This window comes from Bacteroides sp. (genome assembly GCF_052357945.1).
Taxonomy (GTDB): domain Bacteria; phylum Bacteroidota; class Bacteroidia; order Bacteroidales; family Bacteroidaceae; genus Bacteroides.
In genome coordinates this window covers 1-57,671 of record NZ_DAWCXD010000012.1, presented here as the reverse complement: position 1 = coordinate 57,671, position 57,671 = coordinate 1, and the positions used below count along the sequence as shown (strand labels likewise).

Sequence of the window (57,671 nt, the reverse complement as noted above, 5' to 3'; positions counted from 1 at the left end):
GGAGCTCAACACTGAAAAGGTCCGTTTCTACATGAATATGTCACATGAGTTGCGCACTCCGCTAAGCCTGATTATCGCCCCATTGGAAGATATGATGAAATTAAGCAGAATGTTGGATAAAAAGCTGCAACGCGACTTACAATATGTTTATCAGAATAGCCGCAGATTACTGCATATCATTGACCAGCTCCTAAACTTCAGAAAAGCGGAATCCGGTGCTTTGCCCATTCAGGTAGAAGTCTGCAATATCGAAGAATGGTTCCGGCAGATATTCATGCTGTTCTATAACCAGGCTGAATCCCGGAACATAGATTATCTGTTTCATTCCAGTATAACCACTTCCCAGCTCCCGGTTGACAAAAAGTACATTGAAACGATTTTAATCAATCTCTTATCCAACGCTTTCAAGTTTACACCAGACAAAGGAAGAATAGAACTGGAACTTTGGGAAAAAGAAGATACCTTCGGATTTAGCGTAAGAGACAATGGGAAAGGGATTCCCCAGGAAAAACTGAACAACGTTTTCGAGCGTTTTTATCAAGTGAACGAGAATGACAAGGGAACCGGTATCGGTCTTTCTTTGGTAAAATGCCTGGTCGACAAACATCATGGCAGCATTTCTGTGGATAGCAAAGAGCAACAATACACTCTATTCAATATCACACTTCCCAAAGATATGAATACATATACTGCGGAAGAATTGGCAAAACAACCGGTCAAAAGTTCCGATTCTACGTTTTATATTGACGAATCCATATCCTATATTCCGGCAGAGGATAGTCCGGAGAATACCACGGAAGAGGGCATAAACAAATCTATTATGCTACTAGTAGACGATAATGCCGAAATGCTTGATTACCTGAAAGGATCCTTGCAGTCCAAATACCAAATAGTGACAGCGACAAACGGTAAAGTCGCACTAGACATCATGAAAACGCAACCAATTGATATTGTACTTTCTGATGTGATGATGCCCGAAATGGATGGCCTGCAATTATGCAAACTGGTCAAGCGTAACATACAGACATCTCACATTCCGGTGATTCTCCTGTCTGCCAAGAGTTCTCTCGAAGACCAGACCTCCGGTATTGATGTCGGCGCAGATGATTATATCGGAAAACCTTTCTCTATCTCCTTACTCAAAGGTAAAATCAATAATATACTGAAAGCCAAAGAACGCTTCCGGCAATATTATTCAAGCACAATCAATATAGATACGGCTAAAATGACTTCCAATACTTTGGATAGTGAGTTTTTGAGCAAGGTGATACAAATCATTGAAGAAAATATCAGTGACGAGAAATTCTCAACGGAAGATTTGGCAAGCAAATTATTCATGAGCCGTTCCAATCTATATATTAAGATGAATGCCATATCCGGCGAGGCCCCAGCAAACTTCATCCGCCGCATCCGTTTCAATAAAGGATGCCAAATGCTGCTCGAAGGCCGCTATACAATTGCCGAAATCAGTAATAAGATAGGTTTTAGCTCCCCATCTTATTTCACCAACAGTTTCAAGAAAAATATGGGCATGCTTCCCAGCGAATATATCAAGCAACATCAGGAAGAAAACAAGTCATGAACGGTTAAGACAAAATTGATAATAAAATAGACGAAATCAAACTATACATGCATGATATCCAAACATTTTTAGAAATCTCAAATTGATTGCAAACGGTAATCCTCATACATTTGCATACAACCATTCTAAAACGTTTTTATATCATGAAATTATCCATTGTAGCATTTACAATGCTGTGCATGACAAGTGTACAGCTACATGCCGATAAGACGAATTGTATTCTTGAAAACATTCGACAAACGCCTTATCCGCAAAAAGAACAAATTTTATATTTAAATCCTGCTCCATTATTGGTTCCTCTGAACATGAAGCAATCGGATTTTTTACAGTTTAACTTATCCCAGGATAAGAAGTTTGAGGATGAAAGCAGCATACTGTCTAAACCGGTAGCATGGTGCATGTTCAATCCTCATAAAGTGTTGAATAGCGGAACCTGGTATTGGCGCTTTCGCTCCGTCAGCAAATCGGGTGAAGCAATGCCATGGAGTGAAACATTCAGTTTCGAGATGACAGATGATATTCCTAAATTCGCCACTCCTCCAGTAGAGGTTTTTCTGAATAACATTCCCAAAGACTTACCGCGCATTTATTGTTTTCTCAATGACAATATGGAGCAGGCACGCAAAGAGGCGCGTTCGCATCCCGAATTTGAGAATATGATAAGTGATGCGCGTACAGCACTTAGTGCCGATTACAGCACAGATACCAACCCGTATAAGCATGTCTCTCAAATGGCTGTTTATTGTGATAACCTGAATACTGCTTATCAAATGCTGGGATATAAAATTTATGCCGACAAAATGGTAAAAAATGTACGGTGCCTGCTGAAAAAAGAATTAAAAGAGAATATTATAGCAAATGATTTTACAGCCGGAGAACTGGTATATCTCCTGGCGTGTACGTATGAGAACCATTTCACTCTATTCACCGAGCAAGAACATAAGCAGATAGAAAAAATAATAGTAGATGTTTTGTCCTATTATTACCGCACACGTATGGTCGGAAATGAAGAGAATCATATATTCGACAATCATTTCTGGCAATTTACTTTTAGAAATCTTCTGAAATCGGCTTTGGTACTTTATGGCAAATATCCCTTTATCGAAGAATACCTGGAGTATAGTTATGAGTTGTGGACTACACGTGCACCGGCATCAGGATTCAACAGAGACGGTGCCTGGCATAACGGTACATGTTACTTCAGCGCCAACGCTGTTACCTTGCAATATATGGTAACATTGCTTAGCTATTTGACCGGGACAGACTTCATGCAACATCCGTGGTATAAAAATGCAGGTATCGGCATGACCTATAGCTGGCAACCCGAATCTATCAGTGCAGGTTTTGGTGACGGGCATGAACAGATGAATTCTAAGCCTTTACGTATCCGCAGCGCTTTTGCTGATTTTCTGGCACGTATGAATGGGGACCCTTACGCCACTTGGTATTCTTCTATCAACAATCGATATACCACAGAATCTGAAACACGCCTGTTCCGCATGGCAAGTGGTAAAAAACGCCCGGCAAAGGCAGATTTGCCAACCGATGCCCCGAAAGCCGTATGGTTTAAAGATTGCGGTGAAATGATAGCCAACAGCAATTTAAAAGATTATAAAAAGAATCTTAGTTTAAGCTTCCGTTCCAGCCCGTTCGGTTCAGGCAGCCATACGCACTCCAACCAGAATGCTTTCAACCTGCGATATGGCGGAAAAGCTGTTTACAATGCAGTCGGACACTATATGAGCTTTTCAGATCCTCACAACTTGCTGTCTTACCGCCACACACGCGCCCACAATACTTTGCTGATAAACGGCATAGGACAACCATTTACCACTCGTGCTTATGGAAATATTACCCGAATGTTTAACGGAGAACATATATCGTATGCTTTGGGAGACGCTTCCAATGCTTACTGCGGTATCAGTGAATACCCTATGTGGCAACGTAATTTCAAAAATCATAAGTTAGAGCAATCCGAAGAAAACGGTTTTGGAAAAACACCTCTAAAGAAATATAAACGGCATATTTTCTTATTGCATCCTAATATAGTCATTATCTACGATGAACTGGAAGCCAAAGAAAAAGTTCGTTGGGATTGGTTATTGCATAGCCCGGTAAAGTTTGATATTATTCCTGAAACGTTACAGTTAACCACAGAAAATAAAAAAGATAACTTCAAATCGGTAGCTCAATTATTTTGTGAGCAGAAATGTAATATTACGCAAACCGACCAGTATGTCAGTCCACCCAATACATACCCGGCTGAACGTGGAGAAGACTTTTCCGCCCCATGGTCATTGACTGCCAGTTTCGGACCTAGCAAAGCCAATCGTATTTTGACTATTATCCAAGTGGAAGCTGACGATTTTCACATCGTAGATATTAATCAGGCAGGCAATAAGTTCAAAATCGGGGATTGGAATATTGAAGCAGAATTGAATATACAGCAACCGGCCAACTTATACATTCACAATACTAAAAATAAAGCCACATTCGGTTATGGCAGAAAGAATATAGAAATAGAAGGAAAAAGCTACAAATCTGCTCATAGCCAGGCTTCTGTATTATATGATAAAATTGATACTGAATGGCAAACGGTAGAAATGGACGACTGAGAATAATAACAATTTGTTCATAAAAAGAAAATCCAACAACTCCCTGTATTCAATACAGGCAATTGTTGGATTTTTCTTTATCTCCTTAAATAATAAGAGATATTATCTCACTTTTATCATTTGTTCTTTAGAATGTCAAAAGAAGACGAGCGTTACAGAAAGCCCTATCAGAAGGTATACTCTTTGCCATACCTACTTCCACATAAGGTTTTCCGTCTCCCCTGTCTCCAAAGCCAAAAGCAAAAGGCTGTTTATTCTTGCTATCATAAGTTGTAGTCCAGTAAGAGGTAGGCGAGAATACTACACCACCGGCTTCTGTAAACTTAGTATCCAAGTTTGATTTCATCTGATAAAGAGTTTCCATCTGTCCGGCTGAAGGCAGATACCATCCACTGTTAGTGCCGGACACTGCGGGCAGTTCATTTTTAATCATTATATCAAACAACGGATACACTTCATTATCAACACCCGTTACTGCCGCACCCAGATTATCCAAAAGCCATTTTGTATTCTTATATCCGAGATAATCTTTTGTATCCGCACTGACATTCTCACTGAGATCAGCGTTTGTCCTTGTCTTACACCAGGCAAGCCCTGTCGCGCTCGTTCCCAGATAAGAAGTTATATCATTGATATTTACCACATACCCGTTAATGGCAGGCAAGTTATCATAGTTACTTTCCGTATCGGTAGCATCCGCACCGACTTTAAAGACAATTCCCACAATAGTTGCAGATGTAGCTTCCGGTGCTTTTATGGTAGACGACCAGGTTCCGTCACTATAGAAGAAATCACCGACTTTTGCCTTCACTTTCGTTGTCGATATTGTCTGATCGCTATCTTTCCAATCTTCCACATCTATGTCAAAGCTAATTTCATATTCAATATCCGGATCAGGAGATTCTGCCATCATATTACCGCTCACCTTAATATGTTGTCCACGCAACAATGGTATTATCTCCGGAACTACCACATTCTGAACACCTAACTCTGTCGTAAAGCTCATCTCTATTTTCCCCAAATTACGGCTCTCGGCGTTAGAGAAAACATAGCTGGTAAACACCGTTCCGTTCAAAGCAGTTTCCGGGTTAAAATTTTCTTCCCTGAAAGTCAGTTTGGCCAGTTCTTCCAACACTTTCCCAGTGCTGACATCAAAACCGGTATAAGTATCAAAAGAAACATCCAGCCCTTTCAACAAATTAAATTCACGCAAATTCTTCTCTATAACACTGATCTTAGTGAATGGACGTATCAACTGTATCTCCTGCTGAAGCGCTTCTCCGCCTTTTTGAATCTCCCCACAATAAAAGAAAGCGTCACAAGCCTCATTGTTAATAAGTTTACTGACATCTTTCACTGTAATCTTTTTCAGGTCGGAAGTATTGTAATATTTATCCGGATAATGAGTGAAAGCAGTGGCATCTTTTGGTCCCGATGACGCGTTTTCATCAATGTAGTCGGCCCACATCAAACAGTCGTAGTTACCTTCGGAAAGAGTGAACTCAAACGACAGGCCCTCTGCTTGGGCAGCAGGTGCTATTACTACTTCTTCGTGATTTATTAATTTCGCATCCGCACCTTTACTCCATATCTCTACTATACAACGTAACTTATGAGAAGCGACATCTCCCTCTTGCGAAACTGCCAGCTTCTTAGGAAAGATAGCCGTAATATATGCCTGTTCCGATTTTACAGTGGTCTTTTCTTCTTCACTGCATGAAGCAAACAGCCCCAAACATAGAAATATCATCAAGCTTAAAAAAATCTTTTTCATGCTATTACAATTAAGAGTTATTTAATAATAGTCAAAACAGGACGGGTGAGATATTCGACAGGACTACTCGGTGTCCAGGGCTGCACTCTACTTCCATCCGCATTTACAGTGATAGCAACCGGTTCTGCCGGCGTTTTACCATTCAATGAAGAAGTTCCCATATGATATCCGTTATTATTAGTATTAAAAGGTTTGGCAGCTTCCTCAAAAGCCGCCGCAAAAGCTTCCACCTTGCTTACAGCAGGATATGTATCATCACCGGCATACCCGTAACGTTTTCCTACAACATCCAGCATCTGTTTAAAAGAAGGAATATACCATGGACTCGCATTCTGAGGTTTCGTCGCTGTTGGGCTCCACGCTTCAAAGCATTGAAGGAGAGGATAAGACATATCAGTGGAGTGTTCCTTGAAAAGTCCGGAATTCAAGAAAGCCTGTGTCTGGGCGTATCCGTCATAATCAACCAGATTTACATGCCCCTCCAACGTAAAAGGAGTGACCGAAGCATCCGGATTCTTACCATCAAATTTATAGAAATAAGGACGTCCGCTTGTTCCGGTAACTTTATTCTCTATTGTTATTGTAGAAGGATTCTTCAGATTATCCAAAGCCATCACATATCCTCTGATACTTTTACCTGCAAAACTCTCTCCATAATGAGTGATATCATCACCACTCTGAGGGTCAACAGCGAATACAATCCCCACACAATCCGCTTTATTCTCATCTGTCAAAACAGAACTCCAAGTTCCATCAATAAAGAAATAATCACCGACATTCAGTTCTTCATCTTCACCCGGTTCGGGATCTATACCACCACCCTGAATCAAGTAGCCATTGGCATTGACACGTTGATTGCGTTTCAGGACAATACTTCCTGCCGGAATCTCACAGTCCGTTGTCCCCGTTGTAGTGAATGATAACGCAACAGCTGATAAAACCCGACCTTCCACGGTAGCGGGAGCAAAAATATAATTGGTAAACAACACTTGGGACTTGTCTCCTTCAAAAGTTTTGGTATAGCTTACAGGAAGTGTTCCCACCAGAGATTCACCGATAGCAACGTTAAAACCTTTGGGTACCTCATAGCTAGCCGTCATCTTTTTAAGAGTGGCAAAGCATTGTGCGTCTTTCTCTTTAACAATCAGTTTGGCAAACGGACGCGTCATTTTAAGCCGCTCCGTCACTGGTGTTTCATCTTTTGCCAGTGACAGTTTAGCGAAAAAGGCGTCGCAGATATCCGTATCAAAAAGTAGTTGCGCATCCTTAATCGTAACAGCATGCAAATCATCCGTATGATAACATACATCCTCAAAATGATTATATGTCACTTCATCCGACGTTTTCTCAACAGCGACCGCATCCCGTGGAATAAAATCCGCCCACATCAGACAGTCGTAATCGCCCTCTTCCAACGCAAAATTAAAAGAAGGAACAGCCCCCGCTTCTACCGCTATTTCTTCACGATACTTCAAAACAGGCGTTTCTTTTGTCCACACCTCAATCATACAACGCAATTTATGAGTAGCAGGTATATTAACCTGCGCACGTGTTCCCGCAATATTTCCGGGAATCTCCATCTGTATATATACCCGACTGTCCTCCTTTTGGCTGCCTGCCGTTTCTTCGCGGCTACACGATGTCAACATAGCCATATATATGATTGTAACTATAAAGAATATTCTTTTCATATCCGTATGTTTTAATAACTTCAATTCTATTTACTCACGGCTCTTGTAGATTGCAAGGGTTTATCCGACATTTCCTGCACCTGCATGGTACCGCCTACATTGTCATACAAAACGGAAGAACCTTCCTGCCCACGCTGATAAGTTGCTCCATTGATGACCATCTCTTCATTATAACTGAATACCGTACCTGTCACCTTGTTGGTTATGGTGATAGCCGCAGCATTGTTTGCTCCCATTTCCGCCTGTATATTCCAGTCGCCTACTATAAAGTTATTATTGACTTGCCAAATGTCCTCAATTTGTTTACTATCATCACCCAACTGAATAACGGTCAAAATCTTATTATTCATACTAGGACCGAATGTAGCGGTGAGATGCCATTGTTTAGGATACTTCACCGGATCCTGATCGGTCGGTTCTCCACCCGGATACCACTTGTTGGTTGTTTCTATACCGGGAGCCTGTTCACTGAATATCTGCGCAACAGAAGTAAAGTTACCTTTATCTGTTTCATATTCAGTCGTTACCTTATTACCTACAATATGGAATTCTGTCAAACTATGCAACAGCCATTGCCAGGTAGCCGGCTCGTCAGCTCCCAAATCATCATAGATAACCACCTTATTGGGGCGAAGCATAAAGATATGGCGTTTATAATTATTCAATGGTGTCTTTCCAAAACCATACTCCGGCGTTTGAGAAAGTCCGGCATTTTTAAAGTTGTTAGTCCATACAGTAAGATCCGAGATTCCACAATACGCATGCGAAGCATCTCCCATAAAATAAGCCAAATTTTCGCCATTTAATGCCCTGTTGATATTGCCGTATGCCTTTGGAGTAAAAGGCTGGCCGATTCCATTTACCAATATTGAATTATGTCCGCGTGTATGCCGGTATTGCAATATATTATGTTTGTCACTGAAATTCTGATAGTAACCCGCATTCAAATAGACATATCTGCCTTTATACAATAACTTGAAGCTATTCTGATCGGCCAACGTATGGCTACCCGAACCAAACGGACTGGAACGGAACGCAAGTGCCATATTTTTACTTCTATCCGACAGACTGGAATACGCAACCCCTTCTCCCGTATCTTTATACCAGACAAAGTTATCCAGTTTATCCCCGCTCAATTCGGGTGAACCGTAAGATATATGCCACCTTGCCATACGATACAAACGTAAGGAAGTATCATCATAGACCGTATTTCCACACTCCTTCACATACCAGGCCGCATAAGAATCCTTCACTTCCCGAGCTATAAAATCGGCAAAAGCAACACGCTGCCTGGTAGGAGAGTAAAGTAAGACAGTACTGTTATTATCTCCGAAACCGGCGTGCCCTGAATCGGGTAACCAAGAATACATCATCGCTTTCCCAGCCGTTTTATACCAAGGATGCTGCAAGAAATCAGCACCGGTCAAATGGGAGAACAGCAAAGGCATATAGCACAAACTTTGGGTGTTGACATCAAAATAACCGACTCCGTTTATCCAGGCTCCGAAACGGTTAAGTCCGGCATCCGGCGCACGTGTACTCCATACTTCATAACAATATTCCAATGCTTCCAACGCTACCGGATACTTTTGATGAATGACCAGTGTTGCCTGCGTGATAGCTCTTAATATATGCTGCCAAACGTGATTGTCAAAGAATTGACATTCCAGTCTTCCTTTGAAAGAATTGTAATGCTTAGAGATGAATGTCATCAAAATATCTTCTATTCTTTCCCGTTCCTCTCCTGTCAACCGTTCATAACACGCATCATAAATATGGCTCCATGCACTAATCACCGCCGCTTCCGACAAATTTTCCATGGAAGATATATCGACATATAATAAAGTACGCGCAATCTCCAATATTTTATCCTGATATTTAGTATCCTGTAAAAGCATATGCGCAGTGTACAAAGTGTACTCCACATTCGTCCTGAGAGCTTCTACCTTTTTGTTGTCTGCATAAAGGTCTGTCGTTGGCATATATTCCAATGCTGTCCGAACCCTTCCCATAAAACTGGCATATTCAGGGCTGCTTTCCACTTTTTCGCGGGCTGTCGGCAGGTCTTTATCCAAGTAACAGTGAATACGGGGATATCCTGCCGGCATATTTTTCAGGAACTCCGAGAAAGCAGGTGTCACAAATACATCTTCTTTTCCTGTCACTGTGAACTTATTCACTTCGCTCCAGGCTCCAGCTTGATTTTCTTGACTTATCTTACGGAAACGCCAGTACCACTCTCCGACAGGCATTTCCTTATGAATATTATAAATGTTCCAAGATACTTTCCCCGACCGGAACGTAGATTCACCCGAGAAGTTCATATCCTGAGATACTTCAAACTCCAGAAACTCCTCTTTCCCTTTTACAGAGCGAGGCGCAATCATGGAAACCGGATTCAAATAAAGCTCATGTTCCTCACGCGGATATGGCTTGTCCCACTCATTAGGGTGTACCACTTCCAACGTCTCGTCACTCTGCAGATTTTCAAAAAAGAGATCCTTATCGTCACTGCACCCCGTCATCGACATACTTAACGAGGTCAATAATATTCCATATAAAAAACTTGTATTCATATCATTCCTTTTACATTGTTATTACCAACCCGTATTCTGTGTCAGATTCGGATTCATATATACCTCATTCTGCGGATAAGGGAAAAGATACATTTTATCATCCCAATACAGTTTATTCAACAGGACTTTCGAAGATGTAAAGGAGTCTCCACTTTTTATAATCTTTATCCCGTATATATTTCTGACTTCATCATTACCGGCAATCTTCCAACGACGAATATCATAAAAGCGATGTCCTTCAAAAGCCAGTTCTATACGACGTTCATTACGTATCTTTTGCGTAAAAGCCTCACCATTCTCTTCTATGTGTCTCATTCCGGCACAATCACGCACCTGATTCAAAGCAGCACGTGCTGTCAGCGGACATTTATCTCCTTCAGCGTCCGGTCCTTTCCATTCGTTCATTGCTTCCGCATAATTCAACAGGATCTCTGCATAACGGAACAAAATATAATGATGTTCCAATTTATTGGGTTTCACCGGATCGAGAGATACGGAAGGGTTCATATATTTACGCAAATAGTATCCGGTTTTAGTCGAGCCATCCAATATTTTATGTTTGCCACCTTCATATACTTCTACCGTTTGTGACAACCAAGTTGCACCATTCGTCAGTACATTCACGTAAAGACGGGGGTCACGTGTCTGCTTTCCATCTTCGTCATAATACATATTGGCAACATGATTCGGGTTGTTCCAGTCAAAAGAAACGCCATCCTTCATCTCGTAAGCATCCACTAAATTCTGCGTCGGCGTGTTACCTCCTTTGGCTCCTTCATATCCCATCGGTTCATTACGAGCCTCAAACGCATTATCTTTCGTTGCATTACGGCGCTCAAAGATTAGTTGCTTGGATTTCAAGACTTCATTTCCTCCCAGAGTATCATATAAGGGGTCAACCAAAACATTAGGTAATTCATATACGCCTAACGCAATAACTTCATAAGCCGCTTTTGCCGCTTTTTCCCATCGGGTCACATCATTACCCGAATTATGAAGCGGACTGGCAGCATACAGCAGGGCTCTTGATTTTAAAGCTAAAGCCGCTCCACGGGTCACTCTACCGGTTTCCTTCATCAGTTCATTTTGGTTAACCGGCAGTTCCGGAGCTATCTCCGTACATTCTTGCTCTATAAAACTTATCACTTCCTCAAACGAAGTCTTTTCCACAGAATTTATTTCTTCTTGTTGGTAAGTACGGGTCAATAAAGGAATATCACCATACCGCTTCGCCAATTCAAACAGGTAGAAGGCACGCAGGAAACGGACTTCATAAGGGAACTTTTCAGCCTTTTTGATTATCTCTTTATAATCTTCGTTGTACTCGAAACGCTTCAACACTTCAAGATCATAGTTCTCCAAAAAAGAATTAGCGCTCCTGATTCCCTGCCAGAATCCCCAACCGTCATCCACGCGTTTCAACGGACTCCAGACTCCATTAGTCAGATAATAGATACTATTATCCTCCCATGTATATACAGAATTGTCGGTGGCAGACTCCATCATAGCATCACTTACCCTGCCAAAATCAACGGGCAAAAAAGTATATACATACGCTACCAGTTGATTGAGGTTATCATAATAAGCATAGGCCTCTTCTTGTGTTTTTCCCGATGTTTCATCATAATCCAGGAAATCGCATCCACCCAATGATAACAATACACAAGCTGCCATTATATATTTCTTTATACTCAACATAACTCTTCTTGTTTAAAAATTAATATTCAGACCCACATATACAGAAAATAAGTCGGGATATCCCAAAGTAAGGTCTTCACAATTGAAATACTTAATTTTATCTATGGAGAACACATTCTGCGCTCTTGCATAAATCTGACATTTATCCATCTTTAGTTTCTCCGACCATTTCTGCGGCAAAGTATAATACACGTTCAGATTACGCAACTTGAAGAATGAGCCGTCCTCAATCCACTGGGTACTGGCCTGATAATTATTTTCATTAGATAAAGTAGAGAGCCGGGGAACATTCGCAATATCTTTCGTCGTCTCCGTCCAACGAACTTTATCCTTCAAATACCAGGTCGCGATATTTGTATTTCCATTGCGTAACGGACGGTGTACATTCGCCACGTTCAACTGTTTCGTCAATCCACTGATACCGTTAAATACCATATCTATGCCAAAGCCTTTATATTCAAAGCCCAGATTCAAACCAAACACCATATCAGGCACGGTAGTCGATTTACCGATAGCTACCCTATCTTCACTGTCTATTTTCTTATCTCCATTCTGGTCTTTGTATTTTATATCCCCGGGACGCACTATTGAAAAAGTCTGCTCCGGGCTCTTGGCTATATCTTCTTCATCCCTGAAATAACCAATAGCTTCCAGACCGAACAACTGTCCCACTTTATGACCTTTTGCATATAAATAGTCATAAGGCTGGTATGCTTCCCCATTTTCGATAACTTTGCTATCATTCAATGCCCAATTTGCATTTGCATAGTAGCTAAAGTCCTTATGTTTGCCATTCCAGCCTAAGTTCAGTTCTACACCACGGCTTTCAACTTTTCCTACGTTTTCCTGTGCCGGGTCGATACCCAACATCTTTGAGATCTTATTGTTGGCAACTAATATATTCGTCCGGCGGTCATAATATACATCTACAGAGGCAGTCAGGTTTTTCCAGAGTCTGGCGTCTACACCGATGTTATACTTATCTGCCGTTTCCAAATTTAACTGATGCATCGGTAACTTCTGTTCTTTCAAGCCACCGACAGGAGTCATGCTCTCACCAAAAGGATAATTGCCGGTCCCCGTCCAGAAATAATTGCCTAATCCATAAGCCAGGTTATCTACTGCCGAACGTCCCCATGAAGCACGCAACTTTAATAAATCCAGCTTAGACGCTTTCTGCAAAAAAGCTTCATTAGTCAAGTTCCAGCCTACTGAAACAGCCGGATAGAAACGGAACTTATCTCCCTTCAATAATACGCTGGTACCATAATAATTACCTACTACATCTACCATATAGCGATTAGCATAATTGTATCCTACCACTCCCATTACATTCTGACGATAATACGAAGTGCCGACTGTCAGACCGTCTTCCGCCTCCTGACGATATACGGCAGCAGCAGACAATTGATGCTCATTAAACATACGGTCATAATTCAACTTAGCTTCCACGGTGGCACGTAATATCTGTTTATTCAATTTGGAAGAAGTAACCTGCATGTTCGTATTCGTATCATAGGTTTCGCTCACCGGAAGACCATTTTCCGCCAGATAGCTTACTTCATACGAATAAGTCTTGCTGCCTATATCCTGATACGTAGCAGAATTATCATATCCAACCGCAACTTCCGCGTTCAATCCTTCAACAAACATAGACAAATCCTGAGTCAAACGCATATCGGCATACAACAGACGACGGTTATCCTGCACATATCCCACATCAGCGATCGTCGCAATCGGATTCATTTTAAAAATCGTATTTCCTCCCCAATTATTATTGCTCGTCTTCACAGGGAAAGCAGCAGCGGGGACCTTATACAAATTCTCGAAAATAGCGTTTATTTCTGTGTTAGGGCGCTTTTCTTCTGTGATAGTCCCGAATAAATCGAATTTCATTTTCGTACTGGAAGTTATATCGACATCCAGATTCATGCGCAACTGCAATTCATAATTACGGATTTGTGAGTTATAGCGGTCAGAATAGTGTGACCAACCTTCATTCAGCAGTCCAAAGCTGTTTTTATAATCCAACAAAGCCAAATAGCGTACCCGCTTGCCGCCGCCCCGCATCACAACATTAAACTGGTTGTTTTCACTGTGATTTCTAGTTCCTTCTTTCACCCAGTTCACATTCGGATAATAAAGCGGGTTTGAGCCGTTTTTAAACTGCGACAATTGCTTCTGAGAATACTGCATGGGTAAACCATCATAATATAAAGCCTCATTCTGCGCCATAGCATAGGTATAGGCGTCTGCCATCTCCGGCTGGTTAATTGAGAAATCGAAACCATGCCGGTAATTCACATCAATATCAAAAGAGTTATATATTCCTCGTTTGGTATTGACTAAAAGTACACCATTCGCAGCACGAGCTCCCCACAAAGCGGTAGCCGCTCCGTCTTTCAATACTTGTACAGACTCTATTTCTTCTAATACAAGATGATCTAACGCCCGTTGGAATCCATCCACAATAATCAAAGGCGCACCACCGTCTATGCCTCCCTGCCCACGTACTCTCATTTCCGCATTCGTACGCCAGCCAACCTTCTGTGTGAGATGCAGCCCTGAAAGCAAACCGTAAAATGCGTTATTCATTTTCGACATAGAAGTAACATTCTTTTCAATCTGATCCGCATAAATAGCCGTCGCAGCCTGCGTCTGATTTGCTTCCGTACGTTTCATAAAACCGAGATCAACCGCAGCATCTTTCTGAAAGTCAAGAACAATATTCATCATTTCGCCGGCTACTTTAACCCGTTTTATTATCACGTCCGCATAATTCAGTTCAACATAATCCCCATCTTTCAATTCCAGTGAGAAGATTCCGTCTTTATCGGTAACGCTGCTGTTTCTAAATTCTCCCACTTTCGAGATTTTAACTCCGGAAACAGGCTTACCCGCCGTATCTTTTATAATTCCACCCACCGTTTGTTGTGCCATTACATTGATAGAAAATGCAAATGCCAACCCTATCGTATATAGAATTTTATTCATAATTACATCCTTTTATTATTACTTTTTACTACCAGCCCGGGTTTTGAATCAAACCATATTTCTTATTAATCTCCGACTGGGGAAATGGCATCAGATACCAATGATCTTTCCATAAATATACAATGTCATTACGTTTGCTGACTTTATATTCAAAATCATTCCCGTTCTTTGTCGTTTCCAATATTTCCGTAGGACGGGCCACCCATTCCACACCTTTCTTATATCGCACCATATCAAAGTAACGGACATCTTCCTGTCCGAATTCACAGGCACGTTCATCCAGCAAGTAATTCAGCAAATCCGTTCCCGAAGGTACTTCCGTTGGAGTCACTGCCGGCAATCCCGCACGCATATGTACCAGATTCAAGTAATCATAAGCTGTATTACCAAATTCATCCGCACGATTAGCCTGATTTAGATGATTCATCGCTTCAGCCAGCCCTAAATAGATTTCGGGCATACGTATCAGAGGGCACGAATAAGGTTTATTCAACATTTCATTCGTTTTACTGCTTCCCGAACCGTCACGTTTGAACTTTCGGAATCCGTAACCATATTGTGTTTTCTGACCAACACTGCTTCCTGAGCCATAGCCTTCGCGTCCACCTTTATAAACTTCCGATTTCCGACCTTGCCATTTATCACCATTCACCAATAAAGTCTCATACAATCTGGCATCACGGGTCGGCTTTCCGTTCTCATCAAAAAAAGGATGTGCCCGGTGTACCTGATTATCCCAATCGAATTTACTTCCGTCTTTCCATTGAAACATATCCGCATAATTGCCGCGTGGAGAACCATAGCCTTGCTCATCCATACGAAACGCCTTATACCACTTATAAGTAGCCCAACGGAAAGAAGGCATAATGACCTCTTGGTTACCTTTCACAAAATAACCATTCACATAATCCTCCTGGGGATTTCCGGTATTCTGAATCCGGTAATAATCCCCATTCTGCTTGTTCAGTCGCAAAAATTCACGGCCGGCTTCCAAAGCACGTTCCCATCGGCTCTGCTGATAATCGCCATACCAAGTCAATCGTTCCGTAGCAGCCGCCCCGTCATAATAAGGGGTGTCATTATTAAATAACGGACTGGCAACAAACAGCAACAAACGAAATTTTAAAGCTTTAGCAACAGCTTTCGTCATGTGCCCATATTCGACAGCAGTAGTATACCAAGGCAAATCGCCTGCCGCCTCATCCAGTAAAGCAACCGTTTTATCCACAGTTTCTTCCAATGTCATTCGGGAGAATCTGAATACTTCATCAGGTTTATAGGCATGGTCTATCCAAGGCATTGCACCAAAAAAGCGAATCATTTGAATATAATGAGTAGCTATCACGACTTTTGCTTCCGCTTTTCGGATCCGTTTCTCATCAGCGGTCATATCAGGCACTCTATCCACATTCTCCAAATAAATATATGATTTACGAATACCATAGACCGGATCTCCCATCACTTCTTCTTCCGATTCATGAGACAAACGGAAAGGAAAGTATCTTCTATGACTGTCCGCAGATAAATCTCCCGTCACCCAACCGGATCTTGTTGTATATCCCATATCCGTATATATATCCAACAACAATGATCCCGGATGCATACCAGCCTCGGTCGGCATAAAGTCAGGTAAGCTCTTATAAAATTGATTCAAGGCTTGATCGGCATATTTTTTTTGCGAAAACACGGTATCAATAGATACATCATCGCTCATCGGTTTCTCTAGAAAAGCATTCCCGAATTTTAAATCTTCACATCCTGCGGATATACCAACCAGTAATCCTAATAATATTGTTTTTCCTATTGTTTTCATATCTTTGATTAGCAGTTAAAAGGTTAAATTTACACCCAGACTAAAAATCTTCATTATCGGATATGTATTATCATCACGGGTCAACTCTCCCTCCGGATCGAAGATTTTCAATTTATCAAATGTCAACAGATTATATCCGGTAAACTGTACAGCTAATTTAGAGGCGCCGATAGCTTTCAATATTTTCGGATTAGTGATATTATATCCTACTGTCAGATTCTTCAGTTTAATATAAGAAGCATCTTTTAGCCATACACGGGACATCTTAGTCGTATTACTTGTATCACCAAGAGTCAGGCGGGGATAGATAGCAGTGGCGGCGGTTTCTTCCGTCCAACGTCCGTCAGCCATATATTGATAAAGCACTTGCCCCAGTTTATAGGGTTCCATATATGCATTTCCCATTTGTATATCACATTTAGCAACCCCAGTCCAGTTCATAGAGGCAAAAAATCCTTTGTATTCCCCACCAAAGTTCAAACCGAATGTATAAGCCGGACGTTTAGGATTTCCAATTCTGGTTTGGTCGTCATTATTCAATATATTATCTCCGTTTAAATCGGCATATTTAACATCTCCAGGATAAACCGCAGCCTGCGGTTGTGGCAATTCAGATTTTAAAGTACCATCAGCGTTAAAATCGTCTTTGTTGTAAAAGCCCAATGCTACATATCCGAAACGGGCGCCTACTTCGTGTCCCGTGCGCCACATGTAAGATTCATTGGGCTCAACTTCATCCTGAAACACTATTTTATTTTTTGAATAAGAAACATTCGCATTTATAAAGTAAGAGAAATCCTTGATTTTATCATTCCACTTCAAGTCAACCTCATAACCTTGATTATCAACCTTACCCATATTTACAGCAGGCAGCAATTTTGCGTTCAATGAAATAAGTGAGGGCAAAGTAGAGCGTTGTATTAAAATATCCTTACGCTTTTCACGGAAATAGTCAACCGTTAGTTTCAGGCGGTCTTCAAAGAAATAAGCATCAATTCCATAGTTCTGCTTCAAGGCAGTTTCCCATGTCACATTAGGATTTCCCAAACGGGTTTCCCGCGCTGCCATTTCATAAGCAGTATTAGTCAATCCGAAGATATATCCGTTTTGATCCAAAAATGCTTGGTTAAGCCAACCAGAATCATTAATTGAATATGAATCCGGCAAATACAAGAAACGATTACTAGACATATTGTCATTTCCAACCAAACCTATGGAGGCACGTAATTTCAAGTAAGTAAGGAATTTGCTTTTAGGAAAGAAATCTTCTTCCGTTATGATATAACCTATTGAACCAGCCGGAAAAGTACCGAATCTTTTATCCGGTGCAAAGTTTTCAGAACCATTATGACCGATATTAAATTCTGCTATGTATTTCGTTTTGTAATCATAGGTCAAACGCCCTACAAAACCAACATAAGCGGCAGGAACATCAGAATACTGCTTGGGATAATATTTCTTACTTTGATTATACAGGAATAAAGCCCCCACACTATGATTACCAAAATCCCTGTTATAGCGAAGGCTCCCTTCCAAATACCAGTCGCGTCCGCGAGAGCGGTCGCTCTCACTGGCACTGTATGAATTCATCGTGTTCTGCCCACTGATTCGATATACTACCGTTTTATCGAAATTAGGATTATCTACATCAAGTCCCGAACCATCTATTTCCGACTTATAGAAAGGAGTGTAGGTTTCGACAGAAGCATTCACCTTCTTTATATACGAATAATCTGTATTATATGAGCCTTTTACATCTATGGAAAGACCTTTGGTTATGAAATCCAGTTTCTGAGTCAGATTCAGGTCGAAGGTCATGTTATTAGATATTTTCCTCTGATAGCCGGAGCCATAGTATTTATCAAAAACCTGGGTAGAGGTCGGCAAGTCTCCGAAACGGGAGATCTGGTTCACAACTTTCTTTCCATCTACTACTCCCGGAGAAAAGAACGGATACGAATATGTAAACTGTTTCCAGATTTCACTATTCGGCTGCCTTTGATTCCCTACAATTCCACCCATATTAAATTTCAGGGTAGTGGTACGAGTTAAATTCACATCCAGATTAGCACGATAATTATAGCGGGTATAAGCATAATTATTGTTGTAATTCAAGCCTTCCATTTTCTTGAACAAACCGTTCTGATACAAAAATCCCATAGAAACGAAATAGCGGATATCCTTTGTTCCTCCGGAAACATTCACATTATGTTGGGTTTGCATGGCTGCTTTATTCATCAAATAATCATACCAGTCTATATTAGGATACATGATAGGCTCGTCTCCCAAACGAAAACGTTCCAAATCATAGGGAGTGAAAGCTAACTGGTCTTCTGCTATTCCGATATTCCGCTGTGCTTCATTAAAACAAGAAGCAGTAGTATAACTATCCGCAATCTCCAGCATACGAGTCGGCATTTGCACACCTACCGTAGAATTTACGGAAACTCTGGTTTTTCCTTCTTCCCCCCGGCGAGTCGTTACCAAAATAACGCCATTGGCACCACGCACACCAAATACGGCAGTGGCAGAAGCATCTTTCAATACATTGATAGATTCTATCTCATTAGGGTCCATCTGATAGAAGGAGCGCTCCACACCATCTACCAAAATCAGTGGAGCTGCCCCACCCTCGGTCAACGAACCAACACCACGCACAAATATCTTTGCATCGTCCGCGCCCGGTTGTCCACTAACCTGCATAGAAGAAACACCCGGCAACTGACCTGCCAGTGAATTAGCTATACTGGCACTTGGAGACTTCAATAACGCATCCGTACCTACACTGGAAATGGCCCCAGTTAAAGTTGCCTTTTTCTGTACACCATAAGCAACCACTGTTACTTCGTCCAAACTCTGCACATCTTCCTGTAGAGTTACATTAATCGTTTTCCGACCATTTATTTTGATTTCTTGGGGTTGATAACCAATATATGACACCAACAAGATCGAACTCCCGTCAGGGATTGCTAACGTATAGCGACCATCAATGTCAGTTATTACTCCCTGCGTAGTGTTTTTCACTTGTACCGTAGCACCGATAATCGGCTCGCCATTATTATCGGTTACAATACCGATAATCCGGCTCCCCTTATCCTGCAAGCTCTCATCATTGTTTAATGTTCTACCGGAAAGGGTTCCGGATAGTTCTTCCCGCGCAGCCACATCAGCAGCATAAGTCAACCTTCCTCCCCACAAGAAAGACTGGATACACATAACTACCAATGTAGTTTTCCGCAAGTTCCAATTAAAAAGTTTGTTTTTCATTCTCAATTCTATTTAAGTTGTTTTTCATAAAACCTGATTATTATATTTCTAACTCGGGCAAAGTATCTGCCAGTTTGTTTTCTTTATCACCTTCCTTTATCAATGTACTATCATCGTACACAACACTCACACCTCCACTCTCATCCTTTACGCTAAAAAAAGGTTTTCCCTCAACAGAAAGATTGATGTGTATAGTCCAGTTTCCGAACCTAAAACTCCCGTCAGCCAAGCGCTGGGGAACAACCTCCGGTTCTTGCTTCCCATGTGTACTGATAAACGTTGCAAAACGATATACCTTTTGGTTGGAAGTAGTAGCCGCAAAATGCCAGTGGTTCTCATAAGGTGGAAAGTTTCCCTTTGCGTCTGCCCTCAACCAATTTACGGCAGGATAAAAGAAGCTGTCTGTCTGATTCACGCTCAACATATCCGGCGTGAAAATATAAGCTGTTGAAATTCCTTTGTCATTAACGGTACTTACCGAGGTTCGATTTTCCTCTTGGATCACTTTCATCGGAGCTTTTTCCGTATGCAACAGATAGCTCCAGGTCACTGCCGTATCCGCTTCCAACTCATCATAAATGAAAATCAGTTCTGCTCCTCCCAATGACACGATATGACGTCGAAAAGTCTTCAAATGATTCTTATCCCAGCCATTCTGCGGAGAAAAATCAAGTTCCGACTGTACACCCCGTTCCTGCCACAACGGGGAGATCACTTCACCGTAAGCATTCGAAGCGTCACCTACCAGATAGCTGACTTTATCACCTGTATAATGACGGGGAATCCATCCATAACCTTCCACTCCGATACGCTGTCCCATGCCGTTCACAAGAATACTGTTATGCGCGCGAGTTGCACGGTGACAATAAACGCTATGTGCATCAGTGAAACTGATATGATGTCCGCTACTGTAAAACAAAGGTTCACCACCGTAATATACATTAAATGCATTCTGATTGGCCAGCGCATGAGAAGTGGAACCATAAGGACTCGAACGGAAAGAAAGCATTGCGTTATGCCTTGTTTCCTTCCAGTCCGACATAAAAGTAGCTATACCTGTCTGCGGGAAAATATAAGTTAAAGGTAAATCATTCAATCCTTTACCCGCAGGCAACGGTTTGTCGCACTGCATACGGAACCATGATAAATCGCCCGGCTTAGCCATAAAAGTTCTTCTAAGCACATTGGGCTGTTCTGCCAGAATACGATGTACATAATCTGCCGCGTAAGTGTTACCTGTCAAGCGGGCTAAAGCATCGGCATAACCTACACGTACCCCACTCGGACTTTTCACATTACGATGGGAACTTCCATTACCGGAAGCACGTGAGAAAGGGGGCTGCTGATAAATAGTATACATAGCAGAACCTTCATACCACGGGTCCCGGAAATAATCGAAGCCCGTCAAACGACTGAAGAAATAAGGAACTTCAATTAAGGTACGTATATTGACCTGAAAATAAGAGTCTCCATTGTGCCACCCTCCATCTTTATTTAATCCCGGAAAACGTGCCAACCATACATTGTAACAATAATCCACCCATGTTTCTGCTTCCGGCAGCTCGCCATATGCGCTGAAAGCTGCCATCGTGAGAATACGCAAAGTCATCTGCCATACATGATTATCTGCAATGTGATTTTCTAAATGATTGTTATAGTTATAATAAAAATCATTTCCATAATGTCTTATTTCATCCAATAACATCCGTTTTTCCGCAACGGACAATATATTATAAAATGAATCATACGCCATAGAGGCCAATGAGAGCATAGTAGAGGCATTAAAATCACCTATCATATTAGGATTATTCTTCCAGTCCACCATCTCGGTGATTCGTTTCATTGCTTCATTACTATAACGCCTATCTCCTGTCAGCAGATAAGAACGAATCAGTACTTCGGTGTTCGATTCTTCTGCATCTACGATTCTCCGGCTTTCACGTGTTAGCAAAGCTTTTCGCTTCACTTCATTATCCAAAGTTCCAATCTTGGAAGTGTCAATATCATCAACAGTCAACATTACTGTTTCCAAAATCCGTTCCGCACGTTCCAAATACCAGGTAGATTCCGGCATAGACCGGGCCCGCATACGGAAAGTTTCCAATTCTCCCTTCACCGCCCATACACGGGGATGCGTAGCGGGAAGTCCATTCAAAACAGTCTTCAGAGATGGCGGAAGAAATTTCCCCGGATTATATTTCACTGTAAATTGCAAAATATCAGACCATTGCACATCTCCATTCGCTTGTACATAACCGTATTGCCAATACCACTTACCCGCTTCCAAATCCTTCTCCGGATTATATAGCGGCCATTTAGTAACCGCTGATATTACGCCCTTCTTCAGGGTTGAATCTTGCGAATAACGAATCTTATAACGTAAATTCCTACAATCAATATGCGCCAATTTCGACTCCATACCATCCAGTGGATCATCCGGCAGATTTATTTCCGAAGGTAATATCCACTGAAAAGATACAGCACGATCTTCCACCACTTGTTTATTATAAGGTGAAGGAGTCTCTCTCATCTCATGCATCAACGCCACATCAGCAAGTTTCAATGTCGGCTGCGCATAAATTTGTGAACCAATAAAGAGATTCATCCATAAACTAAAAAACAGGATTTTGTGTTTCATATATAAGCAATATTATGTCCGTTAAAACAGAGCTGTTTCTACTGTTACAAAGTTAAGGAGACTTAATAAGGTAACGCGCCCATATCGTCTAATTCTATTGATATTAGCTTTAGAGCAATGTCGATTTCATACAATTTGATTGAGAATTCATTTAGCCCTAAGCAGCAATTGCCCGGCAAACGACATTCATCCTTTTATTATATGTATATCCGAAACGTGAAATTTACCGTTCTGACACTCACAAAATCAATATTATACTCTATAAAGCTCTCTTTTTATTCGTTTATAATAGAGATTTATTTTTATTGCAATAAAGATTTGTCTGACACCCGGGTCTCAGCATACCTGACACCCGGGTGTTGGATATGTCAAGACCCGGGTGTTGTACGTATTGAGACCCGGGTGTCAGACAAACTCCAGCTGCAGGCAAAAAGAGAAAGGATTACAGTAGAAGATATATTATATCGCACTCTCACATAGATAGGAAATAGAGAACTCAAAGTTCGCCAAACAATGATTTCAATGCCGAGTGCAGGCCAATTAGATAAAATCCACATTATAAAAGACAAAATTGATGCTCGCTATTTACAATCTAAACTCTATTGAACGCTCTTATTACAAGCGAACGACTAACATTCACTATTTTTACAAACAGAAAAAACAAGTAAACGATAAACTTACAAAATGAAAAAGAACAATCTATTTTTGGTACTCGCAACCATTTTAATGGCATCATGCCAAACTCCTCAAAAGGAAAATTACGAATGGTTAAAAAAGAGTTTGGATGTAGCCTCTACTCAATTAAAGATTACCGGGGAAAAACTGAAAGGCACAGGAATGTTTCCCCGAAGTATTCATCAGGTTTGCGACACGATGTTCATAAGCCGGCAACTGGAGCGGGACCCTGCCGTATTCAAAGATTCGATAGAATCAGAATCCACTCCAGAATTGGATGGACAAACTCTACTCTGCCCTGCATCAGACTGGACCAGCGGTTTCTTCCCCGGTTCATTGTGGTATGCATACGAATTGACCCGGAAAGACTCTCTCAAAAATCTTGCTATCTATTATACCAACCTGCTAAATCCGGTACGCTATATAAAAAATACACATGACATAGGTTTCATGGTAAATTGCAGTTATGGAAATGCCTTCCGTCTATCTGCCAATGATACCATTAAAGAAGTAATCAAAGAGACTGCCGATAACCTTTGCGGACGTTTCAATGACACTATCGGATGTATTCGTTCGTGGGACTTCGGCGACTGGAATTACCCTGTAATCATTGACAATATAATGAACCTGGATTTATTATTCAATGCCTATAACCTAACCTCCAACAACCGTTATAATGAAGTCGCAATCAAACATGCCAAAACAACGATGAAAAATCATTTTCGCCCTGATTACACCTGCTACCATGTAGTAAGTTATAACAACGACGGAACGGTGGAATATAAACGTACCCACCAGGGTAAGCATGATGAATCGTCATGGGCACGTGGACAAGCATGGGCAGTCTATGGGTATACATCTTGTTTCAGAGAAACCAAAGATTCCATTTTTCTGAATCATGCAGAACATGTAGCCAACATGATTATCCAACGGGTAAAAACCGAAGATTTAATTCCATTATGGGATTATGATGCTATACAAAGCCCCGAAACGCCCCGAGACGCATCAGCAGCAGCCGTCACAGCTTCAGCACTTATCGAGCTAAGCACTCTTACGCAAAACAACAAGTATTTCACCTATGCAGAAACCATATTGAAAAACTTATCAAGTGATGCTTATTTGGCCAAAATCGGTGATAATCAAAACTTCATATTGATGCATTCAACAGGTTCCATACCCAACGGTTTTGAAATAGACGCCCCACTGAACTATGCTGACTACTATTATCTTGAGGCACTGAAAAGATATATGGACGTGAAACAAATCAAATACTCCGACTTATAAAGAAGATTGAGATGAAAAGGGATTGGATATTGAAGTGAAAGTAAATGGAAAATCCTACGTTTTAGGGTATAAGTTATAAGCACTATATAAATTAGCCTACAATCAGATGAGCTCTTTTATATAAATTCATGCTATCTTTGATAAACTAAAATTTTAAATACCTCCTAATGAAAATACTGACAATTATAATCTTTACGTTGTGCATCAGCTTTGTATCCTTATACGCAAATAACCCGCAACGGCAATCTCCTTACCCGCAACAGGAGAATATAGTCTATTTGAATCCGGCTCCATTGTTAGTTCCGCTATCAATGAAACAATCGGACTATCTGCAATTTAATCTTTCACAAGACAAAAACTTTAAAGGAGAAAATGAGATACTGTCCAAACCTGTTCCCTGGTGTATGTTCAACCCGCATCAAGTATTAAATACCGGTATTTGGTACTGGCGTTTCCGGTCGGTCAGTAAATCGGGCGAGGAAATGCCTTGGAGCAAGACTTACAGTTTTACGATAGAAAGCACAACTCCCAAGTTCGCAACACCACCCTTTTCGGTATTCTTGCAAAATATACCTCAAAAGTTTCCTCGTATCTACTGTTTCTTAAATGAGCATTTGGAAGAAGCCCGGAAGAACGTACGTTCAAACCCTGAATTCGAAGAGATGATTACTGATTCACGCAAGGCACTCGCAATGGACTTCAGCACAGATACCCAACCTTATAAACATGTATTTACAATGTCAGAATATTGCGATAACCTGAATACAGCATATCAAATGCTACAACGCGATATTTATGCAGCAAAAATGGTAGCAAATGTACGTTGTCTTCTATCTCAAGAACCTGAACAGAAATTTATTGAGAATGATTTTAACGCAGGAGAGTTGGTCTATCTGTTAGCCTGTACTTATGATAACTGCTATGAGCGGTTCACGACAGAAGAGCACAAACAGATCGAACAAACTATCATGAAAGTTCTATCTCATTATTATGATAAGCGAATCTTAGGACGTGAGGAAAACATGTTTTTCGATGAACATATCTGGCAATTCACCATACGCCGCTTTTTGCAAGCATCATTGGTAGTATATGACAAATATCCCGCAGCCAAAGAATATCTGGAGTACTACTACGAACTTTGGAACACACGCGGACCGGCTACCGGATTCAACCGTGATGGTATCTGGCATAATGGCGCAAACTACTTCAGTGCCAATGCTGTGAGTCTTTGTTATATACCCACCCTATTCGGTTACCTGACAGGAACAGATTTCTTGCAACATCCCTGGTATAAAAATGCAGGCATCGGCACCGCGTATACTTGGCTGCCCGGTTCGCTAAGTGACGGATTCGGTGACGGACATGAAAAAAGTAATGGCAAACCTTTACGTATCCGTAGTGCTTTCGCTGATTTCCTGGCTCGTAATACCGGTGATCCATATGCAGCCTGGTATTCATCTGTCAACGAGCGGTATAAAACAGAATCGGAAACACGTTTATATCGTTTAGCCTGTGGCAAACAACGTCCTGTAAACTGCGAATTACCAGTAGATGCCCCAAAGGCTATGTGGTACAAAGATTGCGGAGAAATGATAGCCAACAGTAATTTAAAAGATTTGGATAAGAATGTCAGTTTAAGTTTCCGCTCCAGTCCTTTCGGTTCCGGCAATCATACACATTCCAACCAAAATGCTTTCAATCTGCATTATGGTGGAGAAGCCGTCTATCATGCCGTCGGTCATTATATGAATTTCTGTGATCCACACAATCTGCTATCCTACCGCAATACCCGTGCTCATAACACAATGTTGATAAACGGTATCGGACAGCCATTCACGACCAATGCTTATGGATATATCGTCCGTATGTTCAATGGAGATCACATTTCATATGCACTGGGAGATGCTTCCAACGCATATTGCGGAATCAGCGATGTACGCTTATGGAAACGCAGTTTCAAGCAACATAAACTGGAGCAATCTCCGGAAAACGGCTTCGGAGAAACACCTCTGAAAAAATATCGCAGACATATTTTCTTATTGCACCCTAACAAGGTATTGATTTACGACGAACTGGAAGCGGAAGAAGAGGTACGTTGGGACTGGTTGCTGCACAGCCCGGTTAAGTTTGAGATTGACGAACTGACATCAACGCTGGTCACTACCAATAAAGAAAAGCATTTCACCTCCGTAGCCCGGCTGTTCTGCGAACAGAAAAGCAACATTACACAAACAGATAAGTATGCCGCTCCACCCAATGAATGGGATGCGCAACGTGGAGAGGATTTCACAAATCCCTGGTCACTCACTGCCAGTTTCGGTCCCAGCAAAACGAACCGCATACTGACTATCATACAAATAGAGACTGACGATAAAAAGGCTGCAAAAATAGTACAGAACGGCAACAAGTTTCAATGTGGTGAATGGGTGATCGAAGCGGAATTAAATTCCAAGCAGAATGCCAGTTTATATATCCAGAATACGGTAAATAAGGCAACTTTCAGTTATGGTAAGAAAAAGGTAGAGATTAATGGCAAAACTCATCAATGCCTTAAAAACGATGCCTCTATATTATTCGACCAAACAAACGGGAAATGGGAAACCCAGGAAATGGGCGACCAACGAATACAAACAATGGGGAAATGGTAGAGCAGGATAATTAATACACATATCATTCTGCAAGACGTCCCAATAAAGTAGATTCGGTACAGCGGTTGTTCAAAGAACTTGCGCTGTACCGTTCTTCTATGTTCAATTAATATTGAGCAAAAAGATTTCATCCTCCAGTATAAAAACAAAAAAGACCGGGTATATATCTATACACCCAGTCATTCTCCTCTTAATAATTCTCTCTTGGTTTTATCCTTCGTACGGTTCAAAATCTTCTTTGCCGACTCCGCATAACGGACAAGTCCAATCATCTGGAATGTCTTCAAATGCTGTTCCTGGTTCAATTCCGCTTTCCGGATCTCCTTGTTCGGGGTCGTAAATATATTCACAGACCGTGCAAATGTACTTTTTCATAACGTTCGTATTTTTAAATGGTTTTCTGAATAATATAACACAAAAAGGAAGATATTTGTTCAACACTATTTTCCAAACTAAAGAAAAAAACTATCTTTGTAGTCATATTATCAAGCTAAAACAACAATATTACACTATGCTTATAGCACTATTGTCGACCTTAATAGTTTTATGTGCAGTCCTACTCATCAGTTTTTTATGGGAACGTAGGAAATGCCTCCGGATGCAACGGCGCTTGTTTCGTGAATCCAGAAAGTTGGAACGTACCAGCCATATCGCCGGTGCCATCTTAAAGAATGTACATGCCTTTATTCTGCTAATAGACAATGATTTTAAGGTGCTGAAGACCAATTATTATCAAAAAACCGGAACCAGGAAAGGAACAGAAGAAAAAAGAGTGGGCGACCTGCTGCAATGCCGTAACGCATTGGCAGCCGAAGGAGGTTGTGGCACACATAGTTTTTGTGGTTCCTGTCCGATACGTACTGCCATACGCCAAGCCTTTGAACAGAGACGGAACTTCACGGATCTCGAAGCAACTTTATCCGTAGTCACGTCTGACAATACGAGCGTGAAATGTGACGCAGTCATATCCGGCTCCTACTTCCTTCTTAATGAAGAAGAGAATATGGTCATCACCGTACATGACGTCACCCGGCGGAAACAAGCCGAAGAGGAATTGAGACTAGCCAAAGAAAAAGCGGAAAAAGCGGATATTTCAAAATCTGCCTTTTTAGCTAATATGAGCCATGAAATCCGCACGCCTCTCAATGCTATTACAGGATTTGCAGAGGTACTGGGCAGTGCAAATACAGAAGAAGAAAAGGCTCAATATCAGGAAATCATAAAAATGAATGCCGACCTCCTGATGCAGTTGGTCAACGACATTCTGGATATGTCTAAAATCGAAGCCGGAACATTGGAATTTGTACAGACAACGGTTGACGTCAATCAGCTGCTTTCTGATTTACAACAACTTTTCCAGATGAGAGTCAATGACGCCGGAGGAAAGATACAAATTATAGCGGAATCATCTCGTTCTTCGTGTATGATTCAAACAGATCGCAACCGGGTGGCGCAGGTACTTTCCAACTTTGCCGGCAACGCCATTAAGTTCACCCACGAAGGTAGTATTCGCATCGGATATGAAGCAAGAGATACCGAACTCTACTTTTATGTCAAGGATACCGGAGCAGGAATTCCGGCAGAAAAATTACCGGATGTATTCGAACGCTTTGTGAAACTGAACAAAGATAAGAAAGGAGCCGGACTGGGACTCTCTATTTCTCAAACCATTGTCGCCAAACTAGGCGGTCAGATTGGTGCGGATTCCGTAGAAGGTGAGGGCTCTACATTCTGGTTTACAATTCCTTATCGTACATGTGGTAAACCACGGTAACAAATTCGACTTCATAAAAAGTTTTAATTAAACATTTTATCACAATTTTATGTTGTATTTTTGCGGTTCAAACTAAACGCATGTATCTGCATGAGTACAAATAAAAATGACTATTATCACTTAGGACTTACGGATGACGAAGTCCTACAAAGCAGGGAGGAAAATGGTATTAACCTGTTAACACCTCCCAAGCGTCCTTCCCTCTGGAAACTTTATCTGGAAAAATTTGAAGACCCGGTTGTACGCGTACTATTAGTAGCAGCCGCTTTCTCGTTAATCATTTCTATCATCGAGAACGAATACGCTGAAACAATCGGAATTATAGCCGCTATCTTACTGGCTACCGGAATCGGTTTCTTTTTCGAGTATGATGCCAGCAAAAAGTTTGATCTGCTGAATGCAGTCAATGAAGAAACATTGGTAAAAGTGATCCGAAACGGACGTGTGCAGGAAATTCCCCGCAAAGACATAGTGGTAGATGATATCGTAATTCTGGAAACGGGTGAAGAAATTCCGGCCGATGGAGAATTACTGGAAGCCATCTCTTTGCAAGTAAACGAATCTAATCTGACGGGGGAACCCGTTATAAATAAAACAACTGTAGAAGCTGACTTTGATGAAGAAGCAACTTATGCTTCCAATCTGGTGATGCGTGGAACAACAGTGGTAGACGGTCATGGCACCATGCGCGTTCTGCACGTGGGAGATGCTACTGAAATCGGAAAAGTAGCCCGACAGAGCACCGAAGACAACCTCGAACCTACTCCGCTGAACATACAGTTGACTAAACTCGCAAACCTCATCGGAAAGATTGGTTTTACGGTGGCTGGTCTCGCTTTCCTTATTTTCTTTGTCAAAGACGTATTACTATTCTTTGATTTCGGTTCACTGAACGGGTGGCATGAGTGGCTTCCTGTTTTCGAACGGACACTGAAATATTTTATGATGGCAGTTACGCTGATTGTGGTAGCTGTGCCTGAAGGATTGCCAATGAGCGTCACTCTTAGCCTGGCATTGAACATGCGTCGTATGCTTTCTACCAACAACCTGGTGCGGAAAATGCACGCCTGCGAAACAATGGGAGCCATCACTGTGATTTGTACGGATAAAACCGGTACACTGACTCAAAACCTGATGCAAGTGCACGAACCTAATTTCTATGGCATCAAAAATGGCAGTGTTTTGTCCGATGATGATATCAGCACACTCATTGCAGAAGGAATAAGCGCTAACTCAACCGCTTTCCTCGAAGAGTCAACGACCGGTGAGAAGCCGAAAGGAGTAGGAAATCCCACCGAAGTAGCTTTATTGCTTTGGCTTAACAAGCAAGGAAAAAATTATCTGGAACTTCGTGAGAAAGCACATATCCTCGACCAACTCACTTTCTCTACCGAACGGAAATTCATGGCAACCCTTATTGAGTCGCCACTGATCGGCAAAAAAATACTATATATAAAAGGAGCCCCGGAAATTGTTTTGGGCAAGTGTAAAGAAGTAGTCTTAGACGGACGGCAAATAGACGCCGTAGAATATCGTTCTACAGTAGAAGCACAACTGTTGAGTTATCAGAATATGGCTATGCGTACACTTGGATTTGCATTCAAGATTGTCGGAGAAAATGAGCCGAACGATTGTACGGAACTGGTTTCAGCCAACGACCTCAATTTCTTGGGAGTGGTTGCCATCTCCGACCCGATTCGTCCGGACGTACCTGCTGCGGTTGCTAAATGCCAGTCCGCAGGTATCGGCATCAAGATCGTGACGGGTGATACTCCGGGAACTGCAACGGAAATCGCACGTCAGATAGGTCTTTGGAACCCCGAAACAGATACCGAACGGAATCGAATCACCGGTGTTGCATTTGCCGAATTGAGCGACGAAGAAGCACTGGATAGAGTGATGGACTTAAAAATTATGTCCCGCGCCCGCCCGACAGACAAGCAACGCTTGGTGCAGCTGCTTCAGCAAAAAGGAGCAGTCGTAGCCGTAACCGGAGACGGAACCAATGACGCCCCGGCTTTGAATCATGCTCAAGTAGGTTTATCGATGGGTACAGGTACTTCTGTAGCTAAAGAAGCCAGTGATATTACATTGCTCGATGACTCCTTCAACAGTATCGGAACCGCTGTCATGTGGGGACGTTCACTGTATAAGAATATCCAGCGTTTCATTGTTTTCCAGCTAACGATCAACTTTGTGGCATTGCTTATCGTTCTGCTAGGCTCCGTAATCGGTACGGAACTTCCGCTGACTGTAACACAAATGTTATGGGTGAACCTGATTATGGATACTTTTGCCGCTTTGGCTCTTGCCTCCATTCCACCCAGCGAAACGGTGATGCTTGAGAAACCTCGTCGCAGTACCGATTTTATTATCAGTAAGGCGATGCGGTCTAATATAATAGGTGTGGGCTCTATCTTCCTCATCGTATTGCTCGGAATGATTTATTATTTCGACCACAGTACGCAAGGAATGAATGTACACAACCTGACTATTTTCTTCACCTTCTTTGTCATGCTGCAATTCTGGAATCTGTTCAATGCCCGTGTATTCGGTACTACCGATTCGGCATTCAAGGGACTTTCCAAATCGTACGGGATGGAGCTTATTGTACTGGCTATTCTTGCCGGACAATTCCTCATCGTACAGTTCGGTGGAGCCGTATTCCGCACGGAACCGCTCGACTGGCAAACCTGGTTTCTTATTATAGGCGTTTCGTCCACGGTGTTATGGGTTGGAGAACTTGTTCGCCTTGTTCAACGTATTATTCACAAAAAAGACAGAAATGAAAAGTAAAGGAATAAAAAACCTTCTTATTGATTTAGGTGGTGTACTTATCAATCTCGACCGCCAACGTTGCATTGAACACTTTCAGAAGTTAGGGCTCCAAAACGTGGATGAATTGCTGGATATCCATAATCCGAACGGACTCCTGATGCAACAGGAAAAAGGATTGATTACACCTGCCGAATTCCGTGACGGAGTTCGTAAAATGATAGGCAAAGCAGTTAGCGACAAACAAATAGATGCAGCCTGGAATAGTTTTCTGGTAGATATACCCACACAAAAACTGGATTTATTATTAAAATTACGTGAGAAATATGTCGTCTATTTATTGAGCAATACCAACCAAATTCATTGGGAATGGACATGTGCTCATTTGTTTCCTTACCGCACCTTTAAGGTGGAAGATTATTTTGAAAAAGCGTACCTATCTTTTGAAATGAAAATGGCCAAGCCCGAACCGGAGATATTCAAGGCAATCATAGAGGATGCCGGTATCGAGCCGAAAGAAACGCTTTTTATTGATGACTCTGAAATGAACTGTAAGACAGCCCAAAATTTAGGAATTTCCACCTATACAGCGAAAGCAGGCGAAGACTGGAGTCCTCTTTTCAACCTCAAATAATTTTAGAGATATGCAGATTATACGTGACACATCGGCCATTACCCCGGAACCCTGCGTAGCTACCATCGGCTTCTTTGATGGAGTACATGCAGGACATCGCTATCTGATTCAGCAAGTGAAAGAGATAGCCGCCGCCAAAGGTCTACGCTCTGCATTGGTTACTTTTCCCGTTCATCCCCGAAAAGTGATGAATGCGGAGTATCGTCCGGAACTTCTGACTACCCCCGAAGAAAAAATAAGTCTGCTTGCAGACATCGGGGTAGACTACTGCCTGATGCTTGATTTCACTCCGGAAATTTCCCGGCTCACTGCCCGGGAGTTTATGACACAGTTGCTAAAAGAGCGTTATCAGGTAAAATATCTGGTTATCGGCTATGACCATCGTTTCGGACATAACCGCAGCGAAGGCTTCGAGGATTATGTACGTTATGGAAAAGAAATTGGCATAGAAGTGATTCGCGCCAAAGCGTATACCAGCAATATAAAAATAGGGAACGAGCCCAACATTCCGGTGAGCTCTTCCCTGATCCGTAAACTTCTTCATGAAGGAGAAGTTAGCCTGGCCGCCCATTGTCTGAAATATGAATATTTCCTTGACGGGATCGTAGTAGGCGGCTATCAGGTAGGCAGAAAGATAGGTTTCCCAACAGCCAATTTACGGGTGGATGATCCCGATAAACTGATTCCTGCCGATGGCGTATATGCCGTATGGGTAACATTTGACGGAGAAACGTATATGGGGATGCTGAATATAGGTGTCCGCCCGACGATAGACAATGGTCCGAACCGGACGATTGAGGTGAATATCCTCCACTTCCATTCTGACATATATGATAAATTCATCCGGCTTACTTTTGTTAAACGGACACGTCCCGAACTGAAATTCTCCAGTATCGACGAGTTAATAACACAGCTCCATAAGGATGCTGAAGAGACAGAAACAATTCTTAAAAAATAGATTCTTATGCAAAAGTCATTTATGAGCATCTCTTTGGTGGTAATAGCTATATCCATGTTAGCTATGTTTATCTATAGTTTCTTTACCACTAAATAAAAAAACATGAAAACGGCTATCAAGTTAGTATTAATAGACCTTCTCATTGCGCAGATTATTGCTCCAATCCTGATTATGATTCCCTGTACGATCTATTTGTTCGTCACCACGGGAAATCTGGATAAAGTCACTCTGACGCAAATGATTATGATCCCGGCACAACTAGCCGGTCAGATTATGATGGGTATTTATCTATGGAAAGCCGGTTATATCAGTAAAAAGAAAACAACATGGTTACCTGTATCAGCCCCTTATCTGGCCTGTAGTGCCATTGCAATCCTCACTTGCGGGTTTGCAGTCTCCTCACTAATGAGCCTGCTGGATTGGATTCCTAATATCATGGAACAATCTTTCAACATTCTCCAATCCGGTTGGGGCGGCATTCTTGCAATAGCCATCGTAGGTCCCGTACTTGAAGAGTTATTGTTTCGCGGAGCCATTACACACGCTTTACTTCAGCAATACAATCCGACTAAAGCAATTCTGATTTCCGCACTTCTGTTCGGTGTCTTTCATATAAATCCCGCCCAGATCCTTCCGGCTTTTCTGATCGGTATCCTGCTGGCATGGACTTATTACAAAACAGGCAGTCTGATACCTTGTATACTGATGCATGTACTAAACAACTCATTGTCAGTCTATCTTAGCATCAAATATCCCGAAGCAGAAAATATGGACGACCTGATTAACGGTACCCCGTATCTCATCGTCCTATTCGGGTCAATCCTCCTGTTTATCGGTATCATACTGACCATGAACCACCTGACTTCTCAAAAGCAGCAATAAAAAAGGGAAGTTTTTACTTCCCCTCTTTCGCTTTGAATGCTAATGCATACATTCGTATTTGTTTTACCATCGACAGCAAACCGTTGCTACGCGTTGGCGATAGATGCTCTTTCAGTCCGATCTTGTCTATAAAATAAAGATCTGCATTCAAGATTTCATCAGGAGTATGTCCGGAAAAGACTTTAATCAACAAGGCAATAATCCCCTTTACAATCAAAGCATCGCTTTCTGCTTTAAAAACGATTTTACCATCCACATCATCCGCTTGAAGCCATACCCTGCTCTGGCATCCTTCAATCAGATTTTGTTCCGTCTTATATTTTTCTTCAAGTGGTTCCTGCTCATTCCCCAGATCAATAAGTAATTGATAACGGTCCATCCAATCGTCGAAGTCACTGAATTCCGCAATCACTTCATCTTGTAGTTCATTAATTGACATTATAGTAATTATTTAATTAGACAATAGCCAAAATTCTATTATTTCTCATTGTAAATCACTTCCAATACCGTCTGACCGACTGCTTTCAACGTATTCTTATCAATATGTTCCATATTGTCATTGACCGTATGCCATGTCGGGGTAAAATCACCTTCCTGATTGTATGGAATGATATCGACTGTTTTAATACGTGCCAGACGATTAATGAACAGATGGTCGTCTGTTACAAATCCTCCGTTTCCATCCATGAAAGTCTTTCCGTAACCCGCTTTCTTTGCCGCTTTCCAAACCTTCTTATTTATGTCCGGAGCAAATTCTTCCGAATACCCTTCTTTCATAAACACACTGCCTTCACCTCCTACCATATCGAGCAGGATACCAAAACGTGCATTATATCCTTGTACATGAGGATTACGTGCCCAATACTGCGATCCCAGACACCAGAACTCCTCCTTATGCTTTCCTGTATAAAACTGTGGCGCACCATAGTCCTCTGCATCCAACAGAATGATATCAATCCCCAATTCCGGTTGTTGCTGATTGACCAGACGAGCTATTTCGAGCAAAGCTCCTACCCCACTGGCACCATCATTTGCACCCAGAATCGGAGTTTTATGGTTCTTCTCGTCAGGATCGTTATCAGCCCATGGACGTGTATCCCAATGTGCAAACAGAGCGATTCTCTTTTTACTTTCCGGCTTATAAGAACCGATAATGTTTCTCGCTTTCAACAGCGTACCGTCATAAGCAATCAAATCAGCATATTGATTAGTCACTTGAGCACCGAAAGCCTCTAATTGACTGGCAAGGTAATTGCCACAGGCAACATGTTCTTTAGTGTTGGGAACACGAGGTCCGAAATTTACCTGATTCTTTACATACAAATAAGCACTATCCGCATCAAACTGCGGTACATTCACAACTGTCTTTTCGTCTTGTTCACTCGTACTATTTGCCTTGTTACCTCCACCGCAAGAGAATGCTGATAATAACAAAAAGGCACTCATTAATACTATCATAGTTTTCTTTTTCATCGTCCTTTTATCCATTAAAACCTCAAAATTAGTCATTTTCACCACAGCATCGTTCAGATGGAATGGATTATTAACATATAAACTTCAGTTCCACATTTTTCTTTCCCACCACAAGCTCTACTTGTGCACCGTTGATAAGCGGAAGATTATGAGTCACATGCCCCACCGGGAAATTGAAACAGACGGGATAATCATACTCTTTTACTAAATCTGCCAAAGCGGCATACAATTCCTTACCCAGCGAACAGTCTTCTTCATATTCTGTAAATTGACCGATAATCAATCCGGACAGTTTTTCCAACACGCCCCCCAGTTTCAAATTATACATCATACGCTCGATGGCATGCGGACGTTCGCTGACATCTTCAATAAACAGTATAGTCCCTTCTGCCGGAATATCATAAGGAGTGCCACGCAAACCGTAGGCTACCGCCATGTTACCGCCATGCAAAACGCCTTGTGCCGTCCCCTGCTTGTTCAGTTTATGCTTCTCGCACACGTAAGAAGGAATATTTCCCAATAGAATATCCTTCAGGTAGTTCGCACAAAGATCATTTTCCGGTTCCACCGTAAGATGACGTGCCATCAATGAATGAAGGGAAGCATATCCATTTTTCTGAAACAGATTGTGTAACGCCGTTATATCGCTAAAACCCAGTAACCATTTCGGATGTTCATGAAAAGCCGTAAAATCAATCTTATCAATCAAATGTACCGCCCCGTACCCTCCGCGACTACAAAGAATAGCTTTCACCTTAGGGTCGTCCATCGCGTCCTGCAAATCTTTCAGCCGTTGCCTGATTGTTCCGGCATATCTTCCGGATGAACTTCCGGCATGTTTTCCTATAGCCACTTTCAAGCCCCATGATTCCATCCGTTTCTTGGCTCCTTTCAGGAATTGTTGGTCTATCTTACTCGAAGGTGATACAATAACCACTTTATCACCTTTCTGCAAAAAGGGAGGAAATTGAATATCCATATATGTTCTTATTTTATTGACTTTCGTTGATAAAAACGTACCCAGTCCACTTCCATTTCTACCGGAAGATCCCCGGGAGAGACTGCTCCCACCCACGAACCTCCCAACTGCATATCAATCAGCAGATAAAAGGGCTGATTAAAAGGGAATTGTCCCTCTTCTTTCGTTTGTATGCGGGGATAAGTAAACGTATGCACATCATTGACATAAAATGAAAGACTGTCCGGATACATTTCGACTGCAAAAATATTGTAGCGGTCAGGGTGAATCACTCCCGTAGAATGGGATACCGGATGATCCTTGATCCCCAGCGTATAAGTGTAATGGGAATGAACTGTCTGATAAACAATAGAATCGTTATTCAAACGTTCCATGATATCAATCTCACCGCCGGATGGCCATGCCGCTCCTTCAGGCAACATCCAGATAGCAGGCCATGCTCCTCCCGCCGCATTCAACTTGGCACAAATCTCAATACGCCCGTTCGTAAAAGCCTTTTTGCCTTTTGTATACACACCGCCTGTCAAATAAGGGGCAGTATCATTGGGGTGGGTATGATTGACAATACCTCTCAACACCAGTTTGCCTTTACGCATGGCATAGCAGGAATCAAAGTCTGTCATATAGTTATTCCAGTCAGACTTTCCTCGTGGAATCTTGCTCCAGACCTGTGAATCAAAACTCTTTTTTTGATTAAAGTTCTCTTCCCAGATCAAAGACCAACCGGAAGATGTTTTGCTGCTTTTACAGGAAACAAGCGTCCCACAAAGGAGAATTAAGCTAAGAAATAATAGATTTTTAAACTGTTTCATGGTACTTTTATTTTATTGGGGGATTTATTTGCAAAAATACAGGAAAAAACGGTTCCATGCACATCCAACAGCCAAAACAAATAAAATATAGCAAAATGTTACATAATGGATGTAATTTTTCGGGTTATAATCATTATTTTTTCAATCATTTTTCTGATATTTGCTAAAAATCTAACGTTATGGAACCTATTCTAAATTTTGCCCAGTTAACGGCTCATCTTAAAAAACAAAACCATAGAAAACGAATTGCCGTGGTCTGTGCGAACGATCCTAACACTGAATATGCCATCTCCCGTGCTTTGGAAGAAGGGATTGCAGAATTTCTGATGATTGGAGATTCTACCATTCTGAAGAAATATCCCACGCTCAAACAATATCCTGAATACGTAAAAACCATCCATATAGAAAATCCGGATGAAGCGGCGCGCGAAGCTGTCCGCATTGTCCGTGAAGGAGGAGCGGATATTTTGATGAAAGGGATTATCAATACGGACAACTTACTGCATGCCATACTCGACAAAGAAAAAGGTTTGTTACCGAAAGGGAAAATCCTCACGCATCTGGCAGTAATGGAAATTCCTACTTACCATAAACTGCTTTTCTTCTCGGATGCCGCCGTCATTCCGCGTCCTACTTTACAGCAACGTATAGAAATGATTTGGTATGCTATCTGCACCTGCCGTCACTTTGGTATCGAACAACCACGTGTCGCATTGATTCACTGTACAGAAAAAGTGAGTGCCAAGTTCCCGCACTCACTAGATTATGTGAATATCGTAGAACTTGCCGAAGCAGGAGAATTCGGAAATGTAATTATTGACGGTCCGCTGGATGTACGTACTGCCTGCGAACAAGCAAGTGGTGATATTAAAGGGATTGTATCTCCTATCAACGGACAGGCAGATGTCTTGATATTCCCGAACATTGAATCGGGTAATGCATTCTACAAATCCGTCTCCCTGTTTGCACAGGCAGAAATGGCAGGATTGCTGCAAGGTCCTATTTGCCCTGTAGTACTTCCATCGCGTAGTGATTCCGGCTTGTCCAAATATTACAGCATTGCAATGGCATGCTTACAAGTGTCAGGAGATTGCAAATGCAGAAAACAAGTCAGCCAAGTCACCGGCTCATCATTTTAAATTCACCACTAAAAGCCTACTATTCATGAAAATTCTGGTTATCAACCCTGGTTCTACTTCTACTAAAATAGCAGTTTACGAAAATAAAACTCCGCTGTTTGTCAGTAATATAAAACATTCTGTAGAAGAACTATCCGCTTTTCCCGAGGTGATAGACCAGTTTGAATTCCGGAAAAACCTGGTGTTACAAGAACTGGAAAACAATAAGATACCTTTTTCTTTTGACGCAATCATCGGACGCGGCGGTTTAGTAAAACCGATACCGGGCGGAGTGTATGAGGTAAATGAGGCCATGAAACGTGATACCGTACATGCCATGCGTACCCATGCCTGTAACTTAGGAGGGTTGATTGCCAGCGAACTGGCTTCTACATTACCCGGCTGTCCGGCTTTCATTGCTGATCCGGGAGTGGTGGATGAACTGGAAGATATAGCCCGCATTACAGGTTCTCCGTTAATGCCGAAAATTACCATCTGGCACGCCTTGAACCAAAAAGCAATCGCACGGCGTTTCGCCAAAGAGCAAGGGACGCAATACGAAGAGTTGGATTTAATCATCTGCCATTTAGGAGGAGGCATTTCTGTCGCAGTCCATCACCACGGACGAGCCATCGACGCCAATAATGCGTTAGACGGTGAAGGCCCTTTCTCACCGGAACGCGCTGGCACACTTCCTGCCGGTCAACTGATCGACCTTTGCTTTAGCGGCCAGCATACCAAGGACGAATTGAAAAAACGTATCTCCGGACGTGCCGGACTGACTGCCCATCTAGGCACCACCGATGTGCCTGCCATCATCCAATCGATAGAAGAAGGAGATAAAAAAGCGAAATTAATACTGGACGCCATGATTTATAATGTTGCAAAAGCGATAGGCGCCAGTGCTACTGTACTTTGCGGGAAAGTAGATGCTATCCTCCTGACAGGAGGGATCGCTTATTCGGACTATGTGGTTTCAAGACTGAAAAAAAGAATCTCTTTCCTGGCTCCCATCTATGTTTATCCGGGAGAGAATGAAATGGAGTCGTTAGCTTTTAATGCCATAGGAGCATTGAAAGGAGAATTGCCGATACAAGTTTATAAGTAACATAAACTATTGATCTATTGATTCCATCGGTTTCACCTTATTTTACTCCACACTTTTACCTGCTATCTCCTTATTTATCAGCATTTCAAGAATTAGGTGAGATGGATGAACCGCAAACCTTGCAGTAACATTTATGGTACTTATTTCTTAAGAAAGAGTTACCTCCTCCAATAGAACAAGCTCCCAACTACGCCAAACAATAGTAATTAACTTCAGCTCACCTTTCGCCTTGGCTTCTGCCACTAGTTCGTCTTCACTATAACGAAGCAACTGACCACGTGCCTCATCGGCAAGGGTACGTATTTCTTTTTCCGAAGCACCGGCTTTTGCATATTTCACCTCAAGCAAATAGGTGAAAGGAGGCAATACGGGAACCGACGGACTAGGTTTGAAGAAGAAATCTGCAAAGCCTTTATTCAATTCGTATTCCGGATAGAGCTGATAATAACGATACATTCCTAAATAGGCAAGCAAGAAGCCTTTAATGTGCGCTTCACCTTCAATATATTCACGGATACGGCTTTGCTCACGAACAGCATTGGCGATAAAATCGAACAAAGGTTTCCAGTCTCCCCTGAAAGCCATATTCTCAAATAAAGCATTCATCTTGTTCATGTCAATTTTAAAGATATCATGCTTGATGTAGCCTTGTATCAAGAAATTAAATAGCTGCTCTCTTACTACTAAATTCGGTACATGCAGGATGGGTCTTCCAACCATGTCCACACCTTTGATGGAAAGAAGTCCGAAATAGAATAATAAAGACTTGAAATTACTGGGGTCCGTCATCTCCAATGCAGAGAAATGAGTAACGATGTCAGTAGTGATTTCTCCTTGCTCGGCTATTTCCTTTATAACGGAAAAATTCTCCCCCAATCCGTGATCTAGCTTTATCAGGTAGGTCAATTTATTAAAGTCAGTACGAATATTGGGGTCTACGATTTCTTCAGGCTTTTCCCCATGCAAAACAAAAGACTTCATAAAATAAAGTACCATATCAGAGTTAAACATACAGTCCGCCAATCGACTTCTACTAAAGCAATAATTGTCATAATTAGGTTTCATCATGACAACAGTTTCATCTACAGATTGCGTCAATACTCCTTGCTCTTTATAATAAGTCAGCATTTCACGCAATTCTTTCTCACTAAAACCCACTAAATCATTAAACCAAGGATCAGTCGTTATATTGGTCCCGATATTAAAGCCACTAGTCACATCATCCATCGTCACCGGACTCACTCCGGTAATAAACAACCGTTCAAGAGCAGCTCCGGTTCCGGTAGTAGCGGATTTTATCACGTTAAAGAAGCCACGAATAAAACCTTCGCCATGCGTTGCTTTCCTGTAAAACTCCGTACCGTAAGTTGAAAGAATGGTATTGGTGAAATTATCATATTCATCAATGAGTAAATAAATACGAATATTTTTCTTACGGGTAGCATAGGAATTAATCGCAGACAGAAAAGCACCGGGTTCTTCTTGTATTTTCTCATCAAGAACATCCCAAATTTCTTTTCCTAACAAATCTTCATACTTAAAGACAAAATCTTTAAGTTTGCTACAACAATGCAGTTTAAACGACAACTCTACTTCGTTGACATTGGAACTCACTTCCGAGAAATTAAACCGCATAATGAGAAACTGATTGTGGAGCTTCGTCGGATGCTGACCTATGTATAGTTGACCAAACAACTCGTCAAACTGTTCAGCATGATTTATGTCATAATAGGCTTCCAACATTGCTAAAGTTAGGCTCTTACCAAATCTACGGGGACGTATCAAAAATAGATAACGCGGCTGCATTTCTATTTTCTCAATAAACATCGTTTTATCTACATAATAGAAATTATCTTTGATTATTGCTTCAAAATCAGTTATTCCGTAAGGTATTTGTTTCATCATATTGCGATTCCTTTCAATTTATCTGTCCCTTATTTCTGCAGACTTTTTTCAATATTCTGCAAACGGCGTTCTAACGCTGCATACTTTTCATCCTTTTCTTTTAAAAGACGCTCGTAGAGTTCAGTGATTTTGTCGATAGGATTGAAGTTGTTAACTCGACCATCATTAATACTATCTTCGGTATCAGACTTAACTATACCCATGCTGATGTTTGCCCCACCTGCACTTTGTTCTGAATTATTCACCGTATTATTTTCAAACACCACCGTCTGTGCATCCTCCTCCAAAGTCTTGAGATAATCGAAAGGGACATTCAATGCACGTGCAAAGCGTTGCAACATCTCATCGTCAATCACTTTCATCTTCTCATATTTAGAAACAGCAGGTTGTGAGAGATGTACTAATTCACTCAAACCCTCCTGGTTCATATCCTTTTCAATACGGGTACGACGTATATTGCGTCCGTGATGGACTCTCCCAATTGTCAATTCTTCTGTTTCCATTTTTATTTTCTTTCTTTTTAAAATCCAACAAATATACAAATGAAAAGTTTCGCTCGAAGCAAATATACGAAAAAAACGAATAGATGTGATAATATGGATAAAAGGAATATTACAACCTGACAAATAGAATAAAATGAATACTTCAAACAGCGTATAATGTGTTAAATTATCACGAACTTTACCACACAAAAGGGCAACAAAACAAAAGAGCTTACGGACATGAAAAGAATATTGACAAATAAAGAATACAGGTTCATAAAAGGGCTCAAAGAATTGATGACTAAATACAATGCGGTGATCTCTACAGATGCGCAAGGAAAAATTGAAATTGTTGTGAATGAAGACGACGAATCATTTGATTTTGAAACAGAAAGCACGATCTATTTAGGAGAATGTTTTTCGGATGATGAGCTAAATGAATTACTGGAAAAGAACTTTGCACACATAAAACGAATAAAAGAGGAGTATAAAACAAACGTGTAAACGGATTTATATAATTGAAAAATCATTAATCCAAATTTCTATATAAACACCCCACTAGATTTCTTTAGAACCAACGGCCTCTTCCTTTTAAAGGAAGGGGTCGTTCCTTTAAAAGGAGTGAAGCTTTGGTTTTAAAGCAAGAAAAACGACCTTATTAACAGGTATATTTGCCTGTATCATAAACTTTTTAAATAAAAAAGCTCTTTCAAAGAAATTTTTCTCATATCTTTGCGACGTGTTAAGTTAATAAATTGATTAAGGTCGATTTTTGACTGTTTCGAATCGGGAAGTATGGGGGTACTTTCCGATTCTTTTTTGGGGGAGGATACAACAAGGTGTCTTTCATCTTTTTAAGGGTTTTAATTAACTGGATAAATCTAATATACACTAACTCTATATATAAAACAGTTCAACCCCGGATGATACTAATAAAAAAGAAGGCTATTTCAAAATTGAAACAGCCTTCATTATATATAGACGCTATCGCGTTCTTATTTCTTTTCTGGTCTTGGCAACAACACTTTTCTTGAAAGTTTGAATTTACCAGTTTTCTGGTCAACATCAATCAGTTTTACCTCGATTTCATCACCTTCTTTAATACCGGCTTCTTCTACTGTTTCCAGACGCTTCCAATCAATTTCAGAGATGTGCAGCAAACCATCCTTGCCCGGCAAGAATTCGATGAATGCACCGTAAGGCATAATAGAACGAACTTTACCTTTATAAACTTCGCCCACTTCAGGAACAGCAACGATTGCTTTAATCATGCGCATTGCATTATCAATACATTTTTTGTTTGTTCCGGAAACTTCGATGCGTCCCATACCATCAATTTCTTCAATAGTAATCACAGCACCGGTTTCTTCCTGCATACCTTGGATGATCTTTCCACCAGGGCCGATTACAGCACCGATAAATTCTTTAGGAATGGTCATCGTTTCAATGCGTGGAGCATGTTCTTTCAGGTCGGCACGTGGTTCAGCGATTGTTTCAGTAATCTTACCCAGAATGTGCATACGTCCTTCTTTTGCCTGATTCAAAGCACGTTCCAGAATTTCGTAAGACAGACCGTCTACCTTGATATCCATCTGTGTAGCAGTGATACCGTCTTTTGTTCCGGTCACCTTGAAGTCCATATCTCCCAAGTGGTCTTCGTCACCCAGAATATCAGACAATACAGCATATTTTTCTTCGCCCGGATTCTTAATCAATCCCATAGCGATACCCGATACCGGTTTCTTGATCTTCACACCTGCATCCATCAATGCCAATGTGCCGGCACATACGGTAGCCATAGAAGAAGAACCGTTAGATTCGAGGATATCTGAAACCACACGTACTACATACGGATAGTTAGCAGGAATCTGTCCTTTCAAAGCACGCCAAGCCAAGTGACCGTGACCGATTTCACGACGGCCTACACCACGTTGTGCTTTTGCTTCGCCTGTAGAGAAAGGAGGGAAGTTATAATGTAACAAGAAACGTTCTTTTCCGTGTTCCAAAACATCGTCGATAATCTTCTCATCCAGTTTTGTACCCAGAGTAACAGAAGTCAATGACTGTGTTTCACCACGAGTAAAGATAGCAGATCCGTGAGGACCAGGCAGGGGACCTACTTCACACCAGATCGGGCGGATTTCAGTAGTCTTACGACCATCCAGACGCTTACCTTCGTCCAAAATAGAACGGCGCATGGCTTCTTTTTCTACATCGTGGTAGTAACGGTCGATCAATGCAGCCTTTTCGTCCAACTCTTCTTCAGAGAATTGAGCTTTGAATTCTTCGCGGATCGCTTCGAAAGCAGCAAAACGTTCATGTTTGTTGTTGTTTCCGGAAGCGGCAACTGCGTAAGCCTTGTCGTAACATGCTTCGCGAACAGCCTTGCGCAAGTCTTCGTCGTTTACTTCGTGGTTGTATTCGCGTTTTACAGTTTTTCCAACCTCTTCAGTCAACTCCATCTGCGCTTTGCAATGAATCTTGATAGCTTCGTGAGCTACTTTCATTGCTTCCAGCAATTCAGCTTCAGATACTTCATGCATTTCACCTTCTACCATCATGATGTTCTCATAAGTAGCGGCTACCATCAAGTCCATGTCAGCTTTTTCCAGTTGTTCAAAAGTAGGATTGATTACGAACTGACCGTCGATACGTGCTACACGTACTTCAGAGATCGGTCCGTTGAAAGGAATATCTGAAACGGCAAGTGCTGCAGAAGCGGCAAGTCCTGCCAATGCATCCGGCATATCCACACCATCAGCAGAAAAGAGGATGATGTTCACATATACCTCTGCGTGATAATTATCGGGGAATAAAGGACGGAGAGCACGGTCTACAAGACGGCAAGTAAGAATCTCATAATCAGAAGCTCTACCTTCTCGCTTGGTGAAACCACCAGGGAAACGGCCGAATGCCGCAAATTTTTCTTTGTACTCTACCTGTAAAGGCATAAAATCTGTTCCGGGAACTGCATCTTTAGCGGCACAAACAGTAGCTAACAACATGGTGTTGCCCATGCGGAGCATTACAGAACCGTCTGCCTGTTTTGCCAACTTTCCCGTCTCGAGTGTGATGGTTCTTCCATCAGGTAACTCGATTGTCTTAACAATTGGGTTAATCATAAAAATTGTTTTATCTATACTTTTTCTTTCAAAATTCCTGCAAAGATATACATTTATCGTGGTAATCAGGTGGAAATGAGGTAAAAAGTTAGTGGTGAACTGATTTTTTTTTCAAAATTAGGATGAAGAACCCGGCAAAATGCTTTGACTAATCTCGAAAAGAAGTATATTTGCATCTCGTTAATAACACACACTATATGAAAAAGGTTACTTTTGCAGCGCTCGCCGCACTTACTATTACTGCTTGTAGTTCCGGTCCTAAATTCCAGGTGAACGGGGATGTATCAGGAGCCGACGGTAAAATGCTTTATCTCGAAGCTTCCGGTCTGGAAGGTATTGTTCCGCTCGATTCAGTGAAGCTGAAGGGGGAAGGTACATTCAGTTTCAAGCAGCCTCGTCCCGAATCACCCGAATTTTATCGCTTGCGGATTGACGACAAAATCATCAATTTTTCTGTAGATTCTATCGAAACGATTCAGATTAAAGCGCCGTATGTGGATTTCTCCACAACTTACACGGTGGAAGGTTCGGAAAACAGCAACAAGATAAAAGAGCTGACGCTGAAGCAGATCCGCCTGCAAAAAGAGGTGGACGACTTGCTGGCAGCTTTACGCAGTAACAGAATGGGGCATGATGTGTTTGAAGACAGTCTGGCAACGTTGCTCAACAATTACAAGGAAGATGTCAAAGTGAACTATATTTTCGCTGCTCCCAACACGGCAGCCGCTTACTTTGCCCTGTTCCAAAAACTCAATAATTACCTGATATTCGATCCGTTGAACAATAAAGATGATGTGAAATGTTTCGCTGCTGTCGCTACGAGCCTCAACAATGCGTTCCCTCATGCCGTACGTTCAAAGAACCTTTATAATATTGTAATTAAGGGGATGAAGAACACGCGCCAGCCACAGGCGAAAGCATTGGAGATTCCTCAAGAGAAAATAGTGGAAACCGGAATTATCGACATCGCCCTGCGTGACGTGAAAGGAAATGTGCGCAAACTGACCGACCTGAAAGGAAAAGTCGTATTGCTCGATTTCTCTGTATTCCAGTCGCCTGCCGGATCTCCTCACAACCTGATGCTTCGCGAACTATATAATGAATACGCAAAACAAGGACTGGAAATATACCAGGTATCTCTCGATGCGGACGAACACTACTGGAAAACTGCGGCAGACAACCTTCCTTGGGTTTGTGTACGCGATGGAAACGGAGTGTATTCTACCAACGTAGCTGTATATAATGTTCGTCAAGTTCCATCTATCTTTTTGATTAACCGTAACAACGAATTGAAGCTTCGTGGCGAAGATATCAAGGATTTGGAAGCAGCTGTCAAGTCATTGCTCTAAGTTGTTATAATTTAGCATATTTCATTTAAATATGTTACATAGCATCTTTTTTCACTTGACACGTATCACTTAAAAGTCTATCTTTGCAAAGAAATAATGATAAGAGGGTTCCAACATGGCTCATGTTGGAATTCTTTTTTGTTTATATGACCATTTAAAACAATTAAAGGAGGAAAACATCATGGCTTATATGTCAGAAGAAGGTTACAAGAAACTGATGGCGGAACTGAAGGAACTGGAAACAGTGGAACGCCCGAAGATCTCTGCGGCAATAGCCGAAGCCAGAGATAAAGGAGACTTGTCGGAAAATGCAGAATACGATGCCGCCAAAGAGGCGCAGGGTATGCTTGAAATGCGCATCAACAAATTGAAAGCTACCATTGCAGACGCAAAAATCATTGATGAATCTAAACTGAAAACAGATTCTGTACAGATTTTAAATAAAGTGGAACTGAAGAATGTAAAGAACGGTATGAAGATGACTTATACCATCGTTTCCGAAAGTGAAGCTAACCTGAAGGAAGGAAAGATTTCCGTTAACACCCCGATTGCACAAGGTCTGCTTGGCAAGAAGGTGGGTGATGTAGCCGAAATCACTGTTCCACAAGGCAAAATTGCATTGGAAGTAGTAAACATATCAATTTAACGTAAAGGCAGGTCTCCTTGTGGGGCTTGCCTTCATTTATCAATAAAAGTTATGGCAACAATATTCAGTAGAATCATCGCAGGCGAAATCCCCTGCTACAAGGTGGCGGAAAACGAAAAGTTTTTTGCGTTTCTCGATATCAATCCGTTGGTAAAGGGACACACATTGGTGGTGCCCAAACAGGAAGTAGACTATATTTTCGATTTGAGCGATGAGGACCTGGCTACTATGCATGTATTTGCAAAGAAAGTGGCCCGTGCCATTGAAAAAGCTTTCCCCTGTAAAAAGGTGGGCGAAGCAGTTATCGGACTGGAAGTTCCTCATGCACATATTCATTTAATTCCTATTCAAAAGGAATCGGATATGTTGTTCTCGAATCCGAAACTGAAATTGTCGGATGAAGAATTCAAGTCCATAGCACAAGCAATCAACTCCTCTCTATAAAACATGATGATGAAATAAGCAAGAGCGTTCTGTGAAGGACGCTCTTTTTTTGTTCCATGCCTTGAAACAAAGTGTTCCCCGGTGTGAAACGAAGTGTTCCTCACCGAGGAACAACCTGTTCCACACCGAGAAACTTTTATCGCTCCTTACTTTCGGCAACTTCTACCAAATAAACTCCGATACAGATAAAAATAATAGCAAATGTTTGCGTCCAACTGAAACGGTCTTGTCCCAAAGCAAGGGAGGCAATAGTTGCCACAATCAGAATCAGATAACCATAGATAGCAACCACCGTTGTCTTCAGATATTTCAAACCGACAGGCAACAACATATAACTGATAGTGGTCGGGAAAATCAATACGAACATCAGGATAAGGAAAGGTGTCCAATGGAACGGCATGGAGAATACCGGAGCATCAAATCCTGTAATGAACGTTACTATTATAGCAGATACGGCAGCACCGGAAAAGGTATAGCGCAACATCGTTATTGCTCCGATAGCAGTCAAGATACGCTGGCTAAGAATCAGATAAACAGCATATACCACAGAGCTAAGAAGACAAAGCATATTTCCCGTGAAAGCATCGGACGCCAAATCATCACTTTGCTGGGTTAAAATACAAACCAATGCTCCTATCAGACCGATAGAAATTCCTATTATTTTTTTAGTGGTCGCCTTCTCCTTATAAAAGAATATCATCATGAGAAAAACCCAAATAGGCTGGAGGCTGGTAAAAATGGAACTGGAAACAGGAGTTGTTTTACTCAATCCCGCCAGGTAGAGAAACATAAAGCCATAAAGTCCCAAGGCCCCCAACAGAAAAAGGAGCCATTTATCTTTGGCGGATGATTTTTCCGGAGGCATAAACCACCCGATTACCCAAAAGGCTGCTGCTGCAAACGTGCAGCGAAGGGTTGCTCCTGTCAGCGGACTCATCCACAAAGGCAGAAGATACTTCAGGGCATTCATATTTAACCCGCTAAAAACTTTCGAGACGGCCATGCTAAGATTGGCTTCCAGTTTCTTATTCTTCATTTTTTATTTCAATTGGTCGTTAAACAAAAAGGTATGACGGCGCCGATATGCCCAGAAAAGAGTAATAACAGTAATCAGCAGATTAAAGATAAACGGAAACTCTTGTGATTGGGTATGGAATACCCACTGGAAAAAATCGACGATAAAGGGATAGAGCAAAATAGCCAGGTAGTTCATCATCATCACAAATGCCAAAGCTAATGTGGTCTTTTGCGGTAATGCGGTCTGCGTGGTCTTGTCATAAAGCATGGGCTGGATAATGCCATACCCTAAACCGACCAGAATACACCCGGGAATAATCAGCCACTCTATCGGAGCTATCCAAATTAATAATAGTCCCAATGCTATCGACAACAGGCTATATGCCTTCGTACGTTCTTTAAGCAAGCCTACAATTTTATCCAGACAGAAGCCCGGAGCCGTGATAGCCAGAAAGAAAAGCGAAATCATCAGTCCGGAATTACCGCTGGAAAAGTGATGCTTTTCCATTAGGAAAGGCAGATTGAAGATCACTACTACCACGATATATGTAATCACCCCATAGAAAAGCATCAATTCTATCAAATGCTTGATGTGAATACCATATTTACTACCTCCAATGTCTATGGCAGAGTGTCGGGCAGCTTTGCTGTCGTCCGCTGAACTCGTCTCCGGCACAGTCACCGTCGCCGCATTCGCAGTTGCTACATTTGCCGCCGTAGTAGTAGCAGTAGCAGACGAAGAAGATGCCGTAAAAGCGACTTCTCCGGACCGGTCTTCTTTCAAATGTCCCACCAGCAGAATGGAAACCAACGGAAGAAGATAAACAAGAAAAGGCAGGTGCCAACTGACTTCTGCCAGATAGCCTGTCACGGCAGTTGCTATCACTAACGTGAAATTAGTAATGGCAGAACTCAACCCGAACTGTTTCACCCGATAAGTTCCCACAAAATATCTGGAAACTAATCCGGTAGACAAAGGGATAATAAGTCCGGACCCGATGCCGAGCAGAGCACTAACCACAATCAACTGCCACATTCGATTGGATATCAAATACAGAACACCGCTTGCGGCAAAAAGCCAGAGTCCGACTTTCAATACACGGACATAATCGACTTTCTCCGTCAGTTTACCACCCAGCAATATAAAAGGTATGATGAGCAATGATGGCAGTGATGTCAACATCTGTATGTCCAGATCCGTAGCTTTCGGAAATATCTTTGTAAGGTCACCCAATATAGGTGAAACAGCGAGTCCCGGCAATGAAGTCAATGCCGAAATAGACCAGATAGCAATTAAAGTGATAAGAGGAATTGTTCCTCGTCCCGTCTGTATCTTCATAATGCTTATTCGTTAAAAGTTTAGGTTTGAAGAAAACAATAGTCGCTTTATAAAGTTCATTTATTCACCACAGAGGACGCAGAGGACACAGAGGGGAATCTTGTTCATGCCGGTACCGTTTTGAATAAAATAATGGAGTATTCTGGAAACGTTGTGGTAAATCTGAAAAAGATGATTGAGTTTTTAAGATTCTCCGTTATCTTTTTATTATAAGATATGGGTCAAGGGTGAGGGGTGGTGAATAGGCCCGTTTCAATAAGGGCGTCCTCCTCCTTAATAAACGCCAAATAATGTAAAACCCGGAAACTTTCAAAACTATCTGCTGTTGTTGTGGGAAATTCGACGGGGAAAATCCCCATCGCCCTAAACCTTTAAAAAAACAAATTAGTATGGAAGATTTAAATTTCAGAAAAGGTGATGCAAAAACCGATGTATTTGGTTCAGACAGAATGTTACAACCCTCTCCGGTAGAGAAAATACCTGATGGACCTACTACTCCTGAAGTCGCCTATCAAATGGTGAAAGATGAAACATTTGCTCAAACCCAACCACGTTTGAATCTGGCTACTTTCGTTACCACTTATATGGATGAATATGCCACTAAGCTGATGAATGAGGCCATTAACATCAACTACATTGATGAAACAGAATATCCGCGTATCGCAGTGATGAACGGTAAATGTATCAACATCGTTGCCAACTTGTGGAACTCTCCTGAAAAAGACACTTGGAAAACAGGTGCGTTGGCTATCGGTTCTTCAGAAGCATGTATGTTGGGTGGTGTAGCCGCTTGGTTGCGTTGGCGCAAGAAAAGACAAGCACAAGGCAAACCGTTTGATAAACCAAACTTTGTTATTTCTACAGGTTTCCAGGTTGTTTGGGAAAAGTTTGCACAGTTGTGGCAGATTGAAATGCGTGAAGTGCCTTTGACACTCGAAAAAACCACTCTCGACCCCGAAGAAGCTTTGAAAATGTGTGATGAAAACACCATCTGTATCGTACCTATCCAGGGTGTTACATGGACTGGACTGAATGATGACGTCGAAGCATTGGACAAAGCACTGGATGCTTACAATGCCAAGACCGGTTATGACATTCCTATCCACGTAGATGCCGCCAGTGGTGGTTTCATCCTTCCGTTCCTGTATCCGGAAAAGAAATGGGACTTCCGTTTGAAATGGGTACTTTCTATCAGCGTATCCGGTCATAAGTTTGGTTTGGTATATCCGGGACTCGGATGGGTTTGCTGGAAAGGCAAAGAATATCTGCCCGAAGAAATGTCATTCAGCGTAAATTATCTGGGTGCCAACATTACACAGGTAGGTTTGAACTTCTCTCGTCCGGCTGCACAAATCCTGGGACAATATTATCAATTCATCCGTTTAGGATTCCAGGGATACAAAGAAGTGCAGTACAACTCCCTGCAAATTGCTAAATATATCCACAGCGAAATAGCCAAGATGGTTCCGTTTGTCAACTACTCTGAAGATGTTGTGAACCCATTATTCATCTGGTATCTGAAACCGGAATATGCAAAGAACGCCAAATGGACTTTGTACGATTTGCAAGACAAACTGTCTCAACACGGTTGGATGGTTCCTGCTTACACCTTGCCTTCCAAACTGGAAGATTATGTAGTGATGCGTGTCGTTGTCCGTCAGGGATTCAGCCGCGATATGGCAGATATGCTACTGGGCGACATCAACAACGCTATCGCCGAACTGGAAAAACTGGAATATCCTACCCCTACCCGTATGGCTCAAGAAAAGAATCTTCCGGTAGAAGCTAAGATGTTCAACCATGGTGGTCGTCGTAAAACCGTAAAAAAATAAAAAAGATCTATGGATAAAAAAGTAACACTCGCTCAATTGAAAGAAGTGGTACAGGAGGCATACGATCAGGTAAAGACTAATACCGGCGGCAAGAACGCCGACTATATCCCCTACCTGGCAAATGTCAACAAAGATCTCTTTGGAATCAGTGTCTGCCTGCTCAACGGGCAGACCATCCATGTGGGAGATACTGACTACCGCTTCGGTATAGAATCCGTATCCAAAGTACATACGGCTATTCTGGCACTGCGCCAATATGGTGCCAAAGAAATCCTGAACAAGATTGGAGCCGACGCAACAGGCTTGCCTTTCAATTCAATTATCGCCATCTTGCTGGAGAACGACCATCCGTCTACTCCGTTGGTAAACGCCGGAGCTATCTCCGCCTGCAGCATGGTGCAGCCCATTGGCGACTCTGCCAAGAAATGGGATGCCATCGTAGGAAACGTGACCGATTTATGCGGCAGCGCCCCACAGTTGATTGATGAATTGTACAAGTCCGAATCGGATACCAACTTCAACAACCGTTCTATCGCATGGTTGCTGAAAAATTATAATCGGATTTATGATGATCCGGATATGTCATTAGACCTCTACACCCGTCAGTGCTCATTGGGAGTGACTGCATTGCAGCTTTCCATTGCAGCCGGCACAATCGCCAACGGTGGTGTAAATCCGGTGACTAAGAAAGAAGTTTTTGATGCCACGCTGGCTCCTAAAATCACTGCCATGATTGCCGCAGTAGGTTTCTATGAACATACCGGCGACTGGATGTACACTTCCGGTATTCCTGCCAAAACAGGTGTAGGTGGTGGTGTGATGGGTGTACTGCCCGGACAGTTCGGTATTGCTGCCTTTGCTCCTCCTTTGGATGGATCGGGCAACTCCGTGAAAGCGCAGTTAGCTATTCAATACATCATGAACAAGCTGGAATTAAATGTGTTTAGCAACAACCATATCACCGTTGTTGACTAAAACTCTCTCTCGATCTCTTTTATAAGTAGGTAAAGGTTACTATCTCCCGATAGTAACCTTTTTCTATTCCTCCTTATCCCATTGATTTCCCGCTTGATCTCCCACCAGTATTTTCAATACAAACGGTATTAATTATCAAATACAACAAATTAAATTTACCCCTATGCAACTCCAGTTATTAAAATGAGCATATCAGTGTCACTATTATTCATCCGGATAAGGTGGAACTTCTTCATTTAGAGACAGTAACTAACAGCTGTTTGCCTCTGTCTCTTTTCTACAAAGATAGAAAGTTATTCCACTTTTCCTCCCCTTTTCCTTCCATGTTTATAAAGAAAAGTGACAATGCTATTAAGAAAAGTAATTTCCTACTGGTTTCCAACACATTACGTCCAACGTTGCTCCATCAGTTTTTTATCCATCCGCAAACATATTATGTATTAACCTTCTGTACGACAGCTTTTTCTGCCGATTCCTTTTGGGCGGAAGCCTTTTTCTGTTGTTCCTCCTCTTCGTAATATTGCTTTCTACGCTTGTTGGATTGTTGAATCAGATTTGTAATATAAACCGTAAAGATAGGGAACATCATCATACCCAAGGCGGCCAGCAAAACGGAAAGCACGCGCCCGGTCACGGTCTGCGCTATAATATTCGACCCCACGGTAGTGACATCCATAAAAGCCCACCACAAGGCATCTCCATAATCATTCACCAATGGATTTACCCGATGCTCGAGCACAAAAAATGCCAGACTGGAGAAATAAACTGTTGCCAGCAACATCGTCAGATAAGAGACAAACAGGCTAGAAGCCCGGTTGTAAGTCAGCCAGCCGACCACAATAGCAAGCGCATATCCTCCCCTCAACAAAGGAATGAAACGAAGCAGGTAGGTAATCTCATCCGAAAACGTCCATCCATAGTATGCGATGATATTCTGATAAGGAATGGCCACCAATAAAAAGATAAAGTGTGTCCGCAGATAGCGTCCTTTATGTTTTGCCAAAAAAAACTCCAACACAAAATCGAAAAGAAACCAAAGACAGATACATAGCTGTACCTTCATGTAAGAAGACTGTGTATAGAACGGAATTCCCTTAAAAGTATCCACCGAGATACTGATAACCAGAAAAAGAGACATTATTAATATAATAATGTGAAGAATACCATAAATCCCCTTTTTTCCGGAAATAAAATCTGAAAGCGCTGATTTCATAACTACTTAGTTTATAATAAAATGGTTCACGTATAATTTAGATTGTTTAGAAACAATCGAGAAAAGTAATTGTTCCGAAACAGGTAAATCGGGGGTTACAATATCCCGTTCCGGCGATGTTAATTAACGAACTTTGAAAGAGATTGCGGAAACATCTCGCGCAAAATGTTGTTATAACACTGACTTTAAAATATTTTTCACTTAAAACCTTAACTTATGGCAAATATTAAAAATGCAGTGAAGCTGGGTGTGTTTACCCTTGCTATCATGAATGTTACGGCAGTAGTATCCTTGCGTGGACTACCAGCCGAGGCCGTATACGGAATGAGTTCGGCCTTCTATTATCTTTTTGCAGCTATTGTCTTTCTAATCCCTACATCGCTCGTTGCAGCCGAGTTGGCAGCAATGTTTCAGGATAAGCAGGGTGGTGTGTTCCGGTGGGTAGGCGAGGCCTACGGCAAGAAACTGGGATTCCTCGCCATCTGGGTGCAATGGATCGAAAGTACGATCTGGTATCCGACAGTATTAACGTTTGGTGCCGTATCTATCGCTTTCATCGGAATGAATGACGTACATGACATGTCACTGGCAAACAATAAGTATTATACGCTCGTCGTCGTACTTATCATCTATTGGCTGGCCACTTTCATCTCCCTGAAAGGTATGAGCTGGGTAGGTAAAGTAGCCAAAATCGGTGGTATGGTCGGTACCATTATCCCGGCCGGATTGTTGATTATCTTAGGAATCATTTATCTGGCAACGGGCGGACATTCCAATATGGATTTCAACAGTAGCTTCTTCCCCGACTTTACCAACTTCGATAATGTCGTTCTTGCTGCCAGTATCTTCTTGTTTTATGCCGGTATGGAAATGGGCGGTATCCACGTAAAAGACGTAGATAACCCTTCTAAAAACTATCCGAAAGCCGTATTTATCGGTGCGCTTATCACAGTGCTGATCTTCGTTTTGGGTACTTTCGCATTAGGTGTGATTATCCCTGCTAAAGACATCAACCTGACTCAAAGCCTGCTCGTCGGTTTCGACAACTATTTCAAATATATTCATGCTTCCTGGTTATCACCAATCATTGCGGTCGCTCTTGCTTTCGGTGTATTGGCTGGTGTATTGACATGGGTTGCCGGTCCGTCCAAAGGTATATTTGCCGTAGGTAAAGCCGGTTATATGCCTCCGTTCTTCCAGAAAACAAACAAGCTGGGTGTACAGAAGAATATCTTGTTCGTACAGGGTATCGCTGTAACCGTATTAAGTTTGTTGTTTGTTGTTATGCCTTCCGTACAGAGTTTCTATCAAATTCTGTCACAGCTGACAGTTATTCTTTATCTGATTATGTACCTGTTGATGTTCTCCGGAGCTATCGCATTGCGTTATAAGATGAAGAAACTCAACCGTCCGTTCCGTATCGGTAAATCCGGCAACGGCCTGATGTGGTTTGTTGGCGGCCTTGGCTTCTGCGGATCATTACTTGCCTTCATTCTTAGCTTCATCCCGCCCAGCCAGATTTCTACCGGTAGCAACACCGTTTGGTTCTCCGTACTAATTATCGGTGCAATTATCGTTGTCGTTGCTCCGTTTATTATCTACGCTTCCAAGAAACCATCTTGGGTAGATCCTAATTCCAATTTCGAACCGTTCCATTGGGAAGTTCAGGCTCAACCTGCCACTGCAAATGTTAGTGCAAGCAGCGTTAATGCTCCGCGTCCTGCTAATGCAACTTCTGCACACACAGGAGGAACAACTGGGACAAGCACAGCTAACCCCGGGGCAACCGCTTCTAATGCAGCAACTTCAGGCACAGCATCCTCCGGTTCAGCTTCCTTCGGAAGTTCCTCTGCCAGCAAAGCATCTCCGGGAACCGGAGACAAAGATAAGGATGCACCTAAGTCGTAAAGACTAAACATTCATCCTGTTCATCAAGAAGTTCAAGACAATTCAAAAAGCCTTGAATTTATAAAATCACCCTCACTACAGTCAAGTGAAGCATCTCCAAAAGTCAGATTTAACACTTTTGAGATACACTTTACAACTGTAGTAAGGGCGATTTACTTTATGGCTGTGGCTTAATCAATTCCGGCTTAATCACCCTCGGCAACACAAAGCTGAAAGTAGATCCCCGGTTGACCTTCGAATCGAGTTCGAGGTTTCCACCCAGGTTTTGGATAATCGTTTGCGAAAGAGTAAGACCAAGTCCCGTTCCCTGCATTTCACGATCAAGTTTTATGAAACGTGAGAATATCTTTTTCTGGTCTTCTTCCGGTATACCAATGCCTGTGTCGGACACAAAAAAGTAAACTTCTTCCATTCCTTCCAGGCGGCACCCGAAACGGATTTCACCCGACGCAGTAAATTTCATCGCATTATGTAAGAGGTTAGACAATACCTGAATGATACGTTCTCGTTCCGAATACATCATAATAGGTTGTACATGCGCCTCACAAATCAATTTCACCGGCGAGTTATTCAATTTCGCCTTAAATATTCCATCCAATTCTCTCAACAAATCATTGGCATCAAACTCCTTATATACGAAATCTACCGTCCCGGATTCTATTTGAGAAAGATCGAAAATATCATTCACCAGGCGCAACAATCGTTCATTATTCTCTGCGATAATATCAGCATACATTTTTCTTTCCTCTTCGCCGGAAGCCGATACCATCAAACCGGAAAATCCGACAATAGCATTGAGCGGCGTACGAACTTCGTGACTCATATTAGCAATGAAGGCAGATTTCAATTTCTCGGCAGAGATGGAATGTTCTTTTTCAATGGTCAGTAATCTTTGCACATTTTTCAGTTCTGTCACATCATAAACAGTCAGCACCATATAATCTTGGCCATGAATATTCAAATAAGTACCCGATACTGATACATCGCAAGGAGTCACTGTCATTTCATCCTCACTCAACAACTTCATCGAGGCTTCCAGATTCTTAAAACTTGCTTTCTTATAAAAAGCCTTACCGATAGACGCACGAATACAACATAGTTTACACTGTTCGTGCTGACCACATTCACCGGCTGCAATCGCGTTTCTACAATGCAACAAATCCCCCACTCTTTTTGTAACTCCACCTACCTGAACAGGCAGACGGTTCAAAGAATAATAATTAGTGTCACAGACTACAAAATCCTTGTCAATCAATAAGAAGTAGGCATTGATGTTCTGTAAAACCAAAGCCAACTTCTTAAGTTCATTCTCTTTATTTTCTTTCGAATGTACCTCTTTTTGAAGTGACTGGCACTTTGCCCACACATAAATGAGGGTAGCTGATAGAACTACTATAATAATAATTGCCAGTGATGACATAGGATTAGAGTGTTTATAATGTTTTGATAGTTTCAGTGCGTAAATTTATAAAATATGTTGCATAAATAGTGAGTTATCTACATATTTATTCTAACAAAAATTCATTAATATTTTCATCGGTCAGAATTTGGCGAAATTTTCCCGCGAAGTTATTGCGGTATTAAAAAATATACTTATCTTTGCACCCGCAAACGAGAAAGGTGCCATAGCTCAGTTGGTAGAGCAAAGGACTGAAAATCCTTGTGTCCCCG

General features: G+C 41.8%; 38 protein-coding genes (1 of these 38 running past the window's edge). 18 read left to right on the top strand and 20 right to left on the bottom strand.

Annotated features, from left to right (window positions below):
• Nucleotides 1-1,582, top strand: the 3' end of a protein-coding gene (locus ACT8YW_RS04980) for a hybrid sensor histidine kinase/response regulator transcription factor (RefSeq protein ID WP_444104207.1). It extends 2,450 nt beyond the left edge of the window; only the last 1,582 of its 4,032 coding nucleotides appear in the window; its start codon lies beyond the left edge, outside the window; it ends in the stop codon at nucleotides 1,580-1,582.
• 143 nt (nucleotides 1,583-1,725) lie between these two features.
• A complete protein-coding gene (locus ACT8YW_RS04975) occupies nucleotides 1,726-4,197 on the top strand; it encodes a DUF4962 domain-containing protein (RefSeq protein ID WP_444104206.1) in 2,472 nt (823 codons plus the stop codon).
• A gap of 127 nt (nucleotides 4,198-4,324) precedes the next feature.
• On the opposite strand, the gene ACT8YW_RS04970 is transcribed toward ACT8YW_RS04975, so the two are convergent.
• From ACT8YW_RS04970 to ACT8YW_RS04935, 8 genes are read right to left on the bottom strand one after another with little or no spacing between them, the layout of a single operon-like run.
• Complete coding sequence (locus tag ACT8YW_RS04970; protein ID WP_444104205.1) at nucleotides 4,325-5,971, bottom strand: DUF6562 domain-containing protein; 1,647 nt, start codon at nucleotides 5,969-5,971, stop codon at nucleotides 4,325-4,327.
• 17 nt (nucleotides 5,972-5,988) lie between these two features.
• Nucleotides 5,989-7,662 carry a DUF6562 domain-containing protein gene (locus ACT8YW_RS04965; protein WP_444104204.1) on the bottom strand — a complete coding sequence of 558 codons (1,674 nt, stop codon included), beginning with the start codon at nucleotides 7,660-7,662 and terminating at the stop codon, nucleotides 5,989-5,991.
• A 26-nt stretch (nucleotides 7,663-7,688) separates the two neighbouring features.
• A complete protein-coding gene (locus ACT8YW_RS04960) occupies nucleotides 7,689-10,238 on the bottom strand; it encodes a DUF4962 domain-containing protein (protein ID WP_444104203.1) in 2,550 nt (849 codons plus the stop codon).
• A 21-nt stretch (nucleotides 10,239-10,259) separates the two neighbouring features.
• The gene (locus tag ACT8YW_RS04955) at nucleotides 10,260-11,936 is read right to left on the bottom strand and encodes a RagB/SusD family nutrient uptake outer membrane protein (protein ID WP_444104202.1); all 1,677 of its coding nucleotides are present in this window, start codon (nucleotides 11,934-11,936) and stop codon (nucleotides 10,260-10,262) included.
• A gap of 12 nt (nucleotides 11,937-11,948) precedes the next feature.
• The gene (locus tag ACT8YW_RS04950) at nucleotides 11,949-14,930 is read right to left on the bottom strand and encodes a SusC/RagA family TonB-linked outer membrane protein (RefSeq protein WP_444104201.1); all 2,982 of its coding nucleotides are present in this window, start codon (nucleotides 14,928-14,930) and stop codon (nucleotides 11,949-11,951) included.
• A 28-nt stretch (nucleotides 14,931-14,958) separates the two neighbouring features.
• On the bottom strand, nucleotides 14,959-16,743 hold the full coding sequence (locus tag ACT8YW_RS04945) for a RagB/SusD family nutrient uptake outer membrane protein (RefSeq protein ID WP_444104200.1): 1,785 nt from the start codon (nucleotides 16,741-16,743) through the stop codon (nucleotides 14,959-14,961).
• 15 nt (nucleotides 16,744-16,758) lie between these two features.
• Nucleotides 16,759-20,010 (bottom strand): SusC/RagA family TonB-linked outer membrane protein, encoded by a 3,252-nt coding sequence (locus ACT8YW_RS04940; protein WP_444104199.1) that lies wholly within the window; start codon nucleotides 20,008-20,010, stop codon nucleotides 16,759-16,761.
• Nucleotides 20,011-20,050: 40 nt separating this feature from the next.
• The gene (locus ACT8YW_RS04935) at nucleotides 20,051-22,615 is read right to left on the bottom strand and encodes a DUF4962 domain-containing protein (protein ID WP_444104215.1); all 2,565 of its coding nucleotides are present in this window, start codon (nucleotides 22,613-22,615) and stop codon (nucleotides 20,051-20,053) included.
• Nucleotides 22,616-23,332: 717 nt separating this feature from the next.
• On the opposite strand from ACT8YW_RS04935, the gene ACT8YW_RS04930 reads away from it, so the two are divergent.
• Both ACT8YW_RS04930 and ACT8YW_RS04925 read left to right on the top strand, forming a co-directional pair.
• A complete protein-coding gene (locus ACT8YW_RS04930) occupies nucleotides 23,333-24,607 on the top strand; it encodes a DUF4995 domain-containing protein (protein ID WP_444104198.1) in 1,275 nt (424 codons plus the stop codon).
• 167 nt (nucleotides 24,608-24,774) lie between these two features.
• Nucleotides 24,775-27,255, top strand: a complete 2,481-nt coding sequence (locus ACT8YW_RS04925; protein ID WP_444104197.1) for a DUF4962 domain-containing protein — start codon at nucleotides 24,775-24,777, stop codon at nucleotides 27,253-27,255.
• Between the two features lie 210 nt (nucleotides 27,256-27,465).
• On the opposite strand, the gene rd is transcribed toward ACT8YW_RS04925, so the two are convergent.
• Nucleotides 27,466-27,630 (bottom strand): rubredoxin, encoded by a 165-nt coding sequence (gene rd / locus ACT8YW_RS04920; protein ID WP_004306971.1) that lies wholly within the window; start codon nucleotides 27,628-27,630, stop codon nucleotides 27,466-27,468.
• A 223-nt stretch (nucleotides 27,631-27,853) separates the two neighbouring features.
• Between rd and ACT8YW_RS04915 the strand changes: the two genes are divergently transcribed.
• The 5 genes from ACT8YW_RS04915 (at nucleotide 27,854) to ACT8YW_RS04895 (ending at nucleotide 34,278) form a co-directional block, all read left to right on the top strand.
• Nucleotides 27,854-29,029: a sensor histidine kinase gene (locus ACT8YW_RS04915; protein WP_444104196.1), complete on the top strand. Its 1,176-nt coding sequence runs from the start codon at nucleotides 27,854-27,856 to the stop codon at nucleotides 29,027-29,029.
• Nucleotides 29,030-29,119: 90 nt separating this feature from the next.
• Nucleotides 29,120-31,825, top strand: coding sequence for a calcium-translocating P-type ATPase, PMCA-type (locus ACT8YW_RS04910; protein ID WP_444104195.1), 2,706 nt, complete (start codon nucleotides 29,120-29,122; stop codon nucleotides 31,823-31,825).
• Nucleotides 31,815-32,438: an HAD family hydrolase gene (locus ACT8YW_RS04905; protein ID WP_444104194.1), complete on the top strand. Its 624-nt coding sequence runs from the start codon at nucleotides 31,815-31,817 to the stop codon at nucleotides 32,436-32,438. The genes ACT8YW_RS04910 and ACT8YW_RS04905 overlap by 11 nt, the downstream gene beginning before the upstream one ends.
• Nucleotides 32,439-32,448: 10 nt before the next feature.
• On the top strand, nucleotides 32,449-33,396 hold the full coding sequence (locus ACT8YW_RS04900; RefSeq protein ID WP_009000207.1) for a riboflavin biosynthesis protein RibF: 948 nt from the start codon (nucleotides 32,449-32,451) through the stop codon (nucleotides 33,394-33,396).
• A 102-nt stretch (nucleotides 33,397-33,498) separates the two neighbouring features.
• Nucleotides 33,499-34,278 carry a lysostaphin resistance A-like protein gene (locus tag ACT8YW_RS04895; RefSeq protein ID WP_444104193.1) on the top strand — a complete coding sequence of 260 codons (780 nt, stop codon included), beginning with the start codon at nucleotides 33,499-33,501 and terminating at the stop codon, nucleotides 34,276-34,278.
• A gap of 13 nt (nucleotides 34,279-34,291) precedes the next feature.
• On the opposite strand, the gene ACT8YW_RS04890 is transcribed toward ACT8YW_RS04895, so the two are convergent.
• The 4 genes from ACT8YW_RS04890 to ACT8YW_RS04875 all read right to left on the bottom strand — a co-directional run bounded on the left by ACT8YW_RS04890 (nucleotide 34,292) and on the right by ACT8YW_RS04875 (nucleotide 37,542).
• Entirely contained in the window at nucleotides 34,292-34,717 is a 426-nt protein-coding gene (locus ACT8YW_RS04890) for a SufE family protein (protein WP_004296248.1), read from the bottom strand.
• A gap of 38 nt (nucleotides 34,718-34,755) precedes the next feature.
• A complete protein-coding gene (locus ACT8YW_RS04885) occupies nucleotides 34,756-35,751 on the bottom strand; it encodes a M20 family metallopeptidase (protein ID WP_444104192.1) in 996 nt (331 codons plus the stop codon).
• Nucleotides 35,752-35,821: 70 nt separating this feature from the next.
• Nucleotides 35,822-36,730, bottom strand: coding sequence for a S66 peptidase family protein (locus ACT8YW_RS04880; RefSeq protein ID WP_444104191.1), 909 nt, complete (start codon nucleotides 36,728-36,730; stop codon nucleotides 35,822-35,824).
• Nucleotides 36,731-36,738: 8 nt separating this feature from the next.
• Complete coding sequence (locus tag ACT8YW_RS04875) at nucleotides 36,739-37,542, bottom strand: glycoside hydrolase family 16 protein (protein ID WP_444104190.1); 804 nt, start codon at nucleotides 37,540-37,542, stop codon at nucleotides 36,739-36,741.
• A gap of 179 nt (nucleotides 37,543-37,721) precedes the next feature.
• Between ACT8YW_RS04875 and ACT8YW_RS04870 the strand changes: the two genes are divergently transcribed.
• Nucleotides 37,722-38,681 carry a phosphate acyltransferase gene (locus tag ACT8YW_RS04870; protein ID WP_444104189.1) on the top strand — a complete coding sequence of 320 codons (960 nt, stop codon included), beginning with the start codon at nucleotides 37,722-37,724 and terminating at the stop codon, nucleotides 38,679-38,681.
• A 25-nt stretch (nucleotides 38,682-38,706) separates the two neighbouring features.
• Nucleotides 38,707-39,768, top strand: coding sequence for a butyrate kinase (gene buk / locus ACT8YW_RS04865; protein ID WP_444104188.1), 1,062 nt, complete (start codon nucleotides 38,707-38,709; stop codon nucleotides 39,766-39,768).
• 147 nt (nucleotides 39,769-39,915) lie between these two features.
• Here the strand turns inward: buk and ACT8YW_RS04860 are convergent, their stop codons facing one another.
• On the bottom strand, nucleotides 39,916-41,673 hold the full coding sequence (locus tag ACT8YW_RS04860; protein WP_444104187.1) for an ATP-binding protein: 1,758 nt from the start codon (nucleotides 41,671-41,673) through the stop codon (nucleotides 39,916-39,918).
• Nucleotides 41,674-41,702: 29 nt separating this feature from the next.
• Complete coding sequence (locus ACT8YW_RS04855; protein WP_444104186.1) at nucleotides 41,703-42,176, bottom strand: helix-turn-helix domain-containing protein; 474 nt, start codon at nucleotides 42,174-42,176, stop codon at nucleotides 41,703-41,705.
• A 219-nt stretch (nucleotides 42,177-42,395) separates the two neighbouring features.
• Here ACT8YW_RS04855 and ACT8YW_RS04850 point away from each other — a divergent pair, with 219 nt between their 5' ends.
• Complete coding sequence (locus tag ACT8YW_RS04850) at nucleotides 42,396-42,659, top strand: hypothetical protein (RefSeq protein WP_444104185.1); 264 nt, start codon at nucleotides 42,396-42,398, stop codon at nucleotides 42,657-42,659.
• Nucleotides 42,660-43,150: 491 nt separating this feature from the next.
• Here ACT8YW_RS04850 and pnp read toward each other — a convergent pair whose 3' ends face one another.
• Nucleotides 43,151-45,277, bottom strand: coding sequence for a polyribonucleotide nucleotidyltransferase (gene pnp, locus ACT8YW_RS04845; RefSeq protein ID WP_444104184.1), 2,127 nt, complete (start codon nucleotides 45,275-45,277; stop codon nucleotides 43,151-43,153).
• A gap of 197 nt (nucleotides 45,278-45,474) precedes the next feature.
• On the opposite strand from pnp, the gene ACT8YW_RS04840 reads away from it, so the two are divergent.
• From ACT8YW_RS04840 to ACT8YW_RS04830, 3 genes are all read left to right on the top strand, one after another.
• Nucleotides 45,475-46,626, top strand: a complete 1,152-nt coding sequence (locus ACT8YW_RS04840) for a TlpA disulfide reductase family protein (RefSeq protein WP_004316642.1) — start codon at nucleotides 45,475-45,477, stop codon at nucleotides 46,624-46,626.
• 181 nt (nucleotides 46,627-46,807) lie between these two features.
• Nucleotides 46,808-47,272 carry a transcription elongation factor GreA gene (greA, locus tag ACT8YW_RS04835; protein WP_032811363.1) on the top strand — a complete coding sequence of 155 codons (465 nt, stop codon included), beginning with the start codon at nucleotides 46,808-46,810 and terminating at the stop codon, nucleotides 47,270-47,272.
• 51 nt (nucleotides 47,273-47,323) lie between these two features.
• Entirely contained in the window at nucleotides 47,324-47,716 is a 393-nt protein-coding gene (locus tag ACT8YW_RS04830) for an HIT family protein (RefSeq protein WP_444104183.1), read from the top strand.
• Nucleotides 47,717-47,852: 136 nt separating this feature from the next.
• Here ACT8YW_RS04830 and ACT8YW_RS04825 read toward each other — a convergent pair whose 3' ends face one another.
• Nucleotides 47,853-48,752, bottom strand: a complete 900-nt coding sequence (locus ACT8YW_RS04825) for a DMT family transporter (protein ID WP_004316636.1) — start codon at nucleotides 48,750-48,752, stop codon at nucleotides 47,853-47,855.
• 3 nt (nucleotides 48,753-48,755) lie between these two features.
• Nucleotides 48,756-50,072, bottom strand: coding sequence for an MFS transporter (locus ACT8YW_RS04820; protein ID WP_444104182.1), 1,317 nt, complete (start codon nucleotides 50,070-50,072; stop codon nucleotides 48,756-48,758).
• A gap of 389 nt (nucleotides 50,073-50,461) precedes the next feature.
• Here ACT8YW_RS04820 and ACT8YW_RS04815 point away from each other — a divergent pair, with 389 nt between their 5' ends.
• The gene (locus ACT8YW_RS04815) at nucleotides 50,462-51,904 is read left to right on the top strand and encodes a glutamate decarboxylase (protein WP_004316556.1); all 1,443 of its coding nucleotides are present in this window, start codon (nucleotides 50,462-50,464) and stop codon (nucleotides 51,902-51,904) included.
• 9 nt (nucleotides 51,905-51,913) lie between these two features.
• Nucleotides 51,914-52,879, top strand: coding sequence for a glutaminase A (gene glsA / locus ACT8YW_RS04810; protein WP_444104181.1), 966 nt, complete (start codon nucleotides 51,914-51,916; stop codon nucleotides 52,877-52,879).
• A gap of 433 nt (nucleotides 52,880-53,312) precedes the next feature.
• On the opposite strand, the gene ACT8YW_RS04805 is transcribed toward glsA, so the two are convergent.
• Nucleotides 53,313-54,092, bottom strand: coding sequence for a potassium channel family protein (locus tag ACT8YW_RS04805; protein WP_009040164.1), 780 nt, complete (start codon nucleotides 54,090-54,092; stop codon nucleotides 53,313-53,315).
• 216 nt (nucleotides 54,093-54,308) lie between these two features.
• Between ACT8YW_RS04805 and gadC the strand changes: the two genes are divergently transcribed.
• Nucleotides 54,309-56,000, top strand: a complete 1,692-nt coding sequence (gene gadC / locus ACT8YW_RS04800; protein ID WP_151922131.1) for a putative glutamine/gamma-aminobutyrate antiporter GadC — start codon at nucleotides 54,309-54,311, stop codon at nucleotides 55,998-56,000.
• Between the two features lie 157 nt (nucleotides 56,001-56,157).
• On the opposite strand, the gene ACT8YW_RS04795 is transcribed toward gadC, so the two are convergent.
• Nucleotides 56,158-57,420, bottom strand: coding sequence for a sensor histidine kinase (locus tag ACT8YW_RS04795; RefSeq protein ID WP_444104180.1), 1,263 nt, complete (start codon nucleotides 57,418-57,420; stop codon nucleotides 56,158-56,160).
• Nucleotides 57,421-57,671: the final 251 nt, after the last annotated feature.

Bases quoted from the DNA above. Each gene is read 5' to 3' on its own strand.
- ACT8YW_RS04975 (WP_444104206.1), top strand. From the start codon at position 1,726: ATGAAATTATCCATTGTAGCATTTACAATGCTGTGCATGACAAGTGTA.
- ACT8YW_RS04970 (WP_444104205.1), bottom strand. From the start codon at position 5,971: ATGAAAAAGATTTTTTTAAGCTTGATGATATTTCTATGTTTGGGGCTG.
- ACT8YW_RS04965 (WP_444104204.1), bottom strand. From the start codon at position 7,662: ATGAAAAGAATATTCTTTATAGTTACAATCATATATATGGCTATGTTG.
- ACT8YW_RS04960 (WP_444104203.1), bottom strand. From the start codon at position 10,238: ATGAATACAAGTTTTTTATATGGAATATTATTGACCTCGTTAAGTATG.
- ACT8YW_RS04955 (WP_444104202.1), bottom strand. From the start codon at position 11,936: ATGTTGAGTATAAAGAAATATATAATGGCAGCTTGTGTATTGTTATCA.
- ACT8YW_RS04950 (WP_444104201.1), bottom strand. From the start codon at position 14,930: ATGAATAAAATTCTATATACGATAGGGTTGGCATTTGCATTTTCTATC.
- ACT8YW_RS04945 (WP_444104200.1), bottom strand. From the start codon at position 16,743: ATGAAAACAATAGGAAAAACAATATTATTAGGATTACTGGTTGGTATA.
- ACT8YW_RS04940 (WP_444104199.1), bottom strand. From the start codon at position 20,010: ATGAAAAACAAACTTTTTAATTGGAACTTGCGGAAAACTACATTGGTA.
- ACT8YW_RS04935 (WP_444104215.1), bottom strand. From the start codon at position 22,615: ATGAATCTCTTTATTGGTTCACAAATTTATGCGCAGCCGACATTGAAA.
- ACT8YW_RS04930 (WP_444104198.1), top strand. From the start codon at position 23,333: ATGAAAAAGAACAATCTATTTTTGGTACTCGCAACCATTTTAATGGCA.
- ACT8YW_RS04925 (WP_444104197.1), top strand. From the start codon at position 24,775: ATGAAAATACTGACAATTATAATCTTTACGTTGTGCATCAGCTTTGTA.
- rd (WP_004306971.1), bottom strand. From the start codon at position 27,630: ATGAAAAAGTACATTTGCACGGTCTGTGAATATATTTACGACCCCGAA.
- ACT8YW_RS04915 (WP_444104196.1), top strand. From the start codon at position 27,854: ATGCAACGGCGCTTGTTTCGTGAATCCAGAAAGTTGGAACGTACCAGC.
- ACT8YW_RS04910 (WP_444104195.1), top strand. From the start codon at position 29,120: ATGAGTACAAATAAAAATGACTATTATCACTTAGGACTTACGGATGAC.
- ACT8YW_RS04905 (WP_444104194.1), top strand. From the start codon at position 31,815: ATGAAAAGTAAAGGAATAAAAAACCTTCTTATTGATTTAGGTGGTGTA.
- ACT8YW_RS04900 (WP_009000207.1), top strand. From the start codon at position 32,449: ATGCAGATTATACGTGACACATCGGCCATTACCCCGGAACCCTGCGTA.
- ACT8YW_RS04895 (WP_444104193.1), top strand. From the start codon at position 33,499: ATGAAAACGGCTATCAAGTTAGTATTAATAGACCTTCTCATTGCGCAG.
- ACT8YW_RS04890 (WP_004296248.1), bottom strand. From the start codon at position 34,717: ATGTCAATTAATGAACTACAAGATGAAGTGATTGCGGAATTCAGTGAC.
- ACT8YW_RS04885 (WP_444104192.1), bottom strand. From the start codon at position 35,751: ATGAAAAAGAAAACTATGATAGTATTAATGAGTGCCTTTTTGTTATTA.
- ACT8YW_RS04880 (WP_444104191.1), bottom strand. From the start codon at position 36,730: ATGGATATTCAATTTCCTCCCTTTTTGCAGAAAGGTGATAAAGTGGTT.
- ACT8YW_RS04875 (WP_444104190.1), bottom strand. From the start codon at position 37,542: ATGAAACAGTTTAAAAATCTATTATTTCTTAGCTTAATTCTCCTTTGT.
- ACT8YW_RS04870 (WP_444104189.1), top strand. From the start codon at position 37,722: ATGGAACCTATTCTAAATTTTGCCCAGTTAACGGCTCATCTTAAAAAA.
- buk (WP_444104188.1), top strand. From the start codon at position 38,707: ATGAAAATTCTGGTTATCAACCCTGGTTCTACTTCTACTAAAATAGCA.
- ACT8YW_RS04860 (WP_444104187.1), bottom strand. From the start codon at position 41,673: ATGATGAAACAAATACCTTACGGAATAACTGATTTTGAAGCAATAATC.
- ACT8YW_RS04855 (WP_444104186.1), bottom strand. From the start codon at position 42,176: ATGGAAACAGAAGAATTGACAATTGGGAGAGTCCATCACGGACGCAAT.
- ACT8YW_RS04850 (WP_444104185.1), top strand. From the start codon at position 42,396: ATGAAAAGAATATTGACAAATAAAGAATACAGGTTCATAAAAGGGCTC.
- pnp (WP_444104184.1), bottom strand. From the start codon at position 45,277: ATGATTAACCCAATTGTTAAGACAATCGAGTTACCTGATGGAAGAACC.
- ACT8YW_RS04840 (WP_004316642.1), top strand. From the start codon at position 45,475: ATGAAAAAGGTTACTTTTGCAGCGCTCGCCGCACTTACTATTACTGCT.
- greA (WP_032811363.1), top strand. From the start codon at position 46,808: ATGGCTTATATGTCAGAAGAAGGTTACAAGAAACTGATGGCGGAACTG.
- ACT8YW_RS04830 (WP_444104183.1), top strand. From the start codon at position 47,324: ATGGCAACAATATTCAGTAGAATCATCGCAGGCGAAATCCCCTGCTAC.
- ACT8YW_RS04825 (WP_004316636.1), bottom strand. From the start codon at position 48,752: ATGAAGAATAAGAAACTGGAAGCCAATCTTAGCATGGCCGTCTCGAAA.
- ACT8YW_RS04820 (WP_444104182.1), bottom strand. From the start codon at position 50,072: ATGAAGATACAGACGGGACGAGGAACAATTCCTCTTATCACTTTAATT.
- ACT8YW_RS04815 (WP_004316556.1), top strand. From the start codon at position 50,462: ATGGAAGATTTAAATTTCAGAAAAGGTGATGCAAAAACCGATGTATTT.
- glsA (WP_444104181.1), top strand. From the start codon at position 51,914: ATGGATAAAAAAGTAACACTCGCTCAATTGAAAGAAGTGGTACAGGAG.
- ACT8YW_RS04805 (WP_009040164.1), bottom strand. From the start codon at position 54,092: ATGAAATCAGCGCTTTCAGATTTTATTTCCGGAAAAAAGGGGATTTAT.
- gadC (WP_151922131.1), top strand. From the start codon at position 54,309: ATGGCAAATATTAAAAATGCAGTGAAGCTGGGTGTGTTTACCCTTGCT.
- ACT8YW_RS04795 (WP_444104180.1), bottom strand. From the start codon at position 57,420: ATGTCATCACTGGCAATTATTATTATAGTAGTTCTATCAGCTACCCTC.